Source organism: Nocardia implantans (assembly GCF_035544775.1).
Lineage (GTDB): Bacteria > Actinomycetota > Actinomycetes > Mycobacteriales > Mycobacteriaceae > Nocardia > Nocardia implantans.
Genome location: NZ_JAYKYQ010000010.1, coordinates 112561 through 168844, shown reverse-complemented (window position 1 = coordinate 168844; position 56284 = coordinate 112561). Strand labels below are relative to the sequence as shown.

Here is a 56284-nt window from a genome sequence, read left to right as displayed (position 1 = left end):
CGCGACCGGGGCGACGGCGGCGAGCAGGCGAGCGGTCACCGGCGCCGGGGTGGCGAGCACCACCGCGTCGACGGCGCCGATCGGATCGACCACCCAGCCGCGCAGCCCCCTGGCCAGACGCGTTGCGGGCGTCGCGGTCACGAACCGCGCCCCGGAGCGTTCGGCGAGTGCTTCCAGCAGCACCCGGTACCCGTCCCGGATACCACCGAAGACCGGAGCGTTCGACGGGGGCGGCAGCGCGGCGCCGACGGCGGCGCTGAGGCTGGGCGCGCCGTTGTCCAGCGCGGCGGCCAGGGTGGGCAGCGCGGCGCGCACCCCGATGGAGCGGGAGCTGCCCGCGTACACGCCGCCGAGCAGCGGGTCGACGCTGCGCTCGGCGACTTGCGGGCCGAAGCGGTCGGCGACCAGGCGGTATACGTCGGTGTCGGAGCCGGGCTCCCAGACCAGTGGCCGGCCGGGTTCTGCGGCGATCCGGGTCAGCGTCTCGGCGTCGACCAGTCCGCGCATCGATTCCGCGTTCGCCGGGATACCCATCAAGGTCCCCTCCGGCAGCGGATGCGCTGTCCCGGCGGACCACACCAGCGGCCGCAGCCCCGCGGGGGTCACCAGCTGCGACTCGAGCCCGAGTTCGCGTAGCAGCGCGGGCACCTCCGGCCGCCGCCCGACGAACGCCTCCGCGCCGAGATCCAGTGGCTCCCCGGCCAGTTCACCGGTGTAGAGGATGCCGCCGACCCGTTCGGCGCGATCGAGCACCAGCACGTCGGCATCCGGCCCGAGCAGTGTCCGCAACCGATACGCGGCCACCAGCCCGCTGATCCCACCGCCGACCACCGCGATACGCATGCCTCGACCGTATCGCGTGCCGCGAGGTGACCGCTGGACGGTGGGCGCCCGGATGACTCGGAACACACCTGTGCCCGGCCTCGCGCCCGCTCCGTCGACCGCTGGGCGGCCTGTCGGTTCCCCGGCTTACAGCTCGTGAACGAGTTCCACCAAGGCCGTCAGCACGCCGGGATCGGTCTCCGGAAGCACCCCGTGGCCCAGGTTGAAGATGTGCCCGGTGGCGCCGAGGGTGATCGCCTCGTCCGCTTCCCGCGCGATCCGCCGGGCCTGCTCCTCGATCGCCTGCGGACCGGCGAACAGCACGGCGGGATCGAGGTTGCCCTGCAACGCTTTTCCCGGACCGACGCGGCGGACGGCCTCGGTCAGCGGCACCCGCCAATCGACGCCGACCACGTCGGCGCCCGCCTCGCTCATGGCGCCGAGCAACTCACCGGTTCCCACCCCGAAGTGGATGCGCGGCACGCCCGCCTCGGCGATCTCGGCGAACACCCGCTCCGAATGCGGGAGCACGAAGCTGCGGTAGTCGGCCAGCGAGAGCGCGCCGGCCCAGGAGTCGAACAACTGCACCGCGTCCACGCCCGCCGCCAGCTGGGCCTGCAGGAACGCGATGGTGATGTCGGTGAGCACGCCGAGCAGCTCGTGCCAGGTCCGCGGATCGGCGTACATCATCGCCTTGGTGCGCTCGTGGTTCTTGCTCGGACCGCCCTCGACCAGGTAGGAGGCGAGGGTGAACGGCGCACCGGCGAACCCGATCAGCGGCGTCTCCCCCAACGCGTCGATCAGCAGGCGCACGCCGTCGGTGACTGCGCCGACCTCCTCGGGTCGCAGCCGGGGCAGCGCGCGCACGTCGTCGACCGTCCGCACGGGCGCGGCGACCACCGGCCCCACGCCGGGCACGATGTCCAGATCGATGCCCGCCGCCTTCAGCGGAACGACGATGTCGGAGAACAAGATCGCCGCGTCGACCCCGTGCCTGCGGATCGGCTGCAACGTGATCTCGCACACCAGCTCGGGGTCGAAGCAGGACTCGAGCATCCCGATGCCCGCACGCACCTCGCGGTACTCGGGCAGCGAGCGTCCGGCCTGGCGCATGAACCACACCGGACGCCTGCTGGGCGTCGCGCCGGTGGCGGCGGCCAGGAACGGGGCATCGGTCAACCGGCGGCGGGTATGAGTGCTCATCACGGCTATCGTATGCGGGCCCGCGCGAGGGAGCGGACGCGGAGGCGGCAGCGATGACCGCGCGGACGCCGCAGGGCCCGTAGCGGCGCGCCTCCGACTGCGCCGGGTGCACAAGGTCTACCGTCAGCATTCGTGACACCGCTCGACTTCCGCGACGGCGCCGCACCGACCGAAGGACCTCATGGCGAGCCAGCTCAGTTTCGCGCCGCGGTCGAGGCGATGGGCACCGCTACCGTGCACCCTCGGATCGAGCTCGCGCCCATCCGGCCGCCGCAACGACTCGCCCCGTTCTCCTACGCGATCGGCGCGGAGGTCGCACATCCGGAAACCCCTGTCGTACCGGCCGATTCCGAAGGCGACGCGTTCGGCAGACTGATCCTGCTGCACGACCCGGACGGCGACGACACCTGGCACGGCACCCTGCGCTTGGTCGCCTACATCCAGGCCGACATCGACGCCGCACTCGCGACCGATCCCCTGCTGCCCGAGGTGGCGTGGAGCTGGCTGGTGGACGCGCTGGAGTCGCGCACCGAGCCGTTCACCGCGCTCGGCGGCACGGTGACCTCGACCAGCTCGGTGCGCTACGGGGACATCGCAGGCCCGCCGCGCGCCCATCAGCTCGAGATCCGCGCCTCGTGGACGCCGGTCACCACCGACATGCGCCCGCATCTGGAGGCGTTCTGCGAGGTGCTGGCCTACGCGGCGGGGCTGCCGCCCGCAGGGGTGACCCAGCTGCAGATCAGGCCCGGCCTGTCCGGCGACCATCCCTGAGCGCGCCGCTCGCATGCGGTGACCTGCGCCGCAGCCGCCTGTACCCGATCCGGCGGGCCCTTGGCGCCCGATGCACCGACACACTTATGCGCCGATAGGACGGCGGCGCGGTTGCGTCGGCACGTAAAGTTCAACACCATGTCCGTACCAGACGAATTCGAACCCTCGGCCGCGACGCCGCTGCTCGCGCCGGTGGAGGGGGTGCCACCGGTACTGGACACCGCCGCCGAGATCGGCGCGGCCGCCGCCCGGCTGGCCGCGGGCACCGGCCCGCTGGCCGTGGACGCCGAGCGCGCCTCCGGGTTCCGCTATTCGGCGCGCGCGTATCTGATCCAGCTGCGCCGGGCCGGCGCAGGCACGTTCCTCATCGACCCGATCCCGGTCACCGACGCCCTCGGCCCGCTGGCCGAGGCGATCAACGGACTGGAGTGGGTCCTGCACTCCGCGGACCAGGATCTGCCCGGCCTGGCCGAACTGGGCTTGCGCCCGGCCCGGCTGTTCGACACCGAGCTGGGCGGACGCCTGGCGGGCTTCGAACGCGTCGGGCTCGCCGCGATGGTGGAGCGGCTGCTGGGCCGTGCGCTGCGCAAGGGACACGGGGCGGCCGACTGGTCCACCCGGCCGCTGCCCGCCGACTGGCTGAACTACGCCGCCCTGGACGTCGAATTGCTGCTCGAACTGCGCGACGCCGTGGCCGCCGCGCTCGACGAGCAGGGCAAGACGGATTGGGCGGCACAGGAATTCGAGCACATTCGCACCTTGGACCCGCCCGCGCCGAAGGCCGAGCGGTGGCGGCGCACCTCGGGCATCCACACACTGCGCCGCACCAGGCAACTGGCGGTGGTGCGCGAGCTGTGGACCGCGCGGGACGCGCTGGCCCGCGCCCGCGACGTGGCGCCCGCCCGCATCCTCCCCGACTCGGCGATCATCGCCGCGGCGGCCGCGGAACCCCGATCCATCGCGCAGTTGCGCACGCTTCCGGTGTTCGGCGGGCCGCGTCAGCGCCGGTACTCCCGCGAATGGCTCGCCGCGATCGAGCGCGGCCGCACCTTGCCCGACAGCGACCTGCCGCCGCTCACCCAGCCGTTCGACGGCCCGCCGCCGGTCAACCGCTGGGAGCGCCGCGACCCGGCCGCGGCGGCGCGCCTGACCCGGGCCCGAGCAGCCATGGCCGAGTTGTCGGCGCAGTACTCGATCCCGGTGGAGAATCTGCTCGCGCCAGACCTGGTCCGCCGCCTGTGCTGGGACGGATTGCCCGACTACGAGTCGGTCGAGCCCTCCGCCGTCGACGGATTCCTGAAGTCCGGCGGCGCCCGGCCGTGGCAGCGGGAACTGGACGTCCCGCGATTGACCGCGGCGTTGCCGCCTGCGCGCTAGCGCCCGATGCTCGCCCGCGTCAGCGAGCGGCCAGCCACCCGCTGATCCGCCGGGCGATGTCCGGGCCGGTGAGGCCGAGTCCTGCGTGCACCTCACCGCGCGAGGCATGGTCCAGGAACTGTTGCGGCACACCGAGATCGCGGGTCGGGATGTCGAGCCCGGAGTTGCGCAGGCGGGCCGACACCGTGGAGCCGATACCGCCGTGCAGGCCGCCGTCTTCCAGCGTGACCACCAGCCGGTAGTTCTCCGCGAGCTTCAGCAGGGTGTCGGAGACCGGCAGCACCCAGCGCGGGTCGATGACCGTGACCGAGACGCCTTCGGCATCCAGCAGCTGCGCCGCCTCCAGCGCGGTGCCTGCGAACGAGCCGACCGCGACGAGCAGCACGTCGCCGTGCACCGCCTGCACCGAGCCGCCGTCCGGCTCGGCCATCCGGAGCACATCGATGCCGTCCAGCCGTTCCACCGCGGAAATGTCCTCGGCGACACTGCCTTTCGGGAACCGCAGCGCCGTGGGCCCGTCGTTGACGGCCAGCGCCTCGGCCAGTTCCTCCCGCAACGTCGCGGCGTCGCGCGGAGCGGCGACCCGGATGCCGGGGATGATCCCGAGGACCGACAGATCCCACATGCCGTTGTGGCTGGCGCCGTCGGAGCCGGTGATGCCCGCACGGTCCAGCACCACGGTGACCGGCTGCTTGAGCAGCGCCACGTCCATCAGCAACTGGTCGAAAGCGCGGTTGAGGAAGGTCGAGTAGATCGCGACCACCGGATGCATGCCGCCGAGCGCCAGCCCCGCCGCGGAGGCCATGGCGTGCTGTTCGGCGATGCCGACGTCGAACATCCGGTCGGGAAAGCGCTCGCCGAACGCCGCCAGTCCGGTCGGGCCAGGCATCGCCGCGGTGATGGCGACGATGTCGGCGCGACGCTCGGCGTGCGCGATCAACTCCTCGGAGAACACCGAGGTCCATCCGCGCGCCTTCGGACCGCCGACCGGGACGCCGGTGAGCGGGTCGATGGGGTCGCAGGCGTGCATCTGGTCGGCGACGTGGTTCTCGGCGGGCGCGTAACCGCGGCCCTTCTGCGTCACGGCGTGCACCACGACGGGGCCGCCGAAGTCCTTGGCCCGGCGCAGCGCGGCCTCCAGCGCGACGACGTCGTGGCCGTCCACCGGCCCGACGTACTTCAGGCCGAGATCACTGAACAGTTCCTGCGGGCTTACCGCGTCCTTGATGCCCGCCTTGACCGCGTGCACCATCGAGTACGCCGATTCGCCCACCCGGGGGATGGCCTTGAGGATGCGCTTGCCCGTGTCCAGGGCGTGCTCGTAGGCGGGCTGGGTGCGCAGCGCCGTCAACCGCTCGGCCAGGCCGCCGATGGTGGGTGCGTAGGAGCGGCCGTTGTCGTTGACCACGACGACCACGGGGCGGTCGGAGGCGGCGATGTTGTTCAGCGCCTCCCAGCACATGCCGCCGGTGAGCGCGCCGTCGCCGACGATCGCGACCACGTGCCGGTCCTGGCCGCTGAGCGCGAACGCCTTCGCCAGACCGTCGGCGTACGACAGCGCCGCCGAGGCGTGCGAGGACTCCACCCAGTCGTGGGCGCTCTCGGCCCGGCTCGGGTAGCCGGACAGGCCGCCCTGCTTGCGCAGCGAGTCGAATTGATCTTTGCGCCCGGTCAGGATCTTGTGCACGTAGGCTTGGTGCCCGGTGTCGAAGATCAGCGGGTCGGCCGGCGAGTCGAAGATCCGGTGCAGGGCGATGGTGAGTTCGACCACACCGAGGTTCGGACCGAGGTGCCCGCCGGTCGCGGCGACTTTGCGCACCAGGAACTCGCGGATCTCCTCCGCCAGCTCGCGTACCTGCGGCACGGTCAGCCTGCGCAGATCATCGGGCGTGTCGACCCGGGAAAGCACTCCCACCTGAACTAGCTCCCTCCGGATAGCGCATCTGATCCGATCAGTCTACGGAGCGGCGGCCGGTGCTCCCGCACGAGAACGATCACACCGACCGGCATGGCGTCGAAATGTGAGCCTCGACATACGGTACCCGGCCCAGAGTGACAGGGCGATCCGGCCCGAGCAACTCTCGCGCGCAATCGAACCGGGGCAGCGGCACGATCCGCCACGAGCGTGCGCACCGGCTGCCCAGCTGTCGGCCGGTTCGCCCGAGCCTTCGCGCAGACCGGCGCGAATGATCCCGGCCCCGGCGCGACCACTGAGCGGGCACGATGGTGCGGTACGGATCGACCGCGACCGACGAGGAGAGCTCCGTGGACGACAACACCGATTCGCGTGCGGGCACCGTCACCACCTACGGGCACGGCGTCGCCCGCGCCGTGCCCGACCTCATGCGGGTGACGATCTCGGTCGAATCGCGCGCGAGCAAGGTCGCGCTCGCCTACCGCCGGGCCGGTGAGCGGGTGGCCGCGATCACGCGATCGCTGCGCTCCGACGGCGTCGCCGGCGTGGACATCGCCACCAGCGGACTGTCGGTACAGACCGAGACGGTGTGGACCGAGGGACAGGGCAACCGCGTCACGGGGTACCTCGCGAGCACGTCGCTGACGGTCGCTTTGCGCGATATCGGCCATGATGCCGACCCCGGCCCCGGCACGGTCATCGCCGACTGCGTCGAGGCGGGCGGTGACGATGTCCGCCTCGGCGGTCTGGTCCTCGCCTTCGCCGATCAGGAATCCCTGCTCACCCGGGCCCGCGATGCCGCGTGGGACGACGCCGTCGCCAAGGCCGAGCAGTACGCCCGGCGGGCGCGGCGCTCGCTCGGAGAGGTGGTCGAGATCACCGAGGACACCGCCGCCGCGCCGCCGGTGCCGCGCGCGCAGTCCCTGTCGGCCCCGATGGAGGCCTACCGCGCCGTCGCCGTCCCGGTGGAGCGGGGCGAGAGCGAGATCCGCGCGGACCTGCGCGTCACGTGGCGACTGGCCTGACAGCTGCTGTTTCCGCCGCGCCGCGGTCCGCCAGGAACTCCAGCCGATTGCCCACCCCGTCGCGGGTGTGGAACCGCCGCCGCCCCGGAATCTCCGCCGGATCGGCCCAGACGACCGGATAGCCGGCCGCGGCGACCGCGGCAGCGACGGCGTCGATGTCCACCACGAACGCCGGATGCGCTTTGGCGGCCGGGCGGAAATCGGCTTCCACACCGATGTGCAGTTCGCCGTCCGGGCCACCGCGGCCGGGGACGCGGAACCAGCAACCGCCCCTGGCGGCGAGCAGCGGCGGCTTCGGGAGTTCGGCCCATCCGAGCACTCCGGTGTAGAAGGCGCGCTGCCGGTCTTCCGCACCTGCGGGACAGCACAATTGGACGTGATGGATCATGCTTCCATCGTGCCCGAGGCCGGGTTCACGAACCGTGACCCAGACCTCGCACCAGCAGGGTGACCGTGGCCGCTCCGGCGTGCCGATCCTTCGAGATCTCCTGGTACTCCGGCGAATCGGCCCAGGCGCGGAAGGACGGCTCGTCCGGGAAGGAGATCAGCACCACCTTCTCGCGATCGGTGACGCCCTCGATGGTCTGCGGGGACTCGTCGGCGGCCAGCAGTGTCCCGTTGTAGCGGACGAAGACGTCCAGGAAGCGTGCCTGGTAGCGGTCGTAGGCGGCGCGATCGGTGAACTTCAGTTGCGCAATTGCGTACACGGTCATGGCTGTGACTCTAATTGGACGGTCCGGCGGCCCCGCACCGGTTCGGCGGCGCCCCGCGCGAATTCACCGCTGCGCCGGGCCCGGCGTGCCTATATTGAGGTCGTCACCGTCCAGGAGGTCGCATGTCGTTCGTGCTCATCGACAAACCACGGCCCCATATCGCCCTGGTGACGCTGAACCGGCCCGAACGGATGAACGCGATGGCGTTCGACGTGATGATCCCGCTGCGCGAGGCGCTGGAGCGGGTGCGCGCCGACAACGACGTCCGGGTCGTCGTGCTGACCGGCGCGGGACACGGTTTCTGTTCCGGAGCCGACCTCACCAGCGCGGGAAAGGTGCCGAACGTCGACGGGCTCACCGTCACCAGTGTCGCGCGCCGGTCGATGGATCTGCTCAACGACGTGCTGATCGCGCTGCGGCGGATGCACCAGCCGGTGATCGCCGCGGTCAACGGCGCGGCCATCGGCGGCGGGCTCTGCCTGGCCGTCGGCGCCGATATCCGCATCGCCGCCGAGGACGCGTACTTCCGCGCCGCCGGCATCAACAACGGCCTCACCTCGGCCGAACTGGGTCTCAGTTATCTGCTGCCCCGTGCGGTCGGCGCGTCGAGGGCATTCGAGATCATGCTGTCCGGCCGCGACGTCGACGCCACCGAAGCCGAGCGCATCGGTCTGGTCTCCCGCGCCGTCGCGGCGGCGAAACTGCTGGACACCTGCTACGACCTTGCCGAACGCATCATCGGCTTCAGCCGGGTCGGCACCGAGCTCACCAAGCGCATGCTGTGGAGCGGCATGGAGGCGGGCGGCTTCGAATCGCACATGCAGCACGAGGGCACTGCGCAGCTGTACGTGCGCCTGACCACCGGCAATTTCGACGAGGCGATCCGCGCCCGCCGGGACCGCAGGCCCCCGGTCTACGAGGACTGACCGCTCAGCGCTCCAGCAACGCGAGGCATTCCACGTGGTGCGTCGCGGGGAAGGCGTCGAAGGCGCGCAGGTCGGCGAGCCGGTAACCCGCCGCCTGGTACAGGCCGAGATCGCGGGCGAACGCGGCGGGATCGCAGCCGACGTGGACGATCCGCCTCGGACCGCTGGCGGTGACCGCGCCGATCACCTCCTTGCCCGCGCCCGCGCGCGGTGGATCGAGCACCACGACGTCCGGGGCGGCCGCGCCGACGTGCTCGAGCACCCAGCGCTCCACCCGCTGTGCCCGCAGTTCCACCCAGGGCAGGTCGCGCAACGCGGCGGCGCCGTCGGCGACGGCGGGACGGGCCGATTCCACCGCGAGCACCACACCGGTGCGCCCGGCCTGTTCGGCGAGGCGCGCGGCGAACACCCCGGCGCCACTGTAGAGGTCCCACGCGCGCCCGCCGGGCCCGAGTTGCGACCACTCCGCGATCAAATCCGAATAACGTTGCGCCGCACCGCGATGCGCTTGCCAGAAGCCCGTCGCGGCGACCTCCCAGCGCCGCCCGGCCACGTACTCGACCGCGCGCCCGCTGCCCTCGAACACCCACTCCTCACGCGCCGCGTGCGCCGCCGCACGTCGCGCGGACGCCGCGCGCCGGTCGTCGCGGCCTGCGGACTCCGCGGCGGACCGGTCTCCCCCGCGCCGATCCCGCCCGTGCGGACGGTCGCGTCGACCTCCGCCGCGCCGATCCCGGCCACCCGGCTCCGATCGCCGCCCGCTTCCGCCGGGGCCGCGCCGATCCCCGCCGCGACCGCCCGGTTCGGCATCCGCGGCGGGCGCCAGCTCGACGACGTGCCGGATCCCGTCCCCGTCCACCGCGATCACCAGATCGGCGCCGGGCGTCCATCGCCGCTGCGCGAGCCCCTCCAGCGCTCCCGTGACCGGTTGCGGGCAGCGCAGATCCGGGATCACGTCGGTGCTGCGATAGCGGTGCACCCCGGCACGTCCGTGCGCGTCGACCGCGAGGCGCACGCGGGTACGCCATCCGCCGCCCGCGTCGCCGGGCCCGATGGACTCCACCACCACGTCGCGCTCGATCCCGGCCACCCGCCGCAACTGCTCGGCCACCACCGCGGCCTTCAGCGCGCGTTGGGCCTGCGGCGTGGCGAAGGAGAAATCGCAGCAGCCCGCGCCGCCGGGACCGGACACCGGACAGGTGGCAGGCACCCGATCCGCGGACGCCTCCAACACTTCGACCGCGTCGGCGCGGAAGAACGAACCGCCGCGATCCTCGGTGACCCGCGCCCGCACCAGCTCGCCGGGCAACCCGTGCCGGACGAACACCACACGTCCCTCGTACCGTGCGACACAGAACCCGCCGTGACCCGGCGGCCCGAGCCGCACCTCGAACGTGCCGGTCCGCCGATCGCTCATCCCGAATGCTCCGCGGACGTCATGTCCGATCCTCGTACCCGCGCCGCACCGCGCCGGGAGCGTTCACCACGCCCGGGGTGCGCGCCCGCGCCGACGAACTCAGCTGCCACGGCACGCTGGTCACCATCACGCCCGGCTCGAACAGCAGCCTGCCCTTCAAGCGCAGGGCGCTCTGGTTGTGCAGCACCTGTTCCCACCAGTGGCCCACCACGTACTCGGGGATGAACACGGTCACCACGTCGCGTGGGGCGTCTTTGCGCACGCGCTTCACATAGTCCAGCACCGGCTTGGTGATCTCGCGATAGGGCGATTCGATCACCTTGAGCGGCACCGTGATGTCGCTGTTCTCCCACTCCCGCACCAGCGCCCTGGTGTCGGCCTCGTCGACGTTCACCGTGACCGCCTCCAGCGTGTCGGGGCGGCTGGCGCGCGCGTAGGCGAGAGCGCGGCGCGTCGGCAGATGCAGCCGGGACACGAGCACGATGGAGTGCGAGCGGCTGGGCAGCACACCGTCCCACTCGTGCTCGTCCAGCTCGCGGGCGACCGAATCGTAGTGCCTGCGAATCAGTTTCATCACGACGAAGATCGCCACCATGGTGAAGATGGCGATGTAGGCGCCCGCGAAGAACTTGGTGATCAGCACGATCACCAGCACCGCTCCGGTCGCGCTCAGACCGACCGCGTTGATCACCCGCGAGCGCTTCATCCGCGCGCGCTGCGCCGGGTCGGCCTCGGTGCGCAGCAAACGGGTCCAGTGCCGCAGCATGCCGGTCTGACTGAGCACGAACGAGACGAACACGCCGACGATGTACAGCTGGATCAGCTTGGTCACCTCGGCGCCGAACAGCACCACGAACGCGATCGCCGCGCCGGACAGGAACAGGATGCCGTTGCTGAAGGCCAGCCGGTCGCCTCTGGTGTGCAGCTGGCGCGGCAGGTAGCGGTCCTGCGCCAGGATCGAGCCGAGCACGGGGAATCCGTTGAACGCGGTGTTCGCGGCGAGCACTAGGATCAGCGCGGTCACCGTCGTGATGAAGAAGAAGCCGAGCGGGAAACCCTCGAACACGGTCTCGGCCAGCTGCGCGATCAGCGTCTTCTGGTGATAGTCCGACGGTGCGCCGGTCAGGTCGGCGACGTCGTGCGCGTACACCACCCCGATCTTCTGGGCGAGGATGATGATGCCCATCAGCAGGACGATCGCGATCGTGCCGAGCATCAGCAGGGTGGTGGCGGCATTGCGCGACTTGGGTTTGCGGAACGCCGGCACGCCGTTGCTGATCGCCTCCACGCCGGTCAGCGCGGCGCAGCCGGAAGAGAACGACCGCGCGATGAGGAAGGCGAACGCCAGCCCGTAGAGATGCTCGTGCTCGGCGATCAGGCCGAAGCCCGCCGATTCGGCCCGCAGGTCGTCCCCGAGCACGAAGATCCGGAACAGACCCCAGCCCAGCATGATGAACATGCCGATGATGAACGCGTAGGTCGGAATCGCGAACGCCGTGCCCGACTCCCGCACACCGCGCAGATTGATCGCGGTCAGCAGCGCGATGGCCACGACGGCGAACAGCACCTTGTGCGTCGCGACGAATGGAATGGCCGAGCCGATGTTGGACGCGGCCGATGAGATCGACACCGCGACGGTGAGCACGTAGTCGACCAGCAGCGCGCTGCCGACGGTCAGGCCCGCGTTGGGCCCCAGGTTGGTGGTCGCCACCTCGTAATCGCCGCCGCCGGACGGGTAGGCGTGAACGTTCTGCCGGTAACTGGCCACCACGACAGCCATGACGAACGCGACGGCCAATCCGACCCAGGGGGCGTACAGGTAGGCCGCGACCCCGGCGGCCGAGAGCACGAGGAAGATCTCTTCGGGGGCGTAGGCGACCGATGACATCGCATCGGATGCGAACACCGGGAGCGCGATTCGCTTCGGCAACAGCGTGTGGCCCAGCGAGTCGCTACGGAAAGGCCTGCCCAGCAGCACTCGCTTCGCTGCCGTCGTCAACTTGGACACTGGAGCGAGCATAGGCCCCCGCACGGGGGATCGCGCGCGTGGCTCGCAGGTTTGCTCGCCGGCTGGAGGGGGAACGTGGCCGGTGGAATCATTCGACGGGTAGCGTTCGACCGAACAATGAAGCAGACCGAACACCACGGTTCCAGGAACGAGGTTGCACGGTGTACGTAGTGATCATGGGGTGCGGGCGCGTCGGCTCGTCGCTGGCCCACGCCCTGGTCCGCGTAGGTCACGAAGTCACCGTGATCGACCGGGACCCCAGTTCCTTCCTACGCCTCGGATCCGACTTTCCCGGCGAGCGAGTGACCGGTGTCGGATTCGATCGAGATGTGCTGATCAAGGCCGGGATCGAGCGGGCGGACGCGTTCGCGGCGGTGTCCTCCGGCGACAACTCGAACATCATCTCCGCCCGGGTCGCCAGGGAGATGTTCGGCGTCGAGCGCGTGGTGGCCCGCATCTACGACGCCAAGCGCGCCGCGGTCTACGAACGCCTCGGCATCCCCACCATCGCCACGGTCCCGTGGACCACCGACCGCTTCCTGCGCGCGCTCGTCGGCGACACCGGCACCACCACTTGGCGCGACCCCACCGGAACGGTTGCCGTGACCCAGCTGACGCTGCACGAAGAGTGGTATGGCCGCACCGTGCGCGATCTGGAGCAAACCGTCGCGGCCAGGGTCGCGTTCATCATCCGGTTCGGCCAAGCGCTGCTGCCCGACAGCAAGACCATCGTCCAGGCCGACGACATCGTGTATGTGGCCGCGGCTTCCGGCGCCGTGGGCGAGGCCGTCGCCTTGGCCGGAAAGCCCCCAGCGAGCGAGGACTGAATATGAAAGTGGCCATCGCCGGAGCAGGCGCCGTCGGCCGATCCATCGCCAGGGAGCTCCTGCGCGGCGGGCATCGGGTCATGCTGCTGGAGCGTGCGCTCGAGCACATCGACTCCGACGCGATTCCCGACGCGGTCTGGGTGCACGCCGACGCGTGCGAACTCGCGCTGTTGGAGCAGGCCGGTCTGGAGACCTACGAGGTGGTCATCGCGGCCACCGGTGACGACAAGGCGAACCTGGTGCACAGCCTGCTGGCCAAAACCGAGTTCGGGGTACGCCGGGTAGTGGCGCGGGTGAACGATCCGCGCAACGAATGGCTGTTCGACGGTTCCTGGGGTGTCGACGTCGCGGTGTCCACACCCCGGCTGCTCGCCTCGCTGGTCGAGGAGGCGGTGTCGGTCGGAGATCTGGTGCGGCTGATGACGCTGCGCCAGGGCCAGGCGAATCTGGTCGAGATGACGCTGCCCGCCGACACCGCGCTCGCCGGCAAACCGGTGCGCACGCTCACGCTGCCGCGCGACGCCGCGCTGGTGACCATCCTGCGCGGCGGGCGCGTGATCGTGCCGCAGCCGGACGACGCGCTGGAAGGCGACGACGAACTGCTGTTCGTGACTTCGGTGGAGGCCGAGGAAGACCTCCGGCTGGAACTCGCCAACCACGGCATCAGACCGTAACTCCCCGTGACACGGCCGGACGCGCATGCTCGGCGCGGCGCTGCCGGAACCCCTACGCGGCCACCTTCAGCTGCGCGCGCAGCTTGTTCAGCGCGCGGTGCTGCATCACCCGGACCACGCCGGGACTGGTGCCGATGGCCTCGGCGGTCTGCGCCGCGGACCAGCCCAGCATGATGCGCATCACCAGCACCTCACGGTGCGCGGGGGCCAGTACCTGCATGAGTTCTCTTGTGGCGTCGCGCCGTTCGGAGGCCAGCGCCCACTCCTCCGGCCCCGCGGCGGAGGACGCGTGGTCCGGAACGTCGGCCACCGGGTAGGCCGGGTGCTGCTGTGAGCGGCGGAACGCGTCGGCGACCTTGTTGGCCGCGATGCCGTAGACGAAGGCCAGGAACGATTTGCCCTGGTCACGGTAGCGCGGGATGGCGTTGACGGTGGCCAGCAGGACCTCCTGCACCACGTCGTCGGCGGTAACCTGCAGATGGGCGGTGTTGCCGAGACGCGCGCCGCAGTAACGCCGCACCAGCGGATGGACGATCCGGATGATCTCCGCGACCGCCCGGCGATCGCCTTCGGCCGCCGGACCGATCAGCTTGTCCAGCTCGGCCGAGATCCGCCTGCTCTCCGAGAGCGCGGAGTTGTGGGCGACGGGCAGCGCCGTGGTGTTGTGCTCGGTAGTCACGTCCGAGTCCTTTCTCGCCGATCAGTGCGTGTTTTCCTACGCATAGATCGTCTGATGAACTCGGAAGGGCGACCAGTCACCCCAGGGTGGGGAAGCACCCACCTCGGCGGTGGGTATCTCACCACCCCTGTGGTTTTCGCCGGAGGGCGGTGGAGGGTTAACGCTCAGCCGGTTCGGTGGCGCGCACCGTCTTGGCGGGCAGGTGGCCGGCCCGGCGCACGGCCCAGATCGTGACGGCCAGCGCCACCGCGGTCAGCGGCCAGCCCATCGCGATGCGGGCGAAGGCGAGCCAGCCGGTGCGGTCGGTGTCGTAGAGTTCCGACTGCACCAGGTAGCGCGCCCCGAACACCAGAATCCACGTGGTGGTGGCGAGGTCGTAGAGACGCACCGAGCGCGGATCCGACCGCCAGTCGGAGCCGTGGCCGTTCAGCACACCCCAGATCACGCCGACCAGCGGCCTGCGGACCAGGATCGACGCCAGGAACACGCCGGCGTAGACAAGGCTGGTGTAGATCCCGAAGAGAAAGAAGCCTTTCGCCTCGCCCATCCGGTAGGCGATGAAGGCGCAGATGCCGACGCCGAAGAAGCCCGAGATGGCGGGCTGCAGGGGATCGCGCCGCACCAGACGCCACAGGAGGATGGCGGCGGCCACCCCGAGGGCCGACCAGATCGCGGCGGCCAGCCCGGCGAAGCTGTTCACGGGAACGAACACGACTACGGGGAGCGTCGAGTAGATCAGGCCGCTGAAGCCGCCCAGTTGTTCGAGGAGGGTCTGTTCGGCACGTTCCTCGTCACGGTCGGGCGAGTCGAGCCCGGTGCGGTCGTCCGATCCTGCGTTGTCGTTGCTCGAAGGCATACGTCAGCTGTTCCCGCGCAATTCGTAGTAGGGGTTGAAGATCACTTTGCGACCGTCGCGGTCGCCGACCCGGCCACGGACGAGGATGCGCCTGCCCGGCTCGATGCCCGGAATGCGCCTGCGCCCGATCCAGACCAGCGTGATCGCGTCGGTGCCGTCGAAGAACTCGGCCTGGACGCTGGCGCCCGCCGACTTGGGACACGCTTCGACACTGCGGAGCCTACCGAGCATGGTGGCCTCGTCACCACGCCGACACTCCGACGCGCGGCATGCTCCCGAGGCTTCGGATGTCTCGGCCAGCTCTTCGGCATCCAGCTGATCGATGTCTTCGGTCAGCCTGCGGCCCAGACGTCGAAAATACCCTGAGGCTGCGGATGACATTGTGCACGCTCTCCTGCATAGAGCAGATGGCGTGGGTCGCACACCATCGTGAGGGATCCGATCCGCACGGCCCGCTGTGGCCGTACAACGCCACTGTAGATGGGCAGGGCCACCCCCGCTACGCTCGGACCGATGTTCGACTCCCCACACCCCGCTCGCGTCGCGGCGCTGCCCGGCACCGGGTCCGACGCCGATTTCGCCCGGCGCGCCTTCGGGCCCGCGTGCGCCGCACGCGGCCTGGATTTCGTCGCGGTGGAGCCCGACCCGCGCCGGGTGGTTGCGAGCTGCCGAGCAGCGCTGGAGGAGGCAGCGGATGCGGGGCCGGTGCTGGTGGCGGGCATCTCGCTCGGCGCGGCGATCGCGCTGGAGTGGGCCGCGGAGCACCCGGAACGCGTCGTCGGGGTCGTGGCGGCGCTGCCCGCCTGGACCGGGCCCGACACCGCAGCCTGCCCCGCGACGCTGAGCGCGGCGGCCACCGCGGCGCAGCTGCGCGCCGACGGTCTGGCCGCGGTCATCGACCGGATGCGGACGAGCAGTCCCCGCTGGCTGGCGGACGCGCTGACCCGATCCTGGCGGGCGCAGTGGCCGGATCTGCCGCGGGCGCTGGAGGAGGCCGCGGACTACAAGTGGCCCGATGCCGAGTTGCTGTCGGCTTTCCAGCCGCCGCTGGCGGTGGTCACCGCGGTCGACGACCCGGTGCACCCGCGCGCGGTCGCCGAGGAGTGGGCGGCGCTGGCCCCGCGCTCGCACCTGCACCGGATCACCCTGGACGAACTCGGCGCCGATCCCGCGATCCTGGGGCACGCGGGTATCGGCGCCTTCGACTGAGATCGCCTGCTCAGTTCAGGCCGAGTTGCTGCATGGCAGAGCCGTCCGCGCCCCGGCGCGGGCCCTGCGGCAGCCGCGGCACCACCGGTTGCGCACCGGTCTGCGCCGCCACCTGCGCGGCCATCGCCTGCTGCTGGGCTTCCACCTGCTGCTGATGGGCGGCGGCGAGTTGCTCGGCCAGCTGCTGCGGCAACACCACCGGCAGCGGGTCCCGCACCGGCAGCGGGTCCTCGCCACGCCGCACCACCGTCTCGCTCAGGATCGCCCGCGCCGCCTTCACCAGCGGGCTGCCGTCGTTCGCCGCGCCCGAGGGGCCCGCCGCGACCAGCCGCACCATCCAGCGATAGCCGTCCACGCCGATGAAACGCAGGTCGGCGCCTTCGGTCAAAGCCAGCAACTCCCGGCCCCACGGCCCGTTCTCGACCGAGACCCTGGCGCCGTCCTTGCGCAGCGAGTCGGCGAGATCCGCGGCGACCAGCCGCCACTGCCCTGATGTCTTGGGCGCGGCGTAGGCGGCGACGGTGATGCGGCCGTGCTCGGTGGCCAGGTGCACCGCCTGCGGCTGCCCCTCCGGGGTCATCTCGACCTGCAGTTGACCGCCCGGCGGGACCGGCAGCAGCACCGACCCGAGATCCAGCCGCTGCTCGGACACCGAATCCAGCAGGTCGGCGACCTCGTCGTAGTCGTACGGACCCGGCTTGCCGTGCGGCCGGGCGACGTCGAGATCCACCCCCTCGTACGAGCGTTCGTCGGTGGGGGCGTCGTCGTAGAAATCGTCGTCGTACGCGCCCTCGTAGGCGGACTCGTAGTCGGCGTAATCGTCCGCCTCGTCGTACCGGTCGTCCGCGGCCCGGCTCGACTTCTTTCGCTTTCCGAACATTCCCGTCATGCCTCCTCGCCGGTAGCCCGGCCCGCCCCGTTCGTCCACGCGGTCAGGCTCGCGTGACCGCCGCTGGAGCCATAGCCGCCCGCACCCCTGGTCGTCTCGTCGAGCGAGTCGACCTCGACGAAATCCACCAGCTCCACCCGCTGCACCAGCAGTTGCGCGATCCGGTCACCGCGCCGCAACTCGACCGGCGTGCGCGGGTCGTGATTGATCAGGCACACCTTGATCTCACCCCGGTATCCCGCGTCGACCGTGCCGGGGGTGTTCACCACCGACAGCCCGGTCTTCGCGGCCAGACCCGAGCGCGGATGGATCAGGCCGACGGTGCCGACCGGTAGCGCTACGGCGACGCCGGTGCCGACCAGCACCCGCTCCCCCGGCTCCAGGACGACGTCCTGCGTGGTGCACAGATCCACGCCCGCGTCGCCCGCATGGGCGCGCGTTGGCACGGGTATGCCGGGGTCCAGCCGCAGCAAGGGTATGGGTGAAAGTGCGCTCACGTTGGACGAGCCTACGCGTAGGCTGTCTGCCCTCGTGACTTAGTGTTGACTCGTGTCGGACCAGCCCAACCCCATGCCAGCGGACCAGAAAGCGCAGCCAGCCCACCGGTACCGGGAGCGCCTGTGGGTGCCGCTGTGGTGGTGGCCGGTGGCGTTCGCCATCACCGGATTGCTCGCGGCGGAGATCCACATGGGCGCGCCGGGCTTGCGTGCGTGGCTGCCCTACGTGCTGCTGTTCCCCGTGCCGGTCTGGGTGCTGTTGTGGCTGAGCCGCCACCGCGTCGAAGTGGCGCCGGACGCGAACGGCACACCGGAGTTGCGCGCGGATCGCGCACATCTACCGGTGAATTTCGTCGCCCGCGCGGCCGCTGTCGCCCCCACCGCGAAAAGCGCGGCGCTGGGTCGCCAGCTCGACCCCGCCGCCTATGTCCAGCATCGACCCTGGGTCGGGCCGATGGTCTTGCTCGTGCTCGACGACCCGGACGATCCGACGCCGTACTGGCTGGTCAGTACGCGGCGGCCCGAACGGGTCCTCGCCGCGCTCGGTCTACCGAGCGCGGGCTGACACTCTGTTCGATCTCGTCGAGATCAGGCGGCGCAATCCATGCAGATCATCTGGCCGCCCTTCTCACTGGCCAGCCTGCTCCGGTGATGAACCAGGAAACAGCTGGAACAGGTGAACTCGTCGGCCTGCTTCGGGATCACCCGAACCGTCAGCACTTCCTCGGACAGGTCGGCGCCGGGAAGCTCGAACGACTCCGCGGTATCGGATTCGTCGATATCCACGACGGCGGACTGTGCCTCGTTACGACGAGCCTTCAGCTCCTCCAGCGAATCCTCCGACACATCGTCGGATTCGGTGCGCCTCGGTGCGTCATAGTCGGTTGCCATGTCGTCTTCCCCTCGTCCTAACTCCGTGTATCCCGGACCGGTCCGCTCACACCCGATTCCTGCCGGAATCGCCGCGACCGGTACCGCCCCGCCGGTGGTGCACGTCACACGTACACCGGTCGCCTATCAGGGCGGATCATGCCGATCCACTCCGGATAGCGCTGGGTAAACGCAGGACATGCCCTTCTTGTTCCCGCGACCGACCACTGATTCCGCACCGGTGATTCGATCTGGGCCGCCAGACAATAGCGGACGCCGGAGCAAAAGTCGCAATCAAAACACAGCCGAGTCGAAAAAGAGGGGCAATCGACACCTTCTGGGGAACGCACCGAGACCTTGCGTCGCGGCCCCGCCACATTTCCGTACAGTGTGCTGGTGGTTTCACTGATCACCGAAGGCACCGCGACGGATTCGCAAGGTCGGCCGTTCGTGCGCCGCCGCCCCCAGCCCTGGCTCATCATGCTCGGCGTTCTCGCTCTGATCTGCGGGATCGTCTGGATCAAAGCCCTCACCACGCACGACACCGATCACACCGCGATGGCGTGCAACTCGCCGAGCCCGGCCTCGGATCCCGGTGCGGCGCAACCGACTCCGCTCGGTCAGCGGGTCGGCGCCGGCCGCCTGCAGGACGTGGAACCCGCACCGCTGGCCGCGAGCAAGGTGCGCGTGCTGAACGCGAACAACCAACGCGGACAGGCCGCGCACGTCGCCGCCCAGCTCGGCGACCTCGGCTTCGCGAGCGCTCCCGGAACGCAATACGGCAACGATTCGGTATACGTCAACGGCGACCTGGAATGCACCGGGCAGATCCGCTTCGGCGTCAACGGCCGCCCGGCCGCCGCCTCCGTGCAGCTGGTCGCGCCGTGCGCCGAGCTGATCGAGGATCAGCGCGGCGACGACACCGTCGATCTCGTGCTCGGCTCGCTGTTCCGGGACATCCGTCCCAGCAACGACGCCGAGGAAGTGCTGCGTTCGCTCAAGAACCCGGCGCCGGGCAACTCCACATCCATCGATATCAAGCTGCTCGACGCGGCACGGAAAGCACGCTGCTGATCAGCGGTCCGGAATCGGCTCGGTAGCGCCGATCCGGGCCAGCAGCTCGCCCAGTTCGTCGGCGATGCCGGGCGCGGCGGCCACCACCAGGTCGCCGTCGGCGCCCGGCGCCGTCGCGGGCGGCAGCGTCAGCCGCGCGCCCGCCTCGGCGGCGATCAGCGCGCCTGCGCCCCAATCCCAGGCGTTGAGGCCGTGCTCGTAATAGGCGTCGACGCGGCCAGCGGCGACATGACACAGATCCAGCGCCGCCGCGCCGAAACGGCGGATGTCGCGCACGTGCGGCAGCACCTGCGCGACCAGCTCCGCCTGCCTGCTCCTGCGGTGCCTGCCGTAGGCGAATCCGGTGGCGACCAGGGACATCGCCACCGACTCGACGGGCGTGCAGCGCAAATGCTCCACCACGCCGTCGGCGTCGACACGCAGCGCGCCCAGACCGAGCCCGGCGCTGTAGGTGGCCGCCCGCGCGACGTCGACCACGGCGCCCGCCACCGGCCTGCCGCCGCGCAGCGCGGCCACCGACACGGCGTAGCCCGGCACGCCGTAGAGGAAATTGACGGTGCCGTCGATCGGATCGACCACCCAGTGGACGGTGTCGGCACTCGCGTCGTCGATGCTGCCGCCGCCTTCCTCGCCGAGGATCGGGTCGCCCGGGCGCTGTTCGGCGAGCAATTTTCGGATGAGCTCTTCGGTCTCGGTGTCCACGATGGTCACCGGGTCGGTCTCGTGGCTCTTGGACTGCACCGCGCCTTCGGCGTGCGCGCCCGCGGGCCCGAACACCTCGGGACGGCGGGCGCGGACATGGGCGGCGGCCGTCTCGGCGATGTCGACCGCGACGCGGCGCAGGTCGGCTTCGTCGCCACGCGCGACGATCGAGACGAACGAGTCGGCGGTGTAGTCGGACACTGGCGATGAGGTTTCCGGCACGCCCTTTATCGCATCACACATCCTCGCCGAACGCCCAGCCTCGTGGTCCCATTACTCTTGTCGTGCACGACACAGCGCCGTCGTCGGGCATCCCGTCGCAACGCCCGCCGTGGCGTCCCGGGCCCCGTGCAGCGCTGTCATCACATCGGCCAGCACAGGGAAACGAGGGGTTAGTCATGTCCGCTCGGGGGCACGCATTCGGCATCGACATCGGCGGCAGCGGCGTCAAAGGCGCCACGGTCGATCTGGACACCGGCGAGTTGGTCCACGAGCGCATCAAGATCGCGACGCCGCATCCTGCGACTCCGTTCGCCGTGGCCGAGGCGGTGGCCGAACTGGTCGAGAAAGCCCAGTGGACCGGGCCGGTCGGCATCACCCTGCCCGCGGTGGTGCTCGGCGGCGTGGCCCGTACCGCGGCGAACATCGACAAGTCCTGGATCGGCACCGACGCGCGGGCGCTGTTCTCGGCCGCGCTCGGCGGCCGTCCGGTCACCGTGCTCAACGACGCGGACGCCGCGGGCATGGCCGAGGACCACTTCGGCGCGGCGCGCAATTTCGCGGGCCTGGTCATGCTGCTGACCTTCGGCACCGGCATCGGCTCGGCGTTGCTCTACCACGGCACGCTGGTGCCCAACACCGAACTGGGCCACCTGGAGGTCAAGGGCATGGAGAGCGAGCATCGCGCGGCGGCCTCGATCAAAGAACGCGACGACCTGAGTTACGAGCAATGGGCAGCGCAGGTCAGCCTGGTGCTGACGACGCTGGAGAACCTGTTCTTCCCGGTGGTCTTCGTCGCGGGCGGTGGCATCAGCAGGGACTCCGAGAAGTGGATTCCCCTGCTCACCAACCGGACGCCGGTCATACCGGCCCGCCTGCGCAACACGGCCGGCATCGTCGGCGCCGCCATGGCCATCGCGGGGGGCGTCGCGCCGTGAGGCGCGCGGGTACCGCGAGGATGCCGTTCCAGGCATCGTGCCGTAGGTACCCTGGTTAGATCGTTACAATGGAACGTGCCCGGCGCAGCCGGAGAAACCCCGACCGGCCCTCCGCCGGTGAAACCCGACAGATCGCTCCGCCGGAACACCACTCTGGCGTGACGCCGCACGAGACCGTCACGAAAGGGCGTACGTGGTAGCCACGAATACCCGTCAGACCGCCGAATCGGCCGATGCCGACTCCGCAGATGTAACCGCAGCACGGCCGGTCCGTAAGGCTGCCGCGAAGAAGGCTCCGGCGAAGAAGGCCGCCGCCAAGAAGGCGCCTGCCAAGAAGGCCGCCAAGGCGGCCAAGGCTCCCGCGAAGAAGGCCGCCACCAAGAAGGTCGGTCCGGACGGCGAGCCCGGCGCCGAGGAGACGCTCGAGGACGAGTCGCTCGATCTGGACGATCTCGGCGATCTGGAAGTCTCCGAGGAGGATCTCACCGAGGGCGACGATCTGGTCGACGTCGCCGAGGACGCCGAGACCGAGGAAGCCGAGGGCGAGGAGTCCGACGAGCCGAGCGCGGCCGACAAGGCCTCCGGCGATTTCGTCTGGGACGAAGAGGAATCCGAGGCGCTGCGCCAGGCCCGCAAGGACGCCGAACTCACCGCGTCGGCCGACTCGGTGCGCGCCTACCTCAAGCAGATCGGCAAGGTCGCGCTGCTCAACGCCGAGGAGGAGGTCGAACTCGCCAAGCGGATCGAGGCCGGTCTCTACGCCGCGGAGAAGGTGCGCGAGTTCGCCGAGCAGGGCGAGAAGCTGCCGGTCGCGATGCGCCGCGACTACAACTGGATCGTCCGCGACGGCAACCGGGCCAAGAACCACCTGCTGGAGGCCAACCTGCGCCTGGTCGTCTCGCTGGCCAAGCGCTACACCGGCCGCGGCATGGCGTTCCTGGACCTGATCCAGGAGGGCAACCTGGGTCTGATCCGCGCGGTGGAGAAGTTCGACTACACCAAGGGCTACAAGTTCTCCACGTACGCCACCTGGTGGATCCGGCAGGCCATCACCCGCGCCATGGCCGACCAGGCCCGCACCATCCGCATCCCGGTGCACATGGTGGAGGTCATCAACAAGCTCGGGCGCATCCAGCGCGAGCTGCTCCAGGATCTCGGCCGCGAGCCGACGCCGGAGGAGCTGGCCAAGGAAATGGACATCACGCCGGAGAAGGTGCTGGAGATCCAGCAGTACGCGCGTGAGCCCATCTCGCTGGACCAGACCATCGGCGACGAGGGCGACAGCCAGCTCGGCGACTTCATCGAGGACTCCGAGGCCGTGGTCGCGGTGGACGCGGTGAGCTTCACGCTGCTGCAGGATCAGCTGCAGTCGGTGCTGGAGACGCTGTCGGAGCGGGAGGCGGGCGTGGTCCGGCTGCGCTTCGGCCTCACCGACGGTCAGCCGCGCACCCTCGACGAGATCGGCCAGGTCTACGGCGTCACCCGCGAACGGATCCGTCAGATCGAGTCCAAGACCATGAGCAAGCTGCGCCACCCCAGCCGCTCCCAGGTCCTGCGCGACTACCTCGACTAGATCGCCTCCGCCTCGACGCCCGCATCCGTCGTCCGCTCGATTCGTCCAGCGGCCGGCGAATGCGGGCGTCGCGCTTTCCGGCGTGCGGCCCCCGGATGTGCTGGCAACGTCCTTCCCTTAGCACGCCTACTGGCTGACGCATGTCGATTCCCCTTGCGCTGCAGTGCGTTCCGCTCGCGTCCCGGACTTCGCCGAGGATCGACGCCGACCTGCCAGGTCCGGTAGTTTCGGCTCAGGTCTCAGGGGATGATCATCGCCGTGCAGACGTTTCCGCGCGGTGCGCCGCGGCGGGATCACGGCGGCCGACACACCTGCCCAAGGGGTGACCGGAGGCGGTGTTCTGCCCTTCTCGCCATGCAGCTCGCTCCTGTGCGGTTCTCCTGACATCGCGGCTGTGCGGTGCGCCGGAGCGGGATGCCCTGAAGCGTGAAACGGCCGTCATGGTCGCGCACACCGACCCGTGACACAGCGCACACCGGCGCCTGCCGCCGCCCCTGCGCCCCGCCCGGCAGACTTGCGGGGTGGTTGCCTCGACCTCGACTCCGAGCTGGCTCCGGTCACCGTGGACGCGGACGGTCGACCTGCGCGCCGAGTTGCGCGACGGTTCGGCCTGGCTGCGGCGTCCCGGGCTGCCGCGGCGGCTGCTGCCCTCGATCCGCGCGCATCTGGGGGCAGCGCCCGCCAGCACCGCTTACGCGTTCACGCTGTTCGTCACGTGGTGGACGCTTCGCGGGGTCGGTGACTCGGTCGAGCGCCGACTGATCTTCTCCGCGTCGACCAACCTCTACAACATGCGGCACAACCCGGTGCAGGTGCTGGTCGCCTCGGCGTTCTGGACCGACGGCGGATTTCCCTGGGCGACCATCGCCGGGTTCCTGGTCGTCATGGCGTATGCCGAACGCTGGCTGGGCACCGCGCGCTGGATCCTGCTGTTCGCCACCGGGCACATCGGAGCGACGCTGCTGACCGTCACCGGCATCTCCCACGCCATCGACCGCGGCCTCATCCCGCTGCGGGTGGCGGTCGCCGCGGATGTCGGGACCAGCTACGGTTTCTCGGCCGTACTGGCGGCGCTGGCTTTCCGCTTCCGCGGCAAGGTGCGGCTGGTGTGGGCGTGCGCGCTCCTCGCGGCGCTCGGGGTGGCGCTGTGGGTCGAGCCGACGTTCACCGACTACGGCCATCTCTGCGCCGCCGTGATCGGGCTGGCGGTCGGCGCGATCGCGAGCCTGCTCTGGCGGCGGCTGGAGCGGACCGCCGCCCGTCGAGCCCGCGTGGTCGAGGACTGATCAGGAGACCTGGGGTGCGGGGCGGCCGCGGTTCTGCAGCACCCCGACCACGGGCTCGACCACCCGCGCCGCGATCGGGCCGAGCACCGCCATCAGCAGGACGTAGGTCGAGGCGAGCGCGGTGAGCTGACCGTCCATCGCGCCCGCGCTCACGGCGAGTCCCGCGATGACGATGGAGAATTCGCCCCGTGCCACCAGCGCAGCGCCCGTCCGGGCCCGGCCCATCCGCCGGATGCCCTCGCGCGCGGCGGCCCACCAGCCGGTCGCCACCTTCGTCACGACCGTGACCGCCGCCAGCGCGATCGCCCAGCCCAGCACCGGCGGGATCGCTCGCAGGTCGGTGTTCAACCCGAAGGCCACGAAGAAGATGGCCGCGAACAGGTCGCGCAGCGGTTCGAGCATCTTCGCCGCCGCGTGCGCGGTCGAGCCGGAGATCGCGATGCCCAGCAGGAACGCTCCGACCGCCGCCGACACGCTCAGCGCCGAGGAAACGCCTGCCACCAGCAGGGCCGCGCCGAGCAGCGTGAGCAGAAAGACCTCACGGTCGGCGCTGTCCACGATCGCCGAGACGTACCGCCCGTAGCGCAGGGCCACCAAGAGCACCAGCGTGATGGTGATCAGCGCCACCGTAAGGGCACGCAACCCGCTGATCCAGCTGAGCCCGGCCAGCACCGTGGTGAGAATCGGCAGGTACACCGCCATCGCCAGGTCCTCGAAAACGAGGATGGACAGGATCACCGGTGTCTCCCGGTTGCCCAGGCGCCCGAGGTCGTCGAGGACTTTCGCCACGATGCCCGAGGACGAGATGTAGGTGACCCCCGCCATCGTGATCGCGCCGTCGAGACCCCAGCCGAGCATCAGCGCCACCACCGCCCCGGGCGAGGCGTTGACCACGATGTCCACCACACCGGCCGCCCACGAGCGGCGCAGGCCGGTGACCAGCTCCGCCGCCGTGTACTCCAAGCCGAGCAGCAACAGCAGCAGCACCACGCCGATCTCGCCGGCGATATGACCGAAGTCGTGGGCGGCCCGCAGTTCGATGAGCCCTCCCTGGCCGAAGGCGACACCACCGAGCAGGTACAGCGGGATGGGCGACATGCCGATCCGGCCCGCTACACGCCCCAGCATGCCGAGAACGAAAAGAACCGCTCCGAGCTCGATCAGGGCGAGCGCGGTGTCCGTCACGGCTCAGCCGTGCGTCAATATCTTCGCGGCGGCATCCAAGCCCTCCGGGGTGCCGACGACCACGAGCAGGTCACCCGCGGTGAAGGTGAAATCGGGTCCGGGCGAGGGATGCAATTGCCCGGCCCGCATGACGGCCACGATGGAGGCCTTCGTGCGCGTGCGCATCTCGGTCTCGCCGAGGGTGCGCCCGTCGTAGGGCGAATCGTCCCCGATCGGGAGCTGGCGCGTGGTGATCCCGGGCATGTCGCGGTGGTCGTCGTTGAGCTTGGCGACCAGCTGCGGCGCGCCGAGGAGGTTGGCCAGCACCGCCGCCTCATCGGTGGTCAGGGGGATCTGCGCGGCACAGGCGTCGGGATCGTCCAGCTTGGAGACGATCAGGTCGATATCACCGTCGCGGTGGGCGACCACGCCGATTCGGCGACCGGAACGCACTTCGAAGTCCTTCCGGACACCGATGCCGGGTAGTGCGGTGACGTCGACGTTCACGCCTCCAGATTAACCGGATCACCCCCTCGGCGAACGGATCGGTCATCACTTCGGCCGATGGCGCGTCGCGGACGCTGTGCTGTGATGGAGGGCGTGCGGCGGTGGGCGGATGTGCCGGAGCGGATGCGGGACGCGCTGGGCGCGGTGATCGCGTTCGCCGGCGGCGCGGCGCTGTATCTCGCCGGTCTGTCCACTATGACCGAGCGGGGCGAGCACGTGTCGTTGTGGGTGCGGTGCGGTGTGCTGGCCGCGCTGTGCCTGGCGACCTCCTGCCGGCGCCGGACGCCGGTCGCGGCCATGGTGGCCGGCTTGGTCCCGCTGGCCGTCGACATCCGGCTGGGCGCCACGGTGCCGGTGTGGATCGTCTACGCCGACCTGATCTACGCGGCCGTGCTGTACGCCGGGCGCAGGGCGTCGCGGATCACGGCGCTGGCGTGGTCGGCGCTCTCCGCCGTCGTGGTGGCGCTGACCATGGCGCTGACCGGCGACCTGCGCGCGGTCGCGGTGGCGCTGGTGGCGGTGTTCGGTTTCGTCGCGACGCCGATCTGGTGGGCGAACTCGGTGCGCACGCACAAGGAGGTCGCGCACGCCGAGCGCACTCGCGCCGAGGCGCTGACCTTGGTCGCCGAACTCGACCGCCGCGCGGCCGTCGCCGACGAGCGCACCACGATGGCGCGTGACCTGCACGACGTGATCGCCGGGCATCTGTCGGCCATCGCCTTGCACTCGGAGGCGGCGCTCGGCGTACTGGCCCGCCCGGACGCCGACCCGGCGGTGGCCGGGATCGTGCGCGCCATCCGCGCCAACAGCGTCAGCGCGCTGGAGGAGATGCGCACCATGATCGGATTGCTGCGCAGCGACGACGGCGCCCCGGAGGTGGCCGCGCCGCGCACCCTCGCGCAGTTGCCGATCCTGGTGGACGCCGCGCGCGCGGCGGGGATCTCGGTACGGGTCCACGAAGCACTCGACGCCACCACGCTGCCCAGCGCGGTCGACCAGGCCGCCTATCGCATCGTCCAGGAGGCTTTGACCAACGCCATGAAACACGCTCCGGGACAAGAGGTCTCGATCGACGTGCGCACCGGGGAGCAGATGCTGACCATATCCGTCCGAAACCGGACCGCGCCCGCGCGGCCGTCCCGGTCCGTGGCTCGCGCCGGGCGCCGCGGCTTGGTGAACATGCGCGAGCGGGCCGCGGCGCTCGGCGGAAGTCTGCGCGCGGGAAACGATGCCGGCCATTGGGAAGTGCTGGCCACCCTGCCGCTCGGAAGCGCGGGCCCCGCATGACGATTCGTGTGGTGATCGCCGACGACCACGCCGCGATCCGTGCCGGCCTGCGGATGATCCTGGACGTGGAGCACGATATCGACGTGGTCGGCGAGGCCGCCGACGGCGATGTCGCGGTGGCGCAGGCCAAAGCGCTACGGCCGCAGGTGGTGCTGATGGACGTGCGCATGCCGGGAGTGGACGGGATCACCGCCACCGAGCGGATCACCGCGGACGGCCTGGCGCAGGTGCTGATCCTGACCACGTTCGACCTGGACGAGTACGTCTTTCGCGCACTGCGGGCGGGCGCTTCGGGGTTCGTGCTGAAATCCACGTCGGGCCGGGCGCTGGTCGAGGCGGTGCGCGCGGTCGCGGCGGGGGACGGCGTGCTGGCTCCGGAGGTGACGCGGGCGGTGATCTCGGCGTTCGCCGCGTCGAATCACGCTGCGGTGCAGTCGGCTCCTCCGGGGCTCGGCGAACTCACCGAACGGGAACGCGAAGTGCTCGATTGCCTCGGCGACGGTCTGTCCAACGCGCAGATCGCAGGCCGGCTGTTCATCGGTGAGACGACCGTCAAGACGCACGTCTCCCGGGTGCTGGCGAAACTCGGTGTGCGGTCGCGGGTTCAGGCCGCCATCGTGGCGCGTGAGCTCCGCGACCGGTAGTCACGCCGGGAGCGGGGCGAATGTCCCGTCCGTGCCGGGCAGGTACTCCGCGACCCCGGTGACCGCGCCCACCGGCAAAGGGCCGTACAGGTGGGGGAAGAGCATCGACTCCGGATCGGTCGGGACCCCCGGCTCCCATTTGATCGGTGACCCGACGCGGCGGGAGTCGATCCGCAGCAGCACCAGATCGCGCCGCCCCGCGAACAAGCGATTCGCGGGCAGGTGCACCTGCTGCGGCGAGGAGAGATGGATGAACCCCGCTTCGGCGAGTGAGGGGGCACGGTACTCCCCTGTTTGCCGCGCGGAAAGCCATTCATCCAAAGTGCATAGGTGAACCAGCGTGTGAGTGTCACAGGTCACGGGTAATCTCCCGGTAGACAACTTAATCGGTCGATCGAGGTTGTGATGCAGCACACATCGGCGGCAGGACCTGTGGCGTTCGCCCGTAGCGAAATCCCTGGTCGTGTTATCGAAAACACACTGCTTCATCCGCGGGAACAAAGTCCCCCGTCCCGAACGTCTGACAGAGTAGTCAATACCCCTGCTGGGAAGTAGCGGTAGCGAGCTCGTGGTGAGTGACCACGGGCCCCACACCAGGTGAACGGTCGTCGGGACCGGGAGCCAGGACGGAGGAGTCATGCCAGGAACCCTGACAAGCACCCCACTGACCGCGGTCGATCGTTGCGACCGCTGCGGGGCGGCAGCCCGAGTGCGCGCCGTACTGCCCGCGGGTGGAGAGTTGCTCTTCTGCCAGCACCACGCGAACGAACACATGGATCGGCTGCGTGAGCTGGACGCCGTGATCGACACGGAGTCCGCTCCCGCGCTCTGATCTGCTCCTCGCGTCCTGACACAACAGCATCGGACAACAGAACACCGTTTCCACCGGCAGCGGGCGACCCACAGGTCGCCCGCTGCTCATGCGTCCGGCGGCGATCGGTCCGCGCCGAGGATGCCGTCCAGCAGCCTGGCCAGGCCGTATTCGAACGCGCCGTCCGGGTCGGCGGGCGCCTGGTACAGCTCGCCCACCGCCGCACCGACGCGTGCGGCCAGCGGGAACCGGCTCGGCGGCATCACCTCGGCCAGCAGCGGTCCGTGCACTTCCCACCAGCGCGCGTCGCTCATGCGCGCGGTCTCCCGAGCGGCCGCCACCGCCATGCGCGCGTTTCCGGTGGCGAACTCCGACAGCACGGCGATGGCCCGGTCCATCGCCACGTCGGGCAAGCCGAGCCCGTCGATCGCGGCCAGCTGGCGTTCGTACCGACGCATCCGTCCCGGCCCGAGCACGAGCCGCCACGGCGACACCTCGAGCAGCCAGGGATGCGCGAGGAGTTCCGCCCGGATCTGACGGGCCACGGCGGCGAGGCGCTCCCGCGGCGGCAGATCCGCGGGAATGGGAGCGTCCTCCTCGGCCACCGCGTCGACCATGAGCGCCGTCAACGCCTCCTTGCTCGGCACGTAGGTGTAGAGACTCATCGGCCGCAGCCCCAGCTCGGCGGCGACCGTGCGGATGGAGACCTTCTCGTAGCCGTGCCGGTCGGCGAGCGCGACCGCCGCCGCGACCACCGCGTCCACACTGACCGTCTGTTTCGGTCCACGCCCCGCCGGACGCGGCGGAAGTTCGTGCCGCCACAGCAAGCTCATCAGCCGCTGGGCCTCGTCGGAGGTGACGTCGTCGCTCACTGGCTCCTCGGAACCTATCCGGTACGGTGGGCGTTACACTACTCCGTACACCATACGTTGATTTGAGGGGTTGGATCCTGTTCAGCACACAGGTCACTTATCTACCGGATCGGCACATGTTCGCGCTCTGGACCTGGCTCGGACACACTCCCGGGCCCGCTCCGACCGGCCCGGGTGACCGCGAGACCATCGCGCTGGCCGCCCCGATCGGCGTGGACGGAGCCCTCGAGGTCGTCGACGTGGACGCCGCCTTGGTGGATCCCGAGACCTTCGCCGGCTCGCGTCTCGAACACCCGGGAGAGTCGGTCCTGGCCTGGCAGCGGGTGATGCGTTCCGTGCTCGCCGACCCTGCCTGCGAACCGCAGGCCCCGGACTCCGATGCCTTGCCCATCGCCGCGCACGCCGTTCCCGACGCCTCCGGCACGGCCGTCGTCTCCGCACAGCGGGCGCTGGGCGTCCTGCGCGACACCGAGGCGGTCGCCGCGGACTTGCGGGCCACGTTGAAGGCCCGGCTGCGGCCTTATCAGGCCCGCGGTGTCGGCTGGCTGCGCGAAACGGTGGCCGCCCACGGCGGGGCGGTGCTCGCCGACGAGATGGGCCTCGGCAAGACCGTGCAGACCATCGGCTTCCTGCTCGACCGGGCCGAGGCCGGTCCCCAGCTGGTGGTGTGCCCCACCTCGCTGGTCGGCAACTGGGCCCATGAGATCGGCCGGTTCGCGCCGGGGCTGCGCGCGGTCGTGTGGCGCGGCGGAGCCGTCGACGCCGACGCCGACGCCGACGCCGCGACGATCGTCATCGCCGGTTACCCGACGCTGCGTCTGCACGGGCAGCTGCTGTCGCGGCGGAGCTGGGCGACGGCGGTCTTCGACGAGGCGCAGGCGTTGAAGAATCCCCGCACCCAGGTCGCGAAGGCGGCGCGCGCGATCGACGCGGCCGCGACGGTCGCGTTGACCGGCACGCCGGTGGAGAACCATCTGGAGGAGCTGTGGGCCCTGCTGCACCTGGTGGCGCCGCGGTTGTTCGGGCACCGGAGGCAGTTCCGGCGGCGCTTCGTGCGGCCGATCCACGAGGGTTCGGCCGCCGCCGCGGCGCGGTTGCGCGACACCATCGAACCGGTGGTGCTGGCCCGCACGAAGCGTCAGGTCGCCGCCGCACTGCCCGCGAAGATCCACAGCGACCTGCTCTGCGACCTCACCCCCGAACAGGAACGGCTCTACGACCAGCTGCTCGACAAGGCCGTCGACGACGGCTTCGGCACGGGCATCGAGCGCCACGGCCGGGTGCTGGCCGCGCTGACGGCCCTCAAGCAGGTGTGCAACCATCCCGGGCTGATCACCGGCGAGCTCGACGAGCTGGCAGGCCGGTCCGGGAAACTCGACCTGTGCACCGACATCATCGCCGCCAACCTCGAAACCGCGAGCCCGACATTGATCTTCACGCAGTACCGGCAGACCGGTGAGCTGCTGGTGCGGCATCTCGCCGAGCGGTTCGGTGTGCGCGCGCCGTTCTTCCACGGCGGGCTCTCGCAGGCCGAGCGCGCCGAGATCGTCACCGGCTTCCAGGCCGAGGACGGGCCGCCGGTGCTGGTGCTCAGCCTGCGCGCGGCGGGCACCGGACTCACGCTGACCCGCGCCGCCGACGTCGTCCATTTCGATCGCTGGTGGAACCCGGCGGTGGAGGCGCAGGCCTCCGACCGGGTGCACCGGATCGGCCAGACCCGCACGGTCACCGTCACCACGCTCACCTCGACCACCACCGTGGAGGAGCACATCGCGGGCATGCACGGCCGCAAGGCGGCGCTGCGCGACCTCGCCGACGCGGCGGGCATCGCGGCGCTGGCAGCGCTGGACGACGCCCAGCTGATCGAGATCCTGCGCCGCAAGAGGGAGAACTGATGGCGGACAACGAATTCGGCTACACGGCATGGGGCATGGACTGGGTGCGGCTGGCCGAGCCGCTGCACCAGACCCGGCCGGACCCGCTGCTGCCCCGCGCCCGCAGCATCGCGCGCAACAACGGCGTGCAGGCCACCGTCGAGGGAGGCGAGGTGCGGGCCACCATCCACCGGGGTGGTCAGGCGTCGGTGACGCAGGTGGAGGTGGCCCCGCTGTCCCGGCAGACCATCAGCGCGATCGCCGCGGTCGTGACGGAACCGGCCATGCCCACCGACGACATGCATCGCGCGATCAGCGCGGCCGGGATCGCGCTCGCGCCCGTGCTCGCGGGGACCGACTGTTCGTGCACGGCGCGCAAGACACGGTGCGTGCACGTCCTGGCCGTCTTCTACGAGATGGCGCGGCGAGTCGACGAGGACCCCCGCCTCGGCTTGGCGATCCAGGGGTATTTCGCCATGGCGCCGGGGAATTCGGACGAGCCCGCACCGGCGACGCGATGGACGCCGATCAGCGCGCTCGACCCTCGTCGCTTCTTCACCACGACGCCGCGCTGAACCGCAGGACGGCCTCGGGACCCGCAGGGCCCGGCTCACTCCGGCTTCCTGGCCCGGAAGCGGAAACTGCTTGCGCCGGAATCGATCTCGACATCGGTGAAGCCGACGCGGCGCAGCCGGTCGGCGGCGGTCTCCGGCGGCACGGGCACGCAGGTGTCCCCGAGGTGTATGAGCCGGAACATCCGGCCGTCGAGCCCGTCGCTGCCCGCGAACACCCCGCCGGGGCGCAACACCCGCAGGGCTTCGGCGAACAACGCGTCCTGCCTGCCGGGCGAGGGCACGTGGTGCAGCATGGTGAAGCAGACCACCGAATCGAATCGTTCTTCAGGCAAAGGCATGTCCGCGCCGTCGCCGTCGATCACCGTCATCGACCGGCCGTGCCGGTCGCGCAGCCGCGCGGCCAGCGCCGGATCGATCTCGACGCCGGTGAGCGCCGAGGTCCTGGCCAGCAGCGCGGCGACGTTGGCGCCGTAGCCGGGGCCGATCTCCAGGGTGTCGGCGCCGAGGTCGAGACCGGACAGCGCCCACGGCACGATGCGCGTCGCACTGGCCTTCTCCCACATCGAGGAGCGGCACAGCAATCGGTGAAGTGTGTTCATCGCCATTCCTGTGACGCTAGGGACGGACCGCGCCTGGCACGACAGGCTACGGTGACACGTTGTGTCGCAGAACGGCCATGCCGTGGTCCATCCCGCTCCCACCGGCGCGACCGCCATGGTGTTCGGGATCGGGGTGCTGCCCGCGGGGCACTGGTTCGAATGGCATGAGCATCCGCAACACCAGATCGCCTGGGCGTCTCGCGGCGTCCTCGCGGTCGAGGTGGGCGACAACCGCTGGGTCTTACCCCCGACCAGAGCACTGTGGGTTCCCGCGGGCACCGCGCACCGCACCGGCACCTGCGACGGCGCGGCGATGCGCGGCATCTTCCTGGACCCCGGCCGGTGCCCGCTCGATTTCGGCGCGCCGACCATGTTGCGCGTGACCCGGCTCCTGCACGAACTGTTCGATCTGCTCACCACGGCCGACGCCACCCCGCAGCGGCGAGCGCGTGCCGAGGCGGTGGTCTTCGATCTGCTCGAGCCCGTGTCGGTGATCCCGATCGGCGCGCATCCGCCCACCGATCCCCGGGCGCGGCAGGTGGCCGACGCGCTCGCCGCCGATCCGGCCGATCCGCGCACATTGGCCGAGTTCGCCGCCCACGTCGCCGCCAGCCCGCGCACGCTGGCGCGGTTGTTCGTGGCCGAGACGGGTCTGGGCTTCGGCCAGTGGCGCACCCAGATCCGGCTGGCGGCTTCGCTGCCGCTGCTCGCCGCGGGCATGCCGATCGCGCGGATCGCGGGCCGGGTCGGTTACGCGACGCCCAGCGCGTACGTCGCGGCTTTCCGGCGGGCGGTCGGGGTACCGCCGGGGCGGTATTTCACCGGTTGATCAGGCGTTGGTGCCGCTGTCCACGGTGAGGAACGCGCCGGTCACGCTGCGGCCGGACGGCCCGGCGAGGAAGGCGACCGTGGCCGCGACATCGTCGGCGGCGCCGAAGCGGCCGAGCGCGGTGAGGTCGCGCTGCCGCTGCGCGTGCGCGCCGTCGACCGGGTTCATATCGGTGTCGGTGGAGCCCGGCTGCACGAGATTCACGGTGATCGCACGCGGGCCCAGCTCACGCGCCAGCGCCTTGGTGAAGCCGTTGAGGGCGGACTTGCTGAGGTTGTAGAGCGTCACGCCGTCGAACGGGGCGTGATCGGTCAGGTTGGTTCCGATGCTGATGATCCGCCCGCCGTCGGTCATGTGCGCGACCGCGGCCTGCGCGGCGACGAACGCCGCACGTGCGTGCACGGCGAGCGCGTTGTCGACCTCTGCGACGGTGAATTCCGCGAACGGCTTCGCCGGGAAGATCCCCGCGTTGTTGACCAGGATGTCCAGTCCGCCGAGTGCGGACGCCGCGTGGTCCACCGCCGCCCGCACGGCGGTGGCGTCGGCGCTGTCGGCCCGGATCGCGACGGCTCGGCGCCCGAGCCCCTCCACCTCCCCGACCACCGTCTTCGCCTGCTCTTCGGCGTGCTGGTAGGTCAGCGCCACGTCCGCGCCCGCAGCGGCGAGGCGGCGCGCGATCGCAGCGCCTATCCCGCGACTGCCCCCGGTGACCAGCGCGACCTTGCCCGTCAGCTCCGCCATCGGTACTCCTCCAATTTTTGTGTCGATCAGTACATAAATAGCCAAGCGCATTCGCCGCGGCGATGTCAAGGGGTATATTTAACGATCGACACAGAAAGGTCGGGCATGGCTGAACGGGGACGACCGCGCGCTTTCGATCGTGCCGAGGCGTTGCGCCGCGCCATGGAGGTGTTCTGGGAGCACGGCTACGAGGGCGCGTCGATGAGCGACCTCACCGCCGCGATGGGGATCAACTCACCCAGCCTGTACGCCGCGTTCGGCGGCAAGGAGGCACTGTTCCGCGCGGCCGTCGAACTCTACGGGCACACCGACGGCGGCCACACCGCCCGCGCGCTGCGCGAGGAACCCACCGCGCGGGCGGCCGTCGAGGCGATGCTGCGGGACAACGCGGCCGCCTACACCGAAGCGAACAAGCCGCACGGGTGCATGGTGGTGCTCGCGGGTTCCACCTACACCACCCGCAACACCGGCATTCGCGACTTCCTGATCGACAAGCGCCGCGAGACCACCGAAGACATCCGGCGACGGCTCGAGCGCGGCGTCGCCGAGGGCGATCTGCCGCCGCGCACCGACACCGCGGCGCTCGCCGGTTTCTACACCACGGTCCTCTACGGCCTGTCCATCCAGGCGCGAGACGGCGCGTCGCTGGCGGAACTCACGGCGTCCATCGACTGCGCCATGGCCGCCTGGCCCGTCCCCGCCCGCTGACGACTACTTGCGGCGCAGCGCGGCGATGCGCTCACCGAGTTGCTCCGCGGTGGCCAACGCGGTCGGCGGCCCGCCGCACTCGCGGCGCAATTCACCGTGGATCACCCCGTGCGGCTTGCCGGTGCGATGGTGATGCATCGCCACCAGGCTGTTGAGTTCACGCCGCAGCTCGCCGAGCCGATCGGCGGTGGCGACCCGCTCCGCGGCGCCCGCCACCTGCGGGCCGGGATGGGGGACGGGCGTGCTGCGCTCGGCGACCTGCTTGGCCTGCCGCTCACGCAACAGCGCGCGCATCTGCTCGGCGTCTAGCAGGCCGGGAATGCCCAGGTAGTCGGCTTCCTCATCGCTTCCGGCGAAGGTCGCGGTGCCGAAGGATGAGCCGTCGTAGATCACCTGGTCGAGCTCGGCGTCGGCGGCCAGCGCGACAAAGGACTTCTCCTGCTCGCCGGGCTCGTCCTGCTGCTTGTTCGCGTCGATGAGCAGCTCGTCGTCCAAGCCGTTCTTCTCCCGGTGCGGCTTGCCGATGACGTGGTCGCGCTGCAGTTCCAGTTGCGCGGCCAGATCCAGCAGCACCGGCACCGAGGGCAGGAACACGGTCGCGGTCTCGCCGGACCGACGGGCGCGCACGAAACGCCCGATCGCCTGCGCGAAATACAGCGGCGTGGAAGCGCTGGTCGCGTACACGCCGACGGCGAGGCGCGGCACGTCGACGCCCTCGGACACCATGCGGACAGCGACCATCCAGGGCTGAGTGCTGTTGCTGAACTCGGCGATGCGATCGGAGGACGCCGGGTCGTCGGACAGCACCAGCGCCGGCTTCTCACCCGAGATGTGTTCCAGCAGTTCGGCGTAGTCGCGGGCACGGTCCTGGTCGGTGGCGATCACCAGGCCGCCCGCGTCGGGCATGCCGGAAGCGCGCTTCTGGCGCAGCCTGATGTCGGCCGCGCGCAGCACCGCGGAGATCCAGTCGCCGGCCGGGTCGAGCGCGGTCCGCCAAGCGCGCGCGGTCTGCTCGGCGTTCAGCGGCTCGCCTAGGCGGGCGGAGTACTCCTCGCCCGCGCTGTCGCGCCAGTGCGCCTCGCCCGAGTAGGCCAGGAAGACCACCGGCCGCACCACGCCATCGGCGAGCGCCTCGGCGTAACCATAGGTGTGGTCGGCGCGGGACTTCGGGAATCCGGACTCGTCGGGTTCGTAGACGACGAACGGAATCTGGCTGTCGTCGCTGCGGAACGGGGTACCGGTCAGGGCGAGGCGGCGGGTGGCGTCGCCGAACGCCTCGGCGGTGGCCTCCCCCCAGCTCTTGGCGTCTCCCGCGTGGTGGATCTCGTCGAGGATGACCAGTGTCCTGCGATTCTCGGTGCGCACGCGGTGGCGCGAGGGATGCGCGGCGACCTGCGCGTAGGTGACCACGACACCGTGATAGTCCCCCGAGGTGCCGCCGGTGGAGTTGGAGAACCGCGAGTCGAGGACGATCCCGGCGCGCGCCGCCGACTGTGCCCACTGGTGCTTGAGATGTTCGGTGGGCGCCACCACGGTGATCTGGTCCACGGTGCGGTCGGCCAGCAGTTCGGCGGCCACGCGCAGCGCGAAGGTGGTCTTGCCCGCCCCCGGGGTCGCCACGGCGAGGAAGTCCCGCGGTTTGGTGGCCAGATACTTCGTCAGCGCACGTCGCTGCCAGGCGCGCAGGGAACCACCGGAGGCGGTGGTCACCGCTTTGGAATCGCCCGGCGTCTCTGCTTCTCCCGCCACAGCGGCGCCACCCGACCCAGTCACGCAGACGACCCTAGCGGCCCGGCACGGCGTGTCGCCAAACCGACGCGGCGGGCGCGATGGGCATCACACGGCCACCAGCCAGGACGCTGGAAGTTCACCCGGCGCCCACCGACACATCGCGCACACCCGATGCCGATCGCCGAAGTGCGCGATGCTGTAAGGACGATGACCGAGCACCACGCCCTCCCGGGCGACCCGCCGCGGACCGACGCACCGCCGACGCGCGCCGTCGCCGTGCGCTCGCCCACGTGGGCCGACCGCGCGAGCGCACGGGCCACGCGGGTGAGCAGGCGGGCCGCGGCGCTGAGCATGCGGGTGGCGGAGAAGGCCTGGGCCGACTCCATCTTCGCCAAGTCGGCCGCCGCGGCGTTCTGGCAGACGCTGTCGCTGGCGCCGCTGTTGCTCGGCCTGCTCGGCAGTCTCGGCTACGTCGGGGGCTGGTTCGGCCCGGACACGGTGCAGATCGTCGAGTCCAAGATCATCGCGTTCAGCCGGGATCTGTTCAGCGCGAACGTGGTGACCGATCTCATCGAGCCCACGGTGCAGGACGTCCTCGGGCGCGGGCGCGGCGCGGTGGTGTCGGTGGGCTTCGTACTGTCGCTGTGGGCCGGATCGTCGGCGATGGCGACCTTCGTGGACTCGATCGTGGAGGCCCACGATCAGCAGGACGCGCGGCACCCGGTATGGCAGCGCATCTTCGCCCTGTTGCTGTACGTGCTGTTCCTGGCGGCGTCGGTGTTCATCCTGCCGCTGGTGGCGCTCGGGCCGACGCTGATCGGGCGGGTGCTGCCGACCGCTTGGCGGGCGACCGGACTGCAACTGCTGGACTTCTTCTACTACCCGGGCGTCGGCCTGCTGCTGATCGTCGGGCTCACCACCCTGTACAAGCTTGCACTGCACACCTCGTTGCCCTGGCACCGGCTCTTCGGCGGCGCACTGGTGGCCGGCGTGTTCTTCATGGCGGCCAGCGAAGTGCTGCGCCGCTACCTGTCCTGGGTCAGCCGCACCGGCGTCACCTACGGCGCGCTGGCGACGCCGATCGCGTTCCTGCTGTTCACGTTCTTCCTGGGCTTCGCGGTGATCCTGGGCGCGGAGTTCAACGCGGCGGTGCAGGAGTTCTGGCCCGCCCGCGCGACGCGCATGGAGCAGGTCAAGGAGTGGATCGCCAATCAGGTGCGCGGAGAGAGCGGAACCGACGCGGACACCGCGGAGCGGGACGAGGCCGCGCCGGATCCGGACGACACGGACCCCGACGGCCGCCGCGCCGTGCTCGACCTGCGCGCGGCGCGGTCCTCGCCCGGCGAGTAGCGCTTCGCCTCAGTCGCCCTTGCGTAGGCCGTCGTAGACCTTCTTGCACTCCGGGCACACCGGAGAGCCGGGCTTGGGCGAGCGGGTCACCGGGAAGACCTCTCCGCACAGCGCGACCACGTGGGTGCCGAGCACGGCGCTCTCGGCGATCTTGTCCTTCTTCACGTAGTGGAAGAACTTCGGGGTGTCGTCGCCCGTTGTCTCGTCGGTCGTCGTATCCGGGCGAACCATGGTGTCGGTGCTCACGCACTCCATGATGCCGCATCCCGCGACAACCTCGCTGACCACGGTGTCACCCGGGAGACGACCACGATTGCGAACCCGGTGAGCCGACCTCGGTATCGCCTCGAGCGCACCACCGAGAAGCGGGAACGGGCCTCGGTATCGCATCGAGCGACACCATCGCAAAACCGGAAAACGACCTCGGCATGTGCGCGGGCGGACCCCGAGTGGAAGACTCGGGGTATGCAGCAGAACGGCGATTCCTCATCCGCCGACGGCCGCGACCGCGAAGAGCACCCCGACGTGACGATGCCGACGCAGCCCCGCCGTTCCTCCGGATACTTCCCAGGCAGTGACGACAAGCACCCCGCGTTGATCACCGAGGCGGCGCCCTCACTGGACGACCAGCACCGGGCCCGGGTGCGCCGGTACACCATCATCATGGCGTTCCGCATACCGTGCCTGGTCCTGGCCGCGATCGCCTACAGCGCGTTCGGCAACCCGCTGCTGTCCATCCTGATCATCGCCGCGTCGATTCCGCTGCCCTGGATCGCGGTGCTGATCGCCAACGACCGTCCGCCGCGCCGCAAGGACGAGCCGAGCCGGTGGGACCGTCCGCGCACGGCCATCGAGTCGCGCCCGCACAACGCCATCGACGGCTGAACCCTCCGGGAGCGGATCACCCCGCCGCGGCCTGCGTCCTGATGACCGCCGACATCACGGCGGCCGCGGCGCACAGACCGCCCGCCAGGTACCAGGCGAGGTCGTAGCCGCCCTGCAGGTCGCGGATGAGGCCCGCGCCGGTGGCCGCCACCGCCGCGCCGATCTGGTGCGAGGCGAACACCCAGCCGAAGGCGACCGGGCCGTCGGCGCCGAACAGTTCACGGCACAGCACGACCGTCGGAGGCACCGTGGCCACCCAGTCCAAGCCGTAGAAGACGATGAACACCCACAGGCTCGGCTGCGTGTCCGGACCCAGCAGCGCGGGCAGGATCAGCAGCGACAGGCCACGCAACGTGTAGTAGCCGATCAACAGGTAGCGCGGATCGATCCGGTCGGTCAGCCAGCCCGAGGCGATGGTGCCCGCCACGTCGAAGATGCCGACGAGGGCCAGCAGGCTCGCCGCGGTGGTCGGCGGCATGCCGTGATCGTGCGCGGCGCTGACGAAGTGGGTACCGACCAGCCCGTTGGTGGACGCGCCGCACACCGCGAACCCGCCGGCCAGCAACCAGAAACCGGGACGGCGCGCGATCGCGGCGAGCACCGTGAGCGCCCGCGACGCGCCGGCGGCGGCGGGCACGCGCAGGCCCGCCGTGCTGTCCGGTTCGGCGCCGTAGGCGCGCACGCCGAGGTCGCTGGGGTAGTCCCGGATGAACAGCAGCACCAGCGGCGCCACGGCCAGCGCGGCGCCCGCGACGATCAGCGACGGCACCCGCCAGCCGTGGGCGTGCGCCAGCGCGGACACCAGCGGGAGGAAGACCAGTTGCCCGGTCGCGCCCGCGGCGGTGAGCACACCGGTGACCAGACCGCGCTGCCGCACGAACCACCGTCCGGTGATCGTGGCGACGAACGGCATCGACATCGACCCGACGCCGATACCGACCAGCAGCCCCCAGGTCAGCACGAGATGCCACGGCCGGGACATGAACACCGTCAGCCCGCTGCCCGCGGCGACCAGCAGCAGCGCGCACGCCACCACCCTGCGAATGCCGAAGCGGTCCATCAGCGCGGCGGCGAATGGCGAGATCAGGCCGTAGAGCAGCAGATTCAGTGAGACGGCCGTCCCGATGGTCCCGTGCGACCAGCCGAACTCCTCGTGCAGCGGGTCCATCAGCACGCTGGGCACGGAGCGGAACCCGGCCGCGCCGAGCAGGGCGACGAAGCCGACGGCCGCGACCAGCCACGCCGGGTGCAACCGCAGGCGCGGCGGGGAATCGAGCGAAACAGGGGGCGGCGTCTGCAGTTCGGTCACCCGACGAGCGTGCCCGAACTATGCGTCCGCAACGAGTGGCTGAAATGCCACTTAGCATCAAATTCGCGCCAAACTCGGGGGCGCGGGTATTTTCTCGACAAGCCGGGCACGTGTACCTAGGGTCGCATGAGCCTCGCTCACCATGATCACCGGACACGCGGGCGACGAGACAGGAGTGCACATGATTCGGTGGATCTGGGTCTTCCTGGACCGCCCGGCGCAGCGTTTCGACGACTGCGCGAAGTTCTGGTCCACGGTCACCGGCACCGAGCTCTCCCCTCGGCGCGGTGCGAACGACGAGTTCCTCACCTTGTTGCCGGACCCGGCGCTGTTCGCCGCGGCGAGCGTCAAGATGCAAGCGGTGACCGGTCTCGGCGGAGTGCACCTGGACCTGGACGTCGACGACATCCCGTCCGCCGTGCGCACCGCGCTCGACCTGGGAGCGGAACTGGTCGCCAACCATCCCGACTACGCCGTGCTGCGCTCCCCCGGCGGCCAGACGTTCTGCCTGACGCCAAGCGGCCGCGCGACGAGCACGCCCGCGCCCGCCGTGCGGGCTCCCGACGGCACGCTGTCGCGCCTGGACCAGGTGTGCCTGGACATCGGCCCCGACGACCACGAGGTCGAGACCCGCTTCTGGAAGCTGCTGACCGGGTGGTCCTACCAGCAGGGCAGGCGGCCGGAGTTCGCGCGGCTGCGCAGCGCGGAGCGCCAGTTGCCCGCGCAGCTGCTGTTGCAGCGCCTCGGCGAGAACCGCCCGACCAGCGCGCATGTCGATCTGGCTGCCGAGGATGTGGAAGCCACCGCCGCGTGGCACGAGTCGCTCGGCGCGACCGTGGTGGAACGCCACGAGCACTGGATCGTCCTGAGCGACCCCGGCGACGCGCTGTACTGCGTCACCGGACGCGACCCCAGCGGCGTCTGACCCAGTCTTCGGCGGCCACGGAGTCATCGCGGCGCCGTGACACAGCGGGCGTCCGACTCGCGTCCGGCGGTCGCGGTGGCAGAGTACCGGTGTGCCTACGAACCGATCGATGACCACCGGATCGCTGCTCACCGCCTTGTGCCCGGATCTGCGGACCGCGCTCGTGCGGGCGGGCTACGACGCCGACACCCTGCTCGCGGTGCTCGGCGACGCACACGCGGCACTGGGCCGGTCGGAGCCCGTGCCCGTGCGCAGGGCGGCCCGCGCGGCCGGCGAGCTCGGCACCCTCATCCGCCTGTTGCTGCTCGGCGACGCGCTGCCGGAGCGGGAGGTGGCCGTCGCGCTGGCACCCGTGGACATCGACCGCGCGGTCGCCGCCGGCCTGCTGGAGCGCGACGGCGACGAAGTGCGTGCGGCGCTCGACCTGCGGCCGCTGGACGCGGGCGCGGGGACGCGGTGGGTCCTGTCCGACCTCGACGACTCGATGCGGCGGCGCACGCTGACCGAGGATCACGTCCTCGGCGTCGGCCACGCCTCCCTCTCGCTGCTGCGCGCCACGCCCACCCGGCCGGTGGGCACGGTGCTCGACCTCGGCACCGGGTGCGGCGTGCAGGCGGTGCACGCCGCCTCCTACGCGCGGCGGGTGACCGCCACCGACGTCAACCCCCGCGCGTTGTGGCTGGCCGAGGCCACCGCGGCGCTCAACGAGCTGGACATCGAGCTGGTGGAGGGCTCCTGGTTCGAACCGGTGCGGGGCAGGCGCTTCGACCAAGTGGTGGCGAATCCGCCCTTCGTGGTGGGTCCGGGCCGGGTCGAGCACACCTATCGCGATTCCGGTCTCGCGCTCGATGGCGCGAGCGAGTTGGTCATCTCGCAGGCCGCCGACCTGCTCGCCCCCGGCGGCACCGCCGCGATGCTCGCCGCGTGGGTCCATGTCGACGGCGAGGATTGGCGCGCACGTGTCTCGTCCTGGTTGCCCGCGCACGGTGTGGACGCCTGGGTGGTGCAACGCGATGTGGCCGACCCGGCCCTGTACGTGGGCACCTGGCTGCGCGACGCGGGCGCCGACCCGCGCGATCCCGCCGCGCAGGCCCGCGCGGAGCGCTGGCTGGACGCCTTCGAGGCCGCCGACGTGGCGGGGATCGGATTCGGATTCGTCTACCTGCGCGCCATCGACGGCCCGACCGAACTGCTCGCCGAGGACCTCACCCACGGCTTCGACGATCCGCTCGGGGCGGAGGCCATCCGGTACTTCGAGCGCTCGGCCTGGTTGCGAGCCGTCGCCGGTGACGAAAATCTCGCCTGGTCTTCGCGTTTCGCCGTGGACCCGGCGACCGCGCTGGAGCGGGTGTACCTCCACGGCGCCGAGGGGTGGGCGCCCGAGGTGGCGCGGCTGCATCGCGGTGACGGCCCCCGCTGGCAGCACGAAGTGGATGAGACCACGATCTCGCTGCTGGCGGGAATGCGTCCCGAAGGCCTGCCGTTGTACGAGCTGATCGAACTGCTGGCGCTCGCCCACGGATCCGACGAGGTGGGCGCCGAGTTCGCCGCCGACGCGTTGTCCGTGGTCACCGGGCTGGTACGGCACGGATTGATCAAGCCCGTGTGAGGCAACGGCAGCCGCGCGCCGGCCGGTGCAGGTCCTGGCCGGGGATCGTCCCCGCGCTGCGGCGCTTCTCAGGAACTTCTCAGACGAGAGGGGCGAAAACCGCTGATCAGAGCGGTTTATGCCAGCCGTAACGGGGAACTTTCTCCCTGTCGGGTCCGTTTATCGGAGTGAGACACCACCGACAGGAGGCAAGTCATGACAAGCCCCGCCACCACTCGTGTGCGCACCAGCGATTCGGACCTCGACGCTCAGAGCCCTGCCGCCGACCTGGTACGTGTGTACCTGAACGGGATCGGCCGCACCGCACTGCTCACCGCTGCCGACGAGGTCGAGCTGGCCAAGCGCATCGAGGCGGGCCTCTACGCGCAGTACCTGCTGGAGACCGGCAAGCGACTGTCCGCGTCCCGCAAGCGTGATCTGGCGATCATCGTGCGCGACGGCCAGGCCGCCCGGTCGCATCTGCTCGAAGCCAACCTGCGCCTTGTTGTCTCGCTCGCCAAGCGGTACACCGGCCGCGGCATGCCGCTGCTGGACCTGATCCAAGAGGGCAACCTCGGGTTGATCCGGGCCATGGAGAAGTTCGACTACGCCAAGGGCTTCAAGTTCTCCACCTACGCCACCTGGTGGATCCGGCAGGCCATCACGCGCGGCATGGCCGATCAGAGTCGCACCATCCGCCTGCCCGTCCACCTCGTCGAGCAGGTGAACAAGCTGGCCAGGATCAAGCGCGAACTGCATCAGCAGCTGGGCCGCGAGGCCACCGACGAGGAACTGGCCACCGAATCCGGCATTCCGGTCGACAAGATCTCCGATCTGCTCGACCACAGCCGCGACCCGGTGAGCCTGGACATGCCGGTCGGCAACGACGAAGAGGCCCCGCTGGGCGATTTCATCGAAGACTCCGAGGCCACCTCGGCCGAGTCCGCGGTCATCGCCGGCCTGCTGCACCACGATGTGCGCAGCGTGCTCGCCACCCTCGACGAGCGCGAACAGCAGGTCATCCGGTTGCGTTTCGGCTTGGACGACGGCCAGCCGCGCACGTTGGACCAGATCGGCAAGCTCTTCGGTCTCTCCCGCGAGCGGGTGCGTCAGATCGAACGTGAAGTCATGGCGAAGCTTCGCAAGGGCGAGCGGGCCGACCGGCTCCGCGCTTACGCCAGCTGACCGTCCGGCGCCGGCCGTCTCGAGACAGCGCCGGCGTTCGGCTCGGTGACCCTTCCGCCGGGGTCACCTACCCGCGCCGACCGGTATGCGCGCGTGCCCGTCCCCTCCGGGCGTCGCGCGAGCCGGTCGGCGGTGTCGTATCCCCCGCTTACATCCTTTCTCGGCCTCAGCTCTGGTCCACCGCGATGTCGTATTTCACGGTGTCGCCCTCGACGGAGGTCACCGTCAGCAGCACACCGAGGGTGTCCCCGCCCGCGGTGAGCGTGCAACGCATGGTAGTTCCCTCTTTGCCGGTGAGATCGCCGGGGCAGTCGATCGCGTCGGGTTCCTGACCGACCTTCTCGCTGAGCGAGTTCTTGACCGACTTCTCCAAGTCGGCCTCCTGGACTTTCGGAGTGCCGACGCTGACGGAACACGCGGTGAGCGCCGCCGCGAGCAGCGACAAGAGGGCAACACTGCGAATCTTCATGGCGAGCAGGCCTTTCTTTCGGACGAACGTGCCATCCTTCAGATCGCGGCATCGGCGATCGCCCGTTATCGGACCGCTCCGCTGTGACGTGTGCGAGCCGATGTCGCACCCGCGCCATACTCGGGGCAGTTCGCCCGGTCGATCCCCAGGCCTAACCCAGTCGGCGCGGACCGGTGTCGAAACGGCTGGGCTCCGGACCGATACGGGCGCGCGCGTAGAGGATCTCCGCGGAGGTCGGCGAGGCCAGCACCGGATCGAAGGCCAGTTCCCGCATCTCCGGCAGGTCGTCGAACAGGGCCGAAATGCGCTGCGCCAGTTCGGCGAGCGCGGCTTTGTCCACGCGCGGGCTCGCCGGAGTGCCCGACAGCAACGGCGCGGCCCGCGGCGCGTCGATCAGGGCCGTCGCCTCATCGGCGGTCAACGGCAGCGCGCGGTAGGCGCGGTCGCCGAGCAACTCGATGATCAGGCCTGACAGGCCGAATTCGATCACCGAGCCGAACGACGGGTCGTCCTGCACGCGCAGGATGCAGCCGACGCCTTTGGTGGCCATCCTCTGGATATGCAGCACCGGATCACCGCACAGCTCCGCCAGATCCGCGTATCCCTGCCGGACCGCTTCCGGTCGCCACAGATCGAGGCGGACGCCGGTGAGATCCGGTCTTCGCCGCCACAATTCACCCGTCGCCTTGGCCGCCACCGGATAGCCGAGTTCTTCCGCGGCCGCCACCGCCTCCTCCGCGCTGCGCACCTCGCGGAACTCGACGACCGAAATGCCGTAGCAGGCGAGCAGTTCCACCGTCTCCAGATCGGTGAGCCGGCGACCGCCCGAGCCGGCCATCCAGCCGGCAACCAATCGGCGCGCGCGGTCGGTGTCGATGCCTTCCGGACGCACCACCGGCGAGACCGGCTTGGTTCGCCACTCGGCGTATCGCCGCACCCTGGCCAGCGCCCGGGCCGCGCGTTCCGGATCCGGATACGACGGGATGGAACCGTGCGCCGCCGTGGCGCCGGGACCGCGCACCGCGAGCAGGTTCGGAATGCCCTGCTCGGCGACGAACGTGGTGAGAATCGGCTTCGTCGCCTCGGACACCGCAGCGGCCGCCGCCCGGATCGCGTCGGCGAATCCCGCGGTCGGCAGCGGCACCGGAGGGGCGAAAACGACGATCACGGCGTCTGTCTCGTCCGAGCGCAGCGCCGCGACCAAGGCGTCCAGATACGCGCCCGGCGTCGCCTGCGGGCCGAGGTTGATCGGCTCACCGACCTCGAGGCCTTCCCCCTGGGCCGCGTCGACGGCAAGCCAGTTCAGCGCCGTGCTGTTGCCGACCACCGTCAGCCGCGAGCCGCGCGGCAACGGCTGATAGCCGAGCAGAGCGGCGCAGTCGAACAGTTCGGAGATCGAGTCGACCTGGACGATTCCGGCCTGGGCGAACAGGTCCCGCACGATCGAACGATCCATGTCCCCCGCGGGCTGGGCGACCGAGCGGCCGCTGCTCACCGCGACGATCGGCTTCGTCCGTGCCACCCGGCGCGCGATCCGGGAGAACTTGCGTGGATTGCCGAAACTTTCCAGGTACAGCAGCACCACATCGGTGTCCGGGTCGCTGTCCCAGTACTGCAACAGGTCGTTACCGGAGACGTCGGCGCGGTTTCCAGCCGATACGAATGTCGACAAACCGAGATTGCGGGCAGCCGCCTCCCCCAGAATGGCCGCGCCCAACGGCCCGGACTGGCAGAAGAATCCGATTCGTCCGCGACCGGGCAACACCGTGGCGAGCGTCGCGTTCATGGCGACCGCCGGGTCGGTGTTCGCGATGCCGAGCGCGCTCGGCCCGACCACACGCATGCCGTGACCACGAGCGGCCGCCACGAGTTCGCGTTCGGCCGCCAGCCCCTGCTCACCGGTCTCGCCGAAGCCTGCGGTGAGCACCACGAGTCCTTTGACGCCCTTGGCCATACAGTCGTCGAGCACCGACCCGATCGCCGCGGGCGGCACCGCCACCACGGCGAGATCGACCTCGTCGGGAATCTCCCTGACCGTCGCGTATGCCCGTACCCCGCGCACCGACTTGCGGTTCGGGTTCACCGGGAACACCGGCCCCTGGAACAGGCCCGACAGCAGATTCGCCAGCACCGCCCCGCCGACCCGCCCGGTCGCGGGGGTGGCGCCGATCACCGCCACCGACCGCGGCGTGAGCAGGTTGCCCACGCTGCGCGCCTCCGACGCCCGTTCGCGCGAATCGCGCACCGACAGCAGGGCTTCGGTGGGGTCGATGGCGAACTCGAGATGCAGGACCGACCCGTCCCGGCTGCGCTCGACCTGATAGCCCGCGTCCCGGAAGACCGTCACCATCACGGTGTTCTCCGCGAGTACCTCGGCGACGAAGGTCTCGATCTTGTTCTCGGCGGCGGCGCCGGCCAGATGCTCCAGCAGGATCGAGCCGAGCCCGCGGCCTTGATGGCCGTCCGCGACCACGAACGCGACCTCCGCCGCCCGCGGTCCGTCCCGTTCCAGCAGTTCGTAGCGGCCCACCGCCACGATCGCCTCGCCCAGTTCCAGCACCAGGCCGACCCGGTCGTGATAGTCGACATGGGTGGTGCGATACAGGTCCTTCGGCGAGATGCGCGGATACGGCCCGAAATACCGCAGATACCTCGTGCGATCCGACAGCGCCCCGTGGAACTCCTGCAGCCGCTCGGCATCGTCGGGAATGATCGGGCGCAGCCGGACGACCCCACCGTCGGAGGCGAGCACGTCGGCGAACCAGTGTTGCGGCGGCGGGGGCGGGGCGGCGGGAGTGTCCGCGGTATCGGGGAAGTCAGTCACGAGGATCCTCCGGGTCCAGACCCAGCAACCCGAAAGTCGCTCGGCGGGTGGCCAGCACGGCCGTGTCGACGGCACGCTGGGCGCGATCGACCCGCGCGTCACCGGTCTCACCGGTACCGCCGGGGCCGTCCCATGGACGGTAGGCGACGTCACCGCCGTCGCCCATGGTGAGGGGCGGGTCCGCCCTCGGCACCGCCGCGCGGATCATGTCGCTCCAGTCCGGTGGGATCGCCGTCGCGGGGTCGATGGTGCGGTCCAGCGCGGTGGCCAGCAGGTGGGTCCAGGCCCGCGGCACCACCCGGACCAATCCGTATCCGCCACCGCCCACGGCCAGCCAGCGGCCCTCGGCATAACGGTCGGCGAGCTCGCGCATGGCGCGGAAGGCCGCGCGCTGTCCGTCGACGGTCAGTTCCAGGTCGGCCAGCGGATCTTCGCGATGGCTGTCCACCCCGCACTGGCTGACCACGATCTGCGGGCCGAACGCGGCCACCGCGCCCGGGACCACGGCGTGGAAACCGCGCAGCCACTGCGCGTCCCGGGTACCGGGCAACAACGGCAGGTTGATCGAGGTGCCCTCCGCCGCGCCCACGCCCGTCTCCTCGGGCCAACCGGTGTTGGGCCACAGGGTGGCCGGATGCTGGTGCAGCGAGATGGTCAGCACCCGCGGGTCGGCGTAGAAGGCCCGTTGCACGCCGTCGCCGTGGTGCACGTCCACGTCGATGTAGGCGATGCGGTCGAATCCGTGGTCGAGCAGCCAGGAAATGGCCACCGCCGGATCGTTGTACACGCAGAAGCCCGCCGCCGAATCGGCCATGGCGTGATGCATGCCACCGCCGATGCTCACCGCTCGCGTGGCGCGGCCCTCGGCGATCTCCCTCGCCGCGGCGAGGGTGCCACCGACGATGGTGGACGCGGCCTGGTGCATGCGGGGGAACACCGGATTGTCCGGGGAACCGAGGCCGTAGGGCGGCGCGGCGGGCGAACCCACCGGCGGCACGGCGCGTTCGACCGCGTCGAGGTAGTCGGGGGTGTGGATGCGCAGCAGATCCTGACGGTCGGCCGCGGCGGGTTCGAGCACTTCGACGCCGTCGAGCAAGCCGAGACTCGCCGCCAGCGCCATGGTGAACTTCAGCCGCGCCGGCTGCATCGGGTGCTCCGGAGTCCAGCGATAATCCAGGAACCGCTCGCTCCAGACGACGGTTCCGGTGCGGCTCGTTCCGAGCGGAATCGGCGCCCGAGGTTCGCCGCGCGGTGCAGTGGCCATGATCGCAACGCTAGCGGGAAGCAAGGAACCCCGCGAAACGTTCCTATGCAGTACAAATACAAGAAAGTACGCTCACGGCCGCCTGCCGTGCGCCGATCGGGTTCCCGCGATGTCGCCGGAGGTGTCGTGCGCAGCGTGGAGCGGCACGATCCGGCACACGGGGGTGCCGTCGTGCGTGGGTAGAATTCGTGCCGACGAAGGGGTAACAGGTGAAGGATCTGGTCGACACCACGGAGATGTATCTCCGTACCATCTACGACCTCGAGGAGGAGGGCGTGGTGCCCCTGCGCGCCCGGATCGCCGAGCGCCTCGAACAGAGTGGTCCCACCGTGAGCCAGACCGTCGCGCGCATGGAACGTGACGGTCTGCTGCTGGTCGCCGGCGACCGTCATCTGGAGCTGACCGAGAAGGGGCGCAGCATGGCCGTCGCGGTCATGCGCAAGCACCGGCTGGCCGAACGGCTTCTCGTCGACATCATCGGCCTGGACTGGCAGAACGTGCACGCGGAGGCCTGTCGCTGGGAGCACGTGATGAGCGAGGACGTCGAGCGACGTCTGGTCGAGGTGCTCAACCACCCCACCACCTCCCCGTACGGCAACCCCATCCCCGGCCTGGACGAACTGGGCATCATTCCGCCGGTGACCGCCGACGAGACGCTGCTGCGCCTGTCCGACCTGCCGCACGGCCAGCGGCACGCCGTCGTCGTGCGCAGGCTCGCCGAGCACATCCAGACCGACCCGGAGGTCATCGGCCGCCTGCGCGAGGCGGGCGTGGTGCCCGACGCCCGCGTCACGGTGGAGACGAAGCAGGGTTCGGTGATCATCACCGTGCCCGGCCACGACGGCTTCGAACTGCCCGACGAGATGGCGCACGCCGTTCAGGTGAAGCTGGCCTGACCCATGAAACTTCTCGTCACGGGTGGCGCAGGTTACGTCGGCGGCGTCTGCGCGAAGGTCCTGCTGGAATCCGGCCACGACGTGGTCGTGGTCGACGATCTGTCCACCGGCAATGCCGACGGTGTGCCATCCGGCGCCCGGTTCGTGCAGGGCGACGTGGCCGTCGCCGCGCCCGAACTGCTGGCCGCAGAACCCTTCGACGGCGTGCTGCATTTCGCGGCGCAGTCGCTGGTCGGCGAGTCGGTGCAGCAGCCGGAGAAGTACTGGCACGGCAATGTCGTGAAGACCTTCGAACTGCTGGAGGCGATGCGGCGCACGGGAACGCCGCGACTGGTCTTCTCCTCCACCGCCGCGGTCTACGGGGAGCCGGAGCGGGTGCCGATCACCGAAGATGCCCCTACGCGCCCGACCAATCCGTACGGCGCGTCGAAGCTGGCCATGGACCATGCCATCACCTCCTACGCGGTCGCGCACGGGCTGGCGGCGACCAGCCTGCGCTACTTCAACGTCGCGGGCGCTTATGGCGGCCTCGGTGAGAACCGTGTCGTGGAAACACATCTCATCCCGCTGGTTCTGCAGGTGGCGGCCGGGCATCGCAAGGCGATCTCGGTTTTCGGCACCGATTGGCCCACCGCCGACGGCACCGCGGTTCGCGACTACATCCACATCCGCGACCTCGCTCAGGCCCATCTGCTGGCTCTGGCGACCGCGGAGCCGGGCGCCCATCGGATCTACAACCTCGGCAGCGGCACCGGATTCTCGGTTCGCGAGGTGATCTCGGCGTGCGAGCGCGTCACCGGGCTGCCGATCGCCGCGCAGGACGCGCCCCGCCGTCCCGGCGACCCGGCGACGCTCATCGCGTCCAGCGAACGGGCCATCGCCGAACTCGGCTGGCGGCCCGAGCACAACGATCTCGACGAGATCGTCACCGACGCCTGGGCGTTTCTGCGATCGCTCGGCTCCCGCGCGCACAGCGCGAAATAATCCGCGTACTGCCCGAGTCGGCCCCGCACCGACTCGGGCCGCCGCGACGACATGAGCGCTCCGGAGCCGCAGCGCCGGACGTTCGGACGTAACGCTGCGCGCCGCCACCGCCTCGGTGCCGCGGGCCTGCATATCCGGCTTCACGGTGTCGGTTCCTCGAGATCGACACCGAGCCCAGCGGCGGTTCGGTAGCCGCTGTGCGCGAGGCGACGCAATTGTTCCGGGCGCATGCCCAACCGCAGCGAGGTATCGAGCAGCATCGCCATCGGATGTCCCGGATCCGCCTCCAGCGCGGCTTCCAGCGCGATGCCGGCCAACGGTCCGTCGCCGCGGACGTAAGCGCTGTAGCCGAGCAGGGCGGCGGCCTCGGCCCGATCCGTGCCGGTCAGCGCGCGGGTCAGCGCCGCCCACACCGCCTCCGCGGCGGCGGCGTTGTCGCCGACGGCCAAGGCGAACATCGTGTCGCGCACCGCCCGATCACGCAGGGCTGCGGCGATGTTCGCGAGTTCGGGCGCCAACAGCGCGGCGCCGGATGCGGTGTTGGCGATCTGCCACAGCACATGGTCCAGCGCTTGCCTGCTGTATCCGATCGGATCGCCACGACGCGCGGCGCGCGCATAGCGTTCGCCCGCGCGCGCGAGCGCGTCCGTCAGGTGCGCCGCCACCTCGGCGCGCGCGAGCGGGTCCGGCGCGACCAGATCGGTGAGCTCGGCACGCGAACCGCGGATCGGCCTGCCGTCCAGCACGTGGGTCAGGGTCACCAGGGAAGCCGCGGGATCCCGCAGCACCCCGCGCCGCTGCGGTCCCGCCAAGGACCACCAGCGCTGACCGGCGGCGATCGCGCGCACCGCCCAGACTCCCGCGAGCGCGATATCGCACGCCGCGAGCCGCCTGCCGAGCGAGCCGACCAGCACGTCGAAGCGCCCGGTCGCGCACTCCGACCGATCGGCGCCCGGCTCGACGGCGCGTTCGTCGACGACGACGGCCATGACCTCGGCCGCTTGGTCGTGCGCGCAGATCCGCGCGACCGCGGCCGCCAGCGTCGCACCGCGCACACGCCTGCCGCCGGGTGAATCCAGATCGAACCGCACCGCCGCGTCGACCGTCGCACCGCCGGACGCGGCGGGCCGCAGGACGAGCACGACCACCGACCGTTCCGGGGTGAAGCCGAGCATCGCCGGTACCGCGGCGATCAACTCCGCCGGATCGTCCACGCACACAACGTGATCCGGAACACCGTGAAACTGCGGCGGATCTTCACGGCAACGGGTGTGCCGCGCTCGTCCCCCGAGGTTCCACGCACCTGGTCCGTGCGCCGGCGGGCGCGAAAGCGGGTGCGGCGCGCCGATAGCGGCGGGCACGGCGCCCGGCACCGCGTCGGAAGAATCGCGGCCGGGTGGATGGCCGAGGCCTGAGTCCGGCGGCGACTCCTCACCCGTGCCGGTATGTCCGGCATCGACGGGCTCGGGGGTTCGAAACGGGTTCGCGGAAGTCGTCATGCATCGACCATGCGACTCGGCGGCTGCCGGTCGTCGGCGCCGACCTGGCGATTCCGCCGCCCTGGGGAGACCGCTTCGCGCTGTGCACGAATCGACCGAACACAACGGCGGACCGGTGACCCGTGTCGGAGGCTCCTGCTATCGTGCCGTCGCTACTTTTCGCGCACTTTGCGCACCGCGGTGGCGAACAGAGCGTCCAGCGCCGCGGTATCCGGTTCGCCGTCGGCGAACGACATGTAGGTCACCGAGATTCGCACGTCCCCCTTCTGCGCGACGTGGGTGCGCATGGATTGGGTCAGCCTGGCGCCACCCGACTCCGGTCGCACGGTTCTGCGCAGTGAAAGGGCGTCGTCGGCCTCGATCTGCGGCGGCGAGGCCGGCTCGGACGTCACGGTGGTGGCGGCGCCCGCCCGGTTCACCCGCACCGATCCGCACTGCTCCAGCCGGGCGCGCAGGGTGGCCAACGGCTCGCCGGTGCGAGTCAATTCGACGGTCAGCGTGGCGCGCGTCGCGTCGTCGGTGCCGACCGCCATCGCCGTGTGATCGGGCCCGAAGTCCTGCTGCGGCGGCACGCAGCGGCTGGGCTGGACATTCGCGCCGCGGCCCATGCCGTCCAGGTCACCCGCCGCCTGGGCCACCGCCTCCTGGGGCAGCACCACCGCCGTGTACGGCGCGGGGAACTGGCCCGGATCCGGCAGCAGAGTCGGCAGTTCGGCGCTCACGTGCCGGGTCACCGCGGTGGGCGCCCACGAGACGGGGCGCCCCGGCACCGTCGACCCGCATCCTGCGAGCAGCATCGCGAACACGACGGGCGCCACCCGGCCCAGCCGCACGCGCCTCGAATCCGCCACGGTCACACCCCCACTGTGCCGTACTCCCCGGGTCCGGTCGGCGATGCCACGCCGCCGGGCCGGGAATGCGCGGCCCACCGATGCTGTTGGCTCGGAGTAAGGGTCGGTGTCCGGCCGTGCGCGGTGGCCGCCACGGTATGGGGGACAATGGACACGGTCCCCGGTTCGGACGACTGCTCGTCTCGCGCCACCAGCAGTGGCGAACGATCGAGCAGGCAACCACACTGGCGCGTGAGGCACATGTCCGGGCCGCAGGAGCCGCGCAGGAAGGAGTACGCGATGGACTACGAGTCGCGAATGTACGAATTGGAGTTCCCCGCTCCGCAGCTGTCGTCCGCCGACGGCGCGGGCCCGGTCCTGGTGCACGGGCTGGAAGGTTTCACCGACGCAGGGCATGCGGTGCGGCTGGCGACCACGCACCTGCGCGAAAGTCTGGAAAGCGAGCTGGTCGCCTCGTTCGACGTGGACGAGCTGCTGGACTACCGGTCGCGGCGTCCGCTCATGACGTTCAAGACCGATCATTTTTCCGATTACGCCGAGCCGGAACTCAACCTCTGGGCACTGCGCGACACCGCGGGGACGCCGTTCCTGTTGCTCGCGGGTCTGGAGCCGGACCTACGCTGGGAGAAGTTCACCACCGCGGTGCGGCTGCTCGCCGAACAGCTGGGGGTGCGGCGCAGCATCGGCCTCAGCGCCATTCCCATGGCGATTCCGCACACCCGCCCGCTGGGCGTGACCGCGCACTCCTCCAACCGCGACCTGATCTCCGAGCACCAGCGGTGGCCGGGCGAGCTCCAGGTTCCCGGCAGCGCGTCGTCGCTGCTGGAATTCCGCATGGCGCAGCACGGTCACGAGTCGGTCGGCTTCTCGGTGCACGTGCCGCACTACCTGGCGCAGACCGCCTATCCGGAGGCCGCGCAGACACTGCTGGAGAACGTCGCCGACAACGCGGGCCTGGAGTTCCCGCTGGCCGCGCTCGGCGAGGCCGCCGCCAGGGTGCGCGAACAGGTCAACGAGCACATCGCGGGCAACGTCGAGGTGGAGACCGTCGTGCACGCGCTGGAGCGGCAGTACGACAGCTTCGTCACCGCCCAGGAGCGGCAGTCGAGCCTGCTGGTGGGTGACGGCGAGCTGCCCAGCGGCGACGAACTCGGCGCCGAGTTCGAGCGTTTCCTCGCCGAGCAGAGCCGCTATCAGGGCGACGACGAGGGCGATCAGGACTGACCCGGCCCGGCCGCCGGATCCGGATCGCCCCTGCACGCGTGCCCGCGGACGAGGCCGTAGGGTGGTCGGAGTGGATCTGACCGAACTGCTCGACATCCCGGGGACCGACGCCGACGCGCTCTACGAGTCGTTCGGCATGTGGGCCGCCGAGCAGGGCACCCCGCTCTACCCCGCGCAGGACGAGGCGCTGCTCGAGTTGGCGTCCGGATCCAACGTCATCCTCGCCACGCCAACCGGTTCCGGTAAGTCACTCGTCGCGGTCGGCGCGCATCTGTTCGCCCTCACCCAAGGACGGCGCACTTATTACACGGCCCCGATCAAGGCCCTGGTGAGCGAGAAGTTCTTCGCTCTCTGCGATGTCTTCGGGGCCGAACGCGTCGGTATGGTCACCGGCGACGCGGCGGTCAACCCGGAGGCGCCGATCATCTGCGCCACGGCGGAGATCCTGGCCAACCTGGCGCTGCGCGAGGGGGCCGACGCGGATGTGGGCCAAGTCGTGATGGACGAATTCCACTTCTATGCCGACCCCGATCGGGGATGGGCCTGGCAGGTCCCGCTGCTGGAGCTTCCCCGCGCCCAGTTCCTGCTCATGTCGGCCACCCTCGGGGAGGTCGATTTCTTCGCCCGTGATTTGGAGCGCAGGACCGGCCGCTCCACCGCGATCGTCGCGGGCACCGAGCGCCCCGTGCCCCTGACCTTCTCCTACGCGCGCACCCCCATCACCGAGACGCTCGAAGAGCTGGTCACCACCCACCAGGCCCCGGTGTACGTCGTGCATTTCACCCAGGCCGCCGCGCTCGAGCGCGCGCAGGCGCTGACGAGCGTGAATTTCGCGACGCGCGCCGAGAAGGACGCGATCGCCGAGGCGCTGGGCGAGTTCCGGTTCGCCGCCGGTTTCGGCAAGACGCTGTCGCGGCTGATCCGGCACGGCATCGGCGTGCATCACGCGGGCATGCTGCCGAAGTACCGGCGGCTGGTGGAGCGCTTGGCCCAGGACGGCCTGCTGAAGGTGGTCTGCGGCACCGACACCCTCGGCGTCGGCATCAACGTGCCCATCCGAACGGTGCTGCTCACGGGGCTGACCAAGTTCGACGGCGTGCGCACCCGCAGGCTCAAGGCGCGCGAGTTCCACCAGATCGCCGGCCGCGCGGGCCGGGCGGGTTACGACACCATGGGCACCGTCGTCGTGCAGGCTCCCGAGCACGAGGTGGAGAACACCCGCCTGCTGGCCAAGGCGGGCGACGATCCCAAGAAGCAGCGCAAGGTGCAGCGGCGCAAACCGCCGGAAGGCTTCGTCTCCTGGAGCGAGGAGACCTTCGACCGCTTGGTCGCCGCGCAGCCCGAGCCGATGGTGTCGCGTTTCACGGTCACCAACGCCATGCTGCTGAACGTGATCGCCCGGCCGGGGAACTGCTTCACCGCTATGCGCCATCTGCTCGAGGACAACCACGAGCCGCGTCCCGCCCAGCGCAAGCACATTCTGCGCGCCATCCGGCTGTATCGCGCGCTGCGTGATGCGGGGGTGGTGCAGCAACTGCCGGAACCCGACACGCAGGGCCGTCGCGCCCGCCTCACCGTCGACCTGCAGCGCGACTTCGCCCTCGACCAGCCGCTGTCGCCGTTCGCACTGGCCGCGCTGGACCTGCTGGACAAACAGTCCCCGAGTTATACCCTCGACGTGGTGTCGCTCATCGAATCCACGCTGGAGGATCCGCGCCAGCTGCTGATGGCCCAGCAGCACAAGGCGCGCGGCGAGGCGATCGCCGAGATGAAGGCCGACGGCATCGACTACGACGAGCGCATGGAGCTGCTCGAAGAGGTGACCTGGCCCAAGCCGCTGGCCGAGCTGATCGAACCGGCCTACGAGACCTACCGCGCCGGTCATCCCTGGGTCTCCGAGTTCGCGCCCGCGCCGAAATCGGTGGTGCGCGACATGATCGAGCGCGCCATGACCTTCGCCGAGCTGATCTCCTTCTACGAGCTGGCCCGCTCCGAGGGCGTGGTGCTGCGCTACCTCGCCGACGCCTATCGCGCGCTGCGGCGCACCGTGCCGGAGTCGGCCCGCACCGAGGAGCTCGACGACATCACCGAGTGGCTCGGCGAGCTTGTGCGGCAAGTCGATTCGAGCCTGCTCGACGAGTGGGAGCAACTGACCAACCCGGGCGCGGAGACCGACGCCGACCAGATCGCGTTCGGCGCCGAGACCGTCCGCCCGATCT

The 56284-nt window shown here is 70.5% G+C and carries 56 protein-coding genes (2 of these 56 running past the window's edge); 28 read left to right on the top strand and 28 right to left on the bottom strand.

Translation table 11 applies throughout. The features are described 5' to 3' along the window. Together U3653_RS23740 and hemE are read right to left on the bottom strand one after the other, a co-directional pair. Positions 1–843, bottom strand: the 5' portion of a protein-coding gene (locus tag U3653_RS23740) for a protoporphyrinogen oxidase (protein ID WP_195082239.1). It extends 519 nt beyond the left edge of the window; only the first 843 of its 1362 coding nucleotides appear in the window; it begins with the start codon at positions 841–843; its stop codon lies beyond the left edge, outside the window. A 126-nt stretch (positions 844–969) separates the two neighbouring features. Beyond that, positions 970–2025, bottom strand: a complete 1056-nt coding sequence (hemE, locus tag U3653_RS23735) for a uroporphyrinogen decarboxylase (protein WP_435406583.1) — start codon at positions 2023–2025, stop codon at positions 970–972. A 132-nt stretch (positions 2026–2157) separates the two neighbouring features. On the opposite strand from hemE, the gene U3653_RS23730 reads away from it, so the two are divergent. Both U3653_RS23730 and U3653_RS23725 read left to right on the top strand, forming a co-directional pair. After that, positions 2158–2796 (top strand): DUF3000 domain-containing protein, encoded by a 639-nt coding sequence (locus U3653_RS23730; protein ID WP_084823786.1) that lies wholly within the window; start codon positions 2158–2160, stop codon positions 2794–2796. A 138-nt stretch (positions 2797–2934) separates the two neighbouring features. Next, positions 2935–4173 (top strand): HRDC domain-containing protein, encoded by a 1239-nt coding sequence (locus tag U3653_RS23725; protein WP_195082238.1) that lies wholly within the window; start codon positions 2935–2937, stop codon positions 4171–4173. Positions 4174–4192: 19 nt separating this feature from the next. Here the strand turns inward: U3653_RS23725 and dxs are convergent, their stop codons facing one another. Further along, positions 4193–6088 carry a 1-deoxy-D-xylulose-5-phosphate synthase gene (gene dxs / locus U3653_RS23720; protein ID WP_195082237.1) on the bottom strand — a complete coding sequence of 632 codons (1896 nt, stop codon included), beginning with the start codon at positions 6086–6088 and terminating at the stop codon, positions 4193–4195. A 350-nt stretch (positions 6089–6438) separates the two neighbouring features. On the opposite strand from dxs, the gene U3653_RS23715 reads away from it, so the two are divergent. Then, positions 6439–7113, top strand: a complete 675-nt coding sequence (locus tag U3653_RS23715) for an SIMPL domain-containing protein (protein WP_323124426.1) — start codon at positions 6439–6441, stop codon at positions 7111–7113. On the opposite strand, the gene U3653_RS23710 is transcribed toward U3653_RS23715, so the two are convergent. Then, positions 7094–7501: a VOC family protein gene (locus U3653_RS23710; RefSeq protein WP_195082235.1), complete on the bottom strand. Its 408-nt coding sequence runs from the start codon at positions 7499–7501 to the stop codon at positions 7094–7096. The two genes, U3653_RS23715 and U3653_RS23710, sit on opposite strands and share 20 nt — an antisense overlap. Positions 7502–7526: 25 nt before the next feature. After that, positions 7527–7826: a DUF1330 domain-containing protein gene (locus U3653_RS23705; protein WP_195082234.1), complete on the bottom strand. Its 300-nt coding sequence runs from the start codon at positions 7824–7826 to the stop codon at positions 7527–7529. A gap of 122 nt (positions 7827–7948) precedes the next feature. On the opposite strand from U3653_RS23705, the gene U3653_RS23700 reads away from it, so the two are divergent. Beyond that, the gene (locus tag U3653_RS23700; RefSeq protein WP_195082233.1) at positions 7949–8752 is read left to right on the top strand and encodes an enoyl-CoA hydratase; all 804 of its coding nucleotides are present in this window, start codon (positions 7949–7951) and stop codon (positions 8750–8752) included. Positions 8753–8756: 4 nt separating this feature from the next. Here the strand turns inward: U3653_RS23700 and U3653_RS23695 are convergent, their stop codons facing one another. Then, positions 8757–10169, bottom strand: a complete 1413-nt coding sequence (locus U3653_RS23695; RefSeq protein WP_195082232.1) for a class I SAM-dependent RNA methyltransferase — start codon at positions 10167–10169, stop codon at positions 8757–8759. Positions 10170–10188: 19 nt separating this feature from the next. Then, complete coding sequence (locus tag U3653_RS23690; RefSeq protein WP_195082231.1) at positions 10189–12177, bottom strand: APC family permease; 1989 nt, start codon at positions 12175–12177, stop codon at positions 10189–10191. 161 nt (positions 12178–12338) lie between these two features. Here U3653_RS23690 and U3653_RS23685 point away from each other — a divergent pair, with 161 nt between their 5' ends. Both U3653_RS23685 and U3653_RS23680 read left to right on the top strand, forming a co-directional pair. Then, on the top strand, positions 12339–13004 hold the full coding sequence (locus U3653_RS23685) for a potassium channel family protein (RefSeq protein ID WP_195082230.1): 666 nt from the start codon (positions 12339–12341) through the stop codon (positions 13002–13004). Between the two features lie 2 nt (positions 13005–13006). Next, positions 13007–13678: a potassium channel family protein gene (locus U3653_RS23680; RefSeq protein ID WP_195082229.1), complete on the top strand. Its 672-nt coding sequence runs from the start codon at positions 13007–13009 to the stop codon at positions 13676–13678. Positions 13679–13730: 52 nt separating this feature from the next. On the opposite strand, the gene U3653_RS23675 is transcribed toward U3653_RS23680, so the two are convergent. The 3 genes from U3653_RS23675 to U3653_RS23665 all read right to left on the bottom strand — a co-directional run bounded on the left by U3653_RS23675 (position 13731) and on the right by U3653_RS23665 (position 15594). Beyond that, entirely contained in the window at positions 13731–14357 is a 627-nt protein-coding gene (locus tag U3653_RS23675) for a sigma-70 family RNA polymerase sigma factor (RefSeq protein WP_323124427.1), read from the bottom strand. Positions 14358–14514: 157 nt separating this feature from the next. After that, complete coding sequence (locus tag U3653_RS23670; protein ID WP_195082228.1) at positions 14515–15213, bottom strand: DUF3159 domain-containing protein; 699 nt, start codon at positions 15211–15213, stop codon at positions 14515–14517. A 3-nt stretch (positions 15214–15216) separates the two neighbouring features. Beyond that, positions 15217–15594: an OB-fold nucleic acid binding domain-containing protein gene (locus U3653_RS23665; RefSeq protein WP_067808861.1), complete on the bottom strand. Its 378-nt coding sequence runs from the start codon at positions 15592–15594 to the stop codon at positions 15217–15219. Between the two features lie 132 nt (positions 15595–15726). Here U3653_RS23665 and U3653_RS23660 point away from each other — a divergent pair, with 132 nt between their 5' ends. Beyond that, positions 15727–16422: an alpha/beta hydrolase gene (locus U3653_RS23660; protein ID WP_195082227.1), complete on the top strand. Its 696-nt coding sequence runs from the start codon at positions 15727–15729 to the stop codon at positions 16420–16422. Positions 16423–16432: 10 nt separating this feature from the next. Here the strand turns inward: U3653_RS23660 and U3653_RS23655 are convergent, their stop codons facing one another. Both U3653_RS23655 and dut read right to left on the bottom strand, forming a co-directional pair. Beyond that, positions 16433–17302 carry a DUF3710 domain-containing protein gene (locus tag U3653_RS23655; protein WP_195082226.1) on the bottom strand — a complete coding sequence of 290 codons (870 nt, stop codon included), beginning with the start codon at positions 17300–17302 and terminating at the stop codon, positions 16433–16435. 5 nt (positions 17303–17307) lie between these two features. Next, positions 17308–17808 (bottom strand): dUTP diphosphatase, encoded by a 501-nt coding sequence (gene dut, locus U3653_RS23650; protein WP_195082225.1) that lies wholly within the window; start codon positions 17806–17808, stop codon positions 17308–17310. 73 nt (positions 17809–17881) lie between these two features. Here dut and U3653_RS23645 point away from each other — a divergent pair, with 73 nt between their 5' ends. After that, the gene (locus tag U3653_RS23645; protein ID WP_195082394.1) at positions 17882–18373 is read left to right on the top strand and encodes a DUF3093 domain-containing protein; all 492 of its coding nucleotides are present in this window, start codon (positions 17882–17884) and stop codon (positions 18371–18373) included. Between the two features lie 23 nt (positions 18374–18396). Here the strand turns inward: U3653_RS23645 and U3653_RS23640 are convergent, their stop codons facing one another. After that, a complete protein-coding gene (locus tag U3653_RS23640) occupies positions 18397–18699 on the bottom strand; it encodes a DUF4193 domain-containing protein (protein WP_039799153.1) in 303 nt (100 codons plus the stop codon). A 375-nt stretch (positions 18700–19074) separates the two neighbouring features. Between U3653_RS23640 and cei the strand changes: the two genes are divergently transcribed. Further along, positions 19075–19752, top strand: coding sequence for an envelope integrity protein Cei (gene cei, locus U3653_RS23635; protein WP_195082224.1), 678 nt, complete (start codon positions 19075–19077; stop codon positions 19750–19752). Here the strand turns inward: cei and U3653_RS23630 are convergent, their stop codons facing one another. After that, the gene (locus tag U3653_RS23630) at positions 19753–20655 is read right to left on the bottom strand and encodes an inositol monophosphatase family protein (protein WP_323124428.1); all 903 of its coding nucleotides are present in this window, start codon (positions 20653–20655) and stop codon (positions 19753–19755) included. It lies immediately after the preceding gene. A 197-nt stretch (positions 20656–20852) separates the two neighbouring features. Between U3653_RS23630 and ppgK the strand changes: the two genes are divergently transcribed. The 3 genes from ppgK to U3653_RS23615 all read left to right on the top strand — a co-directional run bounded on the left by ppgK (position 20853) and on the right by U3653_RS23615 (position 24470). Beyond that, positions 20853–21611, top strand: coding sequence for a polyphosphate--glucose phosphotransferase (ppgK, locus tag U3653_RS23625; protein ID WP_067808872.1), 759 nt, complete (start codon positions 20853–20855; stop codon positions 21609–21611). Between the two features lie 193 nt (positions 21612–21804). Beyond that, positions 21805–23184 (top strand): RNA polymerase sigma factor, encoded by a 1380-nt coding sequence (locus U3653_RS23620; protein ID WP_195082222.1) that lies wholly within the window; start codon positions 21805–21807, stop codon positions 23182–23184. 521 nt (positions 23185–23705) lie between these two features. Beyond that, positions 23706–24470, top strand: a complete 765-nt coding sequence (locus U3653_RS23615; RefSeq protein WP_195082221.1) for a rhomboid-like protein — start codon at positions 23706–23708, stop codon at positions 24468–24470. Here the strand turns inward: U3653_RS23615 and U3653_RS23610 are convergent, their stop codons facing one another. Both U3653_RS23610 and U3653_RS23605 read right to left on the bottom strand, forming a co-directional pair. After that, positions 24471–25655: a cation:proton antiporter gene (locus U3653_RS23610; RefSeq protein ID WP_195082220.1), complete on the bottom strand. Its 1185-nt coding sequence runs from the start codon at positions 25653–25655 to the stop codon at positions 24471–24473. It lies immediately after the preceding gene. A 3-nt stretch (positions 25656–25658) separates the two neighbouring features. After that, positions 25659–26141 carry a cation:proton antiporter regulatory subunit gene (locus U3653_RS23605; protein ID WP_067808878.1) on the bottom strand — a complete coding sequence of 161 codons (483 nt, stop codon included), beginning with the start codon at positions 26139–26141 and terminating at the stop codon, positions 25659–25661. Between the two features lie 84 nt (positions 26142–26225). On the opposite strand from U3653_RS23605, the gene U3653_RS23600 reads away from it, so the two are divergent. Both U3653_RS23600 and U3653_RS23595 read left to right on the top strand, forming a co-directional pair. Continuing rightward, complete coding sequence (locus U3653_RS23600) at positions 26226–27428, top strand: sensor histidine kinase (protein WP_323124429.1); 1203 nt, start codon at positions 26226–26228, stop codon at positions 27426–27428. Then, a complete protein-coding gene (locus U3653_RS23595; RefSeq protein ID WP_195082219.1) occupies positions 27425–28072 on the top strand; it encodes a response regulator in 648 nt (215 codons plus the stop codon). The genes U3653_RS23600 and U3653_RS23595 overlap by 4 nt, the downstream gene beginning before the upstream one ends. On the opposite strand, the gene U3653_RS23590 is transcribed toward U3653_RS23595, so the two are convergent. After that, positions 28073–28432 carry a DUF952 domain-containing protein gene (locus tag U3653_RS23590; protein ID WP_323124430.1) on the bottom strand — a complete coding sequence of 120 codons (360 nt, stop codon included), beginning with the start codon at positions 28430–28432 and terminating at the stop codon, positions 28073–28075. A gap of 277 nt (positions 28433–28709) precedes the next feature. On the opposite strand from U3653_RS23590, the gene U3653_RS23585 reads away from it, so the two are divergent. Next, positions 28710–28904 carry a DUF7455 domain-containing protein gene (locus U3653_RS23585; RefSeq protein ID WP_036538000.1) on the top strand — a complete coding sequence of 65 codons (195 nt, stop codon included), beginning with the start codon at positions 28710–28712 and terminating at the stop codon, positions 28902–28904. Between the two features lie 86 nt (positions 28905–28990). Here the strand turns inward: U3653_RS23585 and U3653_RS23580 are convergent, their stop codons facing one another. Continuing rightward, on the bottom strand, positions 28991–29716 hold the full coding sequence (locus tag U3653_RS23580; RefSeq protein WP_195082392.1) for a TetR/AcrR family transcriptional regulator: 726 nt from the start codon (positions 29714–29716) through the stop codon (positions 28991–28993). 155 nt (positions 29717–29871) lie between these two features. Between U3653_RS23580 and U3653_RS23575 the strand changes: the two genes are divergently transcribed. Together U3653_RS23575 and U3653_RS23570 are read left to right on the top strand one after the other, a co-directional pair. Continuing rightward, a complete protein-coding gene (locus tag U3653_RS23575) occupies positions 29872–31650 on the top strand; it encodes a DEAD/DEAH box helicase (RefSeq protein WP_195082217.1) in 1779 nt (592 codons plus the stop codon). Next, a complete protein-coding gene (locus tag U3653_RS23570; RefSeq protein WP_195082216.1) occupies positions 31650–32204 on the top strand; it encodes an SWIM zinc finger family protein in 555 nt (184 codons plus the stop codon). Before U3653_RS23575 ends, U3653_RS23570 begins: the two co-directional genes overlap by 1 nt. A 35-nt stretch (positions 32205–32239) precedes the next feature. On the opposite strand, the gene U3653_RS23565 is transcribed toward U3653_RS23570, so the two are convergent. After that, positions 32240–32809, bottom strand: a complete 570-nt coding sequence (locus tag U3653_RS23565) for a class I SAM-dependent methyltransferase (protein ID WP_195082215.1) — start codon at positions 32807–32809, stop codon at positions 32240–32242. 55 nt (positions 32810–32864) lie between these two features. Here U3653_RS23565 and U3653_RS23560 point away from each other — a divergent pair, with 55 nt between their 5' ends. Then, complete coding sequence (locus U3653_RS23560; protein ID WP_323124431.1) at positions 32865–33632, top strand: AraC family transcriptional regulator; 768 nt, start codon at positions 32865–32867, stop codon at positions 33630–33632. Here the strand turns inward: U3653_RS23560 and U3653_RS23555 are convergent, their stop codons facing one another. Beyond that, positions 33633–34373, bottom strand: a complete 741-nt coding sequence (locus tag U3653_RS23555; protein WP_195082214.1) for an SDR family NAD(P)-dependent oxidoreductase — start codon at positions 34371–34373, stop codon at positions 33633–33635. A gap of 105 nt (positions 34374–34478) precedes the next feature. Between U3653_RS23555 and U3653_RS23550 the strand changes: the two genes are divergently transcribed. Further along, the gene (locus U3653_RS23550; protein ID WP_195082213.1) at positions 34479–35081 is read left to right on the top strand and encodes a TetR/AcrR family transcriptional regulator; all 603 of its coding nucleotides are present in this window, start codon (positions 34479–34481) and stop codon (positions 35079–35081) included. 3 nt (positions 35082–35084) lie between these two features. Here the strand turns inward: U3653_RS23550 and U3653_RS23545 are convergent, their stop codons facing one another. Further along, on the bottom strand, positions 35085–36830 hold the full coding sequence (locus U3653_RS23545) for a DEAD/DEAH box helicase (RefSeq protein WP_435406585.1): 1746 nt from the start codon (positions 36828–36830) through the stop codon (positions 35085–35087). Positions 36831–37019: 189 nt separating this feature from the next. Here U3653_RS23545 and U3653_RS23540 point away from each other — a divergent pair, with 189 nt between their 5' ends. Beyond that, entirely contained in the window at positions 37020–38162 is a 1143-nt protein-coding gene (locus tag U3653_RS23540; RefSeq protein WP_195082212.1) for a YihY/virulence factor BrkB family protein, read from the top strand. A 9-nt stretch (positions 38163–38171) separates the two neighbouring features. Here U3653_RS23540 and U3653_RS23535 read toward each other — a convergent pair whose 3' ends face one another. Next, positions 38172–38408, bottom strand: coding sequence for a DUF3039 domain-containing protein (locus U3653_RS23535; RefSeq protein ID WP_039799212.1), 237 nt, complete (start codon positions 38406–38408; stop codon positions 38172–38174). 285 nt (positions 38409–38693) lie between these two features. Here U3653_RS23535 and U3653_RS23530 point away from each other — a divergent pair, with 285 nt between their 5' ends. After that, positions 38694–39047 (top strand): DUF3099 domain-containing protein, encoded by a 354-nt coding sequence (locus U3653_RS23530; protein ID WP_323124447.1) that lies wholly within the window; start codon positions 38694–38696, stop codon positions 39045–39047. Positions 39048–39063: 16 nt separating this feature from the next. Here the strand turns inward: U3653_RS23530 and U3653_RS23525 are convergent, their stop codons facing one another. After that, a complete protein-coding gene (locus U3653_RS23525; RefSeq protein WP_195082210.1) occupies positions 39064–40356 on the bottom strand; it encodes an MFS transporter in 1293 nt (430 codons plus the stop codon). A 181-nt stretch (positions 40357–40537) separates the two neighbouring features. Here U3653_RS23525 and U3653_RS23520 point away from each other — a divergent pair, with 181 nt between their 5' ends. From U3653_RS23520 to U3653_RS23510, 3 genes are all read left to right on the top strand, one after another. Then, entirely contained in the window at positions 40538–41281 is a 744-nt protein-coding gene (locus U3653_RS23520) for a VOC family protein (RefSeq protein WP_195082209.1), read from the top strand. Between the two features lie 109 nt (positions 41282–41390). After that, positions 41391–42890, top strand: coding sequence for a DUF7782 domain-containing protein (locus U3653_RS23515; RefSeq protein WP_195082208.1), 1500 nt, complete (start codon positions 41391–41393; stop codon positions 42888–42890). Between the two features lie 195 nt (positions 42891–43085). Beyond that, positions 43086–44054: a sigma-70 family RNA polymerase sigma factor gene (locus tag U3653_RS23510; RefSeq protein WP_063021056.1), complete on the top strand. Its 969-nt coding sequence runs from the start codon at positions 43086–43088 to the stop codon at positions 44052–44054. A 166-nt stretch (positions 44055–44220) separates the two neighbouring features. On the opposite strand, the gene U3653_RS23505 is transcribed toward U3653_RS23510, so the two are convergent. The 3 genes from U3653_RS23505 to U3653_RS23495 all read right to left on the bottom strand — a co-directional run bounded on the left by U3653_RS23505 (position 44221) and on the right by U3653_RS23495 (position 48611). Continuing rightward, positions 44221–44523: a DUF4333 domain-containing protein gene (locus U3653_RS23505; RefSeq protein ID WP_195082207.1), complete on the bottom strand. Its 303-nt coding sequence runs from the start codon at positions 44521–44523 to the stop codon at positions 44221–44223. A 151-nt stretch (positions 44524–44674) separates the two neighbouring features. Next, positions 44675–47347 carry a bifunctional acetate--CoA ligase family protein/GNAT family N-acetyltransferase gene (locus tag U3653_RS23500; protein ID WP_195082206.1) on the bottom strand — a complete coding sequence of 891 codons (2673 nt, stop codon included), beginning with the start codon at positions 47345–47347 and terminating at the stop codon, positions 44675–44677. Beyond that, on the bottom strand, positions 47340–48611 hold the full coding sequence (locus U3653_RS23495; RefSeq protein ID WP_195082205.1) for an acetoin utilization protein AcuC: 1272 nt from the start codon (positions 48609–48611) through the stop codon (positions 47340–47342). The genes U3653_RS23500 and U3653_RS23495 overlap by 8 nt, the downstream gene beginning before the upstream one ends. A gap of 209 nt (positions 48612–48820) precedes the next feature. Here U3653_RS23495 and U3653_RS23490 point away from each other — a divergent pair, with 209 nt between their 5' ends. Beyond that, positions 48821–49507, top strand: coding sequence for an iron-dependent transcriptional repressor DtxR (locus U3653_RS23490; RefSeq protein ID WP_195082204.1), 687 nt, complete (start codon positions 48821–48823; stop codon positions 49505–49507). Between the two features lie 3 nt (positions 49508–49510). Further along, a complete protein-coding gene (gene galE / locus U3653_RS23485) occupies positions 49511–50491 on the top strand; it encodes a UDP-glucose 4-epimerase GalE (RefSeq protein WP_195082203.1) in 981 nt (326 codons plus the stop codon). A 140-nt stretch (positions 50492–50631) separates the two neighbouring features. On the opposite strand, the gene U3653_RS23480 is transcribed toward galE, so the two are convergent. Together U3653_RS23480 and U3653_RS23475 are read right to left on the bottom strand one after the other, a co-directional pair. After that, the gene (locus tag U3653_RS23480) at positions 50632–51705 is read right to left on the bottom strand and encodes a DUF4192 domain-containing protein (RefSeq protein ID WP_323124432.1); all 1074 of its coding nucleotides are present in this window, start codon (positions 51703–51705) and stop codon (positions 50632–50634) included. Between the two features lie 437 nt (positions 51706–52142). After that, the gene (locus U3653_RS23475) at positions 52143–52847 is read right to left on the bottom strand and encodes a sensor domain-containing protein (RefSeq protein ID WP_323124433.1); all 705 of its coding nucleotides are present in this window, start codon (positions 52845–52847) and stop codon (positions 52143–52145) included. Between the two features lie 273 nt (positions 52848–53120). On the opposite strand from U3653_RS23475, the gene U3653_RS23470 reads away from it, so the two are divergent. Next, positions 53121–54065 (top strand): PAC2 family protein, encoded by a 945-nt coding sequence (locus tag U3653_RS23470; RefSeq protein ID WP_195082200.1) that lies wholly within the window; start codon positions 53121–53123, stop codon positions 54063–54065. Positions 54066–54135: 70 nt separating this feature from the next. After that, positions 54136–56284, top strand: the 5' portion of a protein-coding gene (locus U3653_RS23465) for a DEAD/DEAH box helicase (RefSeq protein ID WP_195082199.1). 350 nt of this gene lie beyond the right edge of the window; only the first 2149 of its 2499 coding nucleotides appear in the window; it begins with the start codon at positions 54136–54138; its stop codon lies off the right edge, out of view.

Bases quoted from the DNA above. Each gene is read 5' to 3' on its own strand.
- hemE (WP_435406583.1), bottom strand. From the start codon at position 2,025: ATGAGCACTCATACCCGCCGCCGGTTGACCGATGCCCCGTTCCTGGCC.
- U3653_RS23725 (WP_195082238.1), top strand. From the start codon at position 2,935: ATGTCCGTACCAGACGAATTCGAACCCTCGGCCGCGACGCCGCTGCTC.
- U3653_RS23710 (WP_195082235.1), bottom strand. From the start codon at position 7,501: ATGATCCATCACGTCCAATTGTGCTGTCCCGCAGGTGCGGAAGACCGG.
- U3653_RS23705 (WP_195082234.1), bottom strand. From the start codon at position 7,826: ATGACCGTGTACGCAATTGCGCAACTGAAGTTCACCGATCGCGCCGCC.
- U3653_RS23700 (WP_195082233.1), top strand. From the start codon at position 7,949: ATGTCGTTCGTGCTCATCGACAAACCACGGCCCCATATCGCCCTGGTG.
- U3653_RS23695 (WP_195082232.1), bottom strand. From the start codon at position 10,169: ATGAGCGATCGGCGGACCGGCACGTTCGAGGTGCGGCTCGGGCCGCCG.
- U3653_RS23680 (WP_195082229.1), top strand. From the start codon at position 13,007: ATGAAAGTGGCCATCGCCGGAGCAGGCGCCGTCGGCCGATCCATCGCC.
- U3653_RS23670 (WP_195082228.1), bottom strand. From the start codon at position 15,213: ATGCCTTCGAGCAACGACAACGCAGGATCGGACGACCGCACCGGGCTC.
- U3653_RS23665 (WP_067808861.1), bottom strand. From the start codon at position 15,594: ATGTCATCCGCAGCCTCAGGGTATTTTCGACGTCTGGGCCGCAGGCTG.
- U3653_RS23660 (WP_195082227.1), top strand. From the start codon at position 15,727: ATGTTCGACTCCCCACACCCCGCTCGCGTCGCGGCGCTGCCCGGCACC.
- U3653_RS23655 (WP_195082226.1), bottom strand. From the start codon at position 17,302: ATGTTCGGAAAGCGAAAGAAGTCGAGCCGGGCCGCGGACGACCGGTAC.
- U3653_RS23645 (WP_195082394.1), top strand. From the start codon at position 17,882: ATGCCAGCGGACCAGAAAGCGCAGCCAGCCCACCGGTACCGGGAGCGC.
- U3653_RS23640 (WP_039799153.1), bottom strand. From the start codon at position 18,699: ATGGCAACCGACTATGACGCACCGAGGCGCACCGAATCCGACGATGTG.
- ppgK (WP_067808872.1), top strand. From the start codon at position 20,853: ATGTCCGCTCGGGGGCACGCATTCGGCATCGACATCGGCGGCAGCGGC.
- U3653_RS23600 (WP_323124429.1), top strand. From the start codon at position 26,226: ATGGAGGGCGTGCGGCGGTGGGCGGATGTGCCGGAGCGGATGCGGGAC.
- U3653_RS23595 (WP_195082219.1), top strand. From the start codon at position 27,425: ATGACGATTCGTGTGGTGATCGCCGACGACCACGCCGCGATCCGTGCC.
- U3653_RS23585 (WP_036538000.1), top strand. From the start codon at position 28,710: ATGCCAGGAACCCTGACAAGCACCCCACTGACCGCGGTCGATCGTTGC.
- U3653_RS23580 (WP_195082392.1), bottom strand. From the start codon at position 29,716: ATGAGCTTGCTGTGGCGGCACGAACTTCCGCCGCGTCCGGCGGGGCGT.
- U3653_RS23575 (WP_195082217.1), top strand. From the start codon at position 29,872: ATGTTCGCGCTCTGGACCTGGCTCGGACACACTCCCGGGCCCGCTCCG.
- U3653_RS23570 (WP_195082216.1), top strand. From the start codon at position 31,650: ATGGCGGACAACGAATTCGGCTACACGGCATGGGGCATGGACTGGGTG.
- U3653_RS23565 (WP_195082215.1), bottom strand. From the start codon at position 32,809: ATGGCGATGAACACACTTCACCGATTGCTGTGCCGCTCCTCGATGTGG.
- U3653_RS23555 (WP_195082214.1), bottom strand. From the start codon at position 34,373: ATGGCGGAGCTGACGGGCAAGGTCGCGCTGGTCACCGGGGGCAGTCGC.
- U3653_RS23550 (WP_195082213.1), top strand. From the start codon at position 34,479: ATGGCTGAACGGGGACGACCGCGCGCTTTCGATCGTGCCGAGGCGTTG.
- U3653_RS23540 (WP_195082212.1), top strand. From the start codon at position 37,020: ATGACCGAGCACCACGCCCTCCCGGGCGACCCGCCGCGGACCGACGCA.
- U3653_RS23530 (WP_323124447.1), top strand. From the start codon at position 38,694: ATGCCGACGCAGCCCCGCCGTTCCTCCGGATACTTCCCAGGCAGTGAC.
- U3653_RS23520 (WP_195082209.1), top strand. From the start codon at position 40,538: ATGATTCGGTGGATCTGGGTCTTCCTGGACCGCCCGGCGCAGCGTTTC.
- U3653_RS23515 (WP_195082208.1), top strand. From the start codon at position 41,391: ATGACCACCGGATCGCTGCTCACCGCCTTGTGCCCGGATCTGCGGACC.
- U3653_RS23510 (WP_063021056.1), top strand. From the start codon at position 43,086: ATGACAAGCCCCGCCACCACTCGTGTGCGCACCAGCGATTCGGACCTC.
- U3653_RS23505 (WP_195082207.1), bottom strand. From the start codon at position 44,523: ATGAAGATTCGCAGTGTTGCCCTCTTGTCGCTGCTCGCGGCGGCGCTC.
- U3653_RS23495 (WP_195082205.1), bottom strand. From the start codon at position 48,611: ATGGCCACTGCACCGCGCGGCGAACCTCGGGCGCCGATTCCGCTCGGA.
- galE (WP_195082203.1), top strand. From the start codon at position 49,511: ATGAAACTTCTCGTCACGGGTGGCGCAGGTTACGTCGGCGGCGTCTGC.
- U3653_RS23470 (WP_195082200.1), top strand. From the start codon at position 53,121: ATGGACTACGAGTCGCGAATGTACGAATTGGAGTTCCCCGCTCCGCAG.